The following is a 55,363-nucleotide window of genomic DNA, read 5'->3' on the forward strand; positions in this document are numbered from 1 at the left end:
TTCGAGTTCGTCGATGATATCTTTCATTAAGCTGCCACCCTGCTTAGCGGTAGAATTTGGAAGGCTCTCTAGCATGGCGCCGGGACAGCGCAAATGCCGAGAGATCGCGGCCTTAACGATCGCCCCGAGATAGGTCCTAAATACCCGAAGGCCGCACCAATTGGCGGTCACTTTGCGCCGGCGGCCGCGGCAAGTTGGCGCCCAAAGTCGGCAACCTTGATTTCGGTGATGCCGGCGCCCGCGATCGGCTGAATGGCAACAGCGCGCGCCCGCGTCGCGGCCCAGGCGAGCGTATTGCCGATAAATTCCGAAAGAGACTCGGCGACGACAAGCTGACCGCCGGCCTGCTGCAGATGCCGTTCTGCTTCGGAGCGGCTAACAAAGACCTGCAAGAGATCTTCCGAGCCGGACCATGGGCCTGCGGGTGTCAACCTCGCGCCGTCGTCGTCGCCGACGATATAAACTTCACCCTGCTTCGCCGCCGCTTTGACGAAAAGCGGCACCGCCTCCGCCTTCAGCCGGAGTTGCAGATCGACCGGGTCGATCTCGGCCTCGATCGGGTCGGAAACCCAATCCGTGCCGACGAAGCCTTTCGCCTTAGCGATGCCCGGGAGAAGGTCGGCAGCAAACGTTGCGAGCGTAATTTCCTGGAGCGCGTTGTTGCCTGCCAATGCCTCGGCCCATCGCGTCGCTTCGATCGGGTTCGACCAAAAAAGCTGGACCCCCTTGCCACGCACCTTCTGAGACGCGACGGATGCAGTCTCCTCGTCGGCAAACGTCAGCACACGTCCCTCACTCACGGCCCGGCGGACGAACCGGTCGCGTTGCGCAAGCTCAGGGATGCGTGGCCTGTGCAGCATGGGTCGTGCCTACGCGCGAATCAGTTTGCATGAGTGTGAGACATTATATGTTGCGATAGCAAGACGGCGATAAGGGCCCGGTTCTGCGGCATCGACCGCGCACCGCTTGATCTGCCGGGAATGTATACTTACGGTTGATGCCTCAACAATGTGGGGTGGCTTGGACATGACCTATCCGGCCAAATCTCGTGACCGAACTGCTAATCGTCCTCGCGCTCATCCTCCTCAATGGACTTTTTGCGCTCTCCGAACTCGCCATTGTTTCCGCCCGCCGGCCACGCCTGAAGGCCATGGAGGCCGCTGGCCGCCCGGGTGCCTTCAGCGCCCTCGCGCTGTCGGCTGATCCGGGGCGCTTTCTCTCCGCCGTCCAGATCGGCATCACGCTTATCGGCATCGTCAACGGCGCCTATTCAGGCGAGACCTTCGGTGAGTACGCGGCATCCTATCTGCAGAGCCTTGGATTGGCGGAAGCCTGGGCCGAGCCTATCGGCTTCGGGGCGGTCGTCGCGGCCATCACTTATCTCTCCGTGATTGCGGGAGAGCTGGTGCCGAAGACGTTGGCGCTGCGCAACGCCGAGAGTATCGCATGCGCCGTGGCGCCGATCATGACCGGCTTTGCCAAAATTGCCGGACCCGTCGTGTGGCTGCTCGACAGCTCAACACGATTTGTCTTTCGCATTCTCGGCATTTCGCGTGAGAGCGAAAGTCGCGTCACCGACGAGGAAATCAAAACGATGATTGCCGAGGCGGAAACCGCGGGCGTGCTCGAAAGCGGCGAAGGTGAACTCATTTCGGGTGTTATGCGCTTGGCGGACCGGGCGGTGCTCGGGCTGATGACGCCCCGAACGGACGTTGACTGGATCGACGTGACTGCACCGGAAGAGACGATTAAAGCGCGGCTGATTTCGACCCCGCACTCGCGCTTACCCGTCGGCGAGGGCTCGGTCGATAAGATGATCGGCGTCGTGCAGACGCGTGAGCTGCTTGCAGGGCTCCTCTCGGGCAAATCGTTCGAGATCGCTGCTTACATTCGAAAGGCGCCGGTGATTCCGGAAACGAGCGCCGCGCTGAATGTTTTATCGGTGCTGCGCAACGCCGAAGTGCCGATGGCGCTCATCCACGATGAATACGGCGACTTCGAAGGACTGGTGACGCCCGCAGACATTCTTGAAGCCATCGCGGGCGCGTTCAAATCGGACACCGAGGGACTAGAGCCTCATGCCGTCGAACGTGACGACGGCTCGTGGCTGCTGTCCGGCGCCATGCCCGTCGACGAGATGGCCGACAAGATCGGCATACCGCTTCCCGAAAACCGGTCCTACGAAACCGTTGCGGGATTTGTTCTGGCTGCGATCCAACACATTCCCAAAACCGGCGAGCATACGGATATCAGCGGCTGGCGCTTCGAGGTCGTCGATCTCGACGGCCGGAGAATAGACAAGGTTCTTGCGAGCAGAGTAGCACCGCTGCGTCGGCGGGCTCCTTAGGGAGACGGCGCAAGCAGCGTCAGCCAGCGATAGGCCGCATCGAATTCGGCGCGGCGGCCGCGACGGCGGGCGGCAGCTTCCGCATCCTCGCCCCAAAGCGAGATCTGATAGTCTTCATCAACGTGCGCATCGGCCCAGGCTATATCCGGCGAGATGGCGCCACGCGCCAGCGACAGCGTCAGAAGCGCCGATCCCATCAATGTTGTCAAAACATGTAAGCCGGTCAGCCGGAAAGCATCGTGAGGTTTCAAGGCTTCCGCGACGGCGGCGAGCGCCTCAGACGGCTGCGGAACATGCATTACGCCTGGCACCGCCCTAAAGGTCGCGTGCAATGCATTATCGGCCCATGCGATGACCGGATTCCAAGCCTGAGATTGCCGGACCACAAGTTCATCCGGGGTCTCGGCCCGATAACAGACGAGATCGCTACCGGCATAGGCAAGGATGTCGTTGGCAACCGCGTCCATCGTCTCGCTGACGGCGTCGATGGCCGTGTTTGCAAACCGGGTCAGCGGCATGCGCGACGGGTCGACGAATTCATTTTGCGCCTGCCACTCCGCTGCAATGGCTTCGGCAAGCGCGCGCGTCGGCACGGCGAGCGCTTGCTTTTTTGGCGTTTTGACTGGCCGGCCGTCGAGCAGAATTTGAAACGGCGCGCTGCCGGAGACAGTCGCTGCCTTATAGAAGCGCTTGGCGAGCGGCTTTGCCAGGCTGTCGCTGATGACGCGCTTTGGCGGAGGTGCGTTGGCGGCGCGCTCCAGATCGGCGCGATGTCCGCCGTTGCCGTTGGAACCGGTGTCGGTCATGCCACGCACCTCGCGTTTGCCAGGGCCTTGTCAACCGCTGCGGGCAAATCGGCAAACCGATCGACAATGAGCTGCGCTCCGGCTTCCTTAAGCTCCGCGATGCTGTGATAGCCCCAGGCAACGCCGATGGATGGAACACCGGCAGCCCGTGCCATCTCGATGTCATAGGTCGTATCACCGATCATGACTGTCGCTGACGCATCGGCACCCGTTTCAAGCATTGCCTTCAAAAGCATCGATGGGTGCGGCTTGGAAGGATGATCGTCGGCGGTTTGGACCGTAGCGAAGTGCGCGTGCCAGCCTTCCCGCTCAAATAAGCGATCAATGCCCCGACGTGACTTTCCGGTTGCAATGCCCAGGAGATAACTGTCCCTGCTCGCCAAATGGGCAATAATTTCCTTCGCCTGCGGGAACAGAATTTCGCTCTCGGCCGGATCGTGATTCAACTCCCGGAAAGCGGACTTATATCGCTCCGCCAGTTCGACGCGCGTTTCATACTCCGCTTCCGGCGCCAACGCGGAGCAGGCTTCGAGCAGCGACAGGCCGACGACGGACAGCGTTGCCTCGCGCGTCGGCGGTACCATGCGCAGCGAGGTAAACGCGTGCTCCATCGACAGGACAATGCCCGCCTGGCTATCGACGATCGTGCCGTCGCAATCGAAAACGACCAGTTTCATGATGCAGTTCTATCAACGCGCGTGAACCGGGGCAAACCTGCCGCATTCTCGCCGGACCGACCTTAATGCCGCAACGCGCGGCGCCTTATTCGGCCTTGAACCGTCCGGGATCGAAGCCGAGCAAGTCCCACGAGGCGGCCATATGCGCAGGCAGCGGGGCGGTGACGTCGATCGTCTTCCCACCCTTAGGATGCGGAATTACGAGACGCCGCGCATGCAGATGCAGCTTCTTTTCTATGTTCTCGGCAGGCATGTGGACGTCGCCCTCATACTTATTGTCGCCGACGATTGGGTGACCGATAAGATGCATATGAGCGCGAAGCTGATGCTGCCGTCCTGTCACCGGCTTCAACGAAACCCAGGCGGCCTTGTGCGCAGCCCGGTCGATGACGGAATAATGGGTCGTCGCATGCATGGCGACGTCCTGCTCGCCGGGTTTCGCCTTCCGGACGCGGTCGCCGTCCGGTCCGGATGCTTTGACCAGCGCCGCCTCGACCTTTCCCTGCGGCGGCTTCGGTACGCCTTTGACAAGCGCCCAATAGGTCTTGGCGGCAGAGCGCGTCTGAAACGTCCGCCCGAGCTTTGCCGCGGCGTCGCGCGTCTTGGCAACAAGTAAGACACCTGTCGTATCGCGGTCGAGGCGATGCACGAGACGCGGACGCTCGCCGCCAAAGCGGTCCGCCATGCCTTCGAGCATCCCATCGATATGTTTTTTCGTGCCTGTGCCCCCTTGGACCGCCAGGCCAAAAGGTTTGTTGAGAACGAGCACATGCTCGTCCTCGTACAGGATCATCTTTTCGATCGTGTCGCGGTCGCCTTTCGAAACGCCCATCGCTGGCCGCCCCGACGGATTGACCTTCTTCGGCTCGCGAATGATTGCTGGAACCCGGATTTCCGAACCCGCGCGCAACCGGTCGTTGGCCTGCACCCGCTTTGAATTCACCCGTACCTGGCCCGAGCGAAGCAGCTTCTGCAGATAGGTGTATCCCACTTCCGGAAAGTGGACGCGGAACCAGCGGTCGAGCCGCATATCGGCTTCGCTCTCGGCAACCCGTAATGTCTCGACCTTGCCTGTCGTGGTCGCGCTACTGACGTTCGTCATCACCGTCGCCCAACGAAAGCGATAAATCCCGCATGCATAATTGCGCGTGCGCTGGCGCAGGCGAAAAGAGAGAGCTTCATCGTGTTATTCCGAGATTGATCGAGCGGAAGCTATAGCGGGCGTGCAGCTATCAAGGAAGCGATATGAATGACAACCGGCTGGATCAGCTCCGCTTGTGCGGCCCGCACCAACCGGGCAAATACGAAGCTGCGTTGCTCTTGGCAAATGCCAGAGCTTCCTCCAGCGCCGCATCGGGGTCGCTCTTGATTGTCTTGCGATCGACCCGGCGCCTCAACGCATCGGCCCAAAGAAATTCGCTGAACGGCGTCGTATCCTTGGCGTAGCCGCCAGCGAACCGAAGCTCGCCTGCCAGGCTGCGGTACGGATCGTCTTCGAGATCGGCGACCGATTTCGGCAGTTTCGTACGGGGCTGCCGGACGCCATCGGTATCGAACGGATGCATCCAGCCGCGATTGTCCATGAAAGACCAGAACTCGTCTTTTTCAAGGGCGTGCAAATCTGCCAGTGTCGAGGTCAGCACCTCCTTGACGCCTTCGTCGTAAAGTGCGCGTGCGAGGTGATGGTGATCGACGACATACAGGTGTTCCTTCGGTCCGCGCACGACGGGGATCATATGTCGTCCGAGAAACCCGCTCGCTTTCGACCTATCGAGCCCGCGCCACGCCTTGCGCTTTTCGTCGACCTCCCGCATGCCGACGGTCATCTGCGTCGGCCTTAGATCGTCAATCGCAACTGAATAGAGAACGGGAGACGGCGTATGTGCGTGCGGCTCGGCCATTGGGACACCTCACTGACTAGGAGCGACCGTTGCGTTCGGCCCGAAGTTTCGCCCAATAATCGAGCCGTTTCTTGATCTCGCGTTCGAAACCGCGCTCCGGCGGATCATAGTATTTCGGACGCTTCCTGAATTCGTCCGGAAAGTAGTTCTGGCCAGAAAATGCTTCGGGCTGATCGTGGTCATAGAGATAGTCAGACCCGTAACCTTCTTCTTCCATCAATTTCGTCGGCGCGTTGAGGATCGTTTTCGGCGGCGATATCGAGCCATGTTCCTTGGCTGCGCGCATGGCGGCTTTGAATGCAACGTAGTTGGCGTTCGATTTCGGTGCCGTCGCCATGTAGATGACGGCTTCCGCGATCGCGAGTTCTCCTTCGGGGGAGCCAAGAAAATCGAACGCCTCTTTTGCGGCGTTGGCAACGACGAGCGCTTGCGGATCGGCAAGGCCGATATCCTCGACGGCCATGCGTACGACGCGGCGGGCGATAAAAAGCCGGTCCTCACCCCCGTCGAGCATGCGGCACAAATAATAAAGCGCCGCGTCTGGATCGGAGCCGCGCACTGCCTTATGCAGCGCCGAGATCAAGTTGTAATGGCCTTCTCGCGACTTGTCGTAAAGCGGGGCACGCCGCTGCACCAGCTTGACGAGCGCATCGCGGCCGAGCGGCTTGCTCTTCGCGGGCGCAGCCGCGAACACGTCCTCAACCAGATTGAGGATTGCGCGGCCGTCACCATCGGCCATGCCCTTCAGTGCTTCGCGCGCATCAGGGTCTAGCGGCAGAGGCCGTCCGACTTCCGCCTCCGCGCGTTTCAGGATCGTTTCAAGGTTGGCGTCATCGAGCCGGTTGAGAACCAGGACATTCGCCCGCGACAGCAGAGCGGCGTTGAGTTCGAAAGATGGGTTTTCCGTTGTCGCGCCGACGAGCGTGATTGTGCCGTCTTCCATGTAGGGCAAAAAGCTATCCTGCTGCGAACGATTGAAGCGATGGATTTCATCGATGAAGAGCAGGGTGCCCTTGCCCTGCTCACGCGCGATCTTCGCACGCTCAAACGCTTTGCGAAGTTCGGCGACGCCGGAGAAAATCGCCGAAAGCTGCTCAAAGGCCAGGTTCGTTTCTCCAGCGAGCAATCGCGCAATCGTCGTTTTGCCAGATCCCGGAGGTCCCCAAAAGATGAGGCTCGGCACGCGACCGCTTTTGAGCATCCGGGTCAGCGTACCATCGGGTCCAACGATGTGATCCTGGCCGACGACCTCGGAAAGCGTTTTAGGACGCAGCCGATCGGCCAGCGGCCGCGGCGCGCTTTTCTCAAGTCCGGCAGCTTCAAAGAGATTCGCCATGAGGTGCATATATAGAGGCCGGCGCGCGCTGTTCCAACGACATCATCGTCCAGCCACGTGCCGGGCCTTTGGGTCCCGGGCCTCGCGAGCGGACTCGTGCGGGACGCCAACAGGGGATCCGGCCGCATGAAATGGTGCGTATGCTTATGCGCGAACCGCGACATTGACCGTTTGCGGCTTTCCGGAATTCGCGCCGGAAGCGTCGGTCACCTGCACATCGAAGCGCGCGGACGACGCGTCGGAACCGTCATGCGCAAAAAGCACGCAGCCCTCCGCCAAATCGGCCTGAGAGAAAGTCGCAATAGGCGATTTCGGAGCATTCGCGAGGGCGACGAAGCCGCCCTGTGCATTCGATACCGTGAACGTCAGATCTTCGGGCTTGTCGTCGGGATCGACTGCATTGAGGTCCGCAAGCGTGATACGAACCGAGCGGCCTTTACCGACCGTCAGGTCGAGATCGCCCGCAATCGCCGGGGGAATATTGCGGATGTGCGCCGAAAGCTCCGCGCCTTCTTCCATCGAGAGGCGGCCATATTTGATCTTGCCCGCGGCGCTGCCGGTACTGCGGAGCGCAAAAAGCTGCTGCACACGCACGTCGCCCTGCACGGTGCCGCGAATCTCAGCCGTATCGGATTTGACCTGCCCGAAAAGCTTGCCGCCTTCCTGCACGACGACCTCCGAAGCCGTCACGCCGCCCTCAACGTAACCCCAGATCTCGACGCGGCGCCCGCTCCTGACTTCGCCTTTAAGAACGGCGCCCTCGCCGACGATCAACACACCTCGGGTATCAGGCATCGGCGAACTCCGTTACGCAAAACGATGTCTGCGAATCTCGACCATAATTTTGTCAGCTTCTCGACACTCGAGAACCCAACTCAAGCAATTGCGGCGTTAACCTTGAAGTATTTTGTCAGGCGAGCGTCACGTCCTCATGGAACTGATTGCTGATGAGCGTCGGCTTCACGTAACCGGCGCGGATTGTGAAATCGCCGAAGCGTTCGCCTTCCTGACGTTCCTTGGCATAACGCAACAGGATCGGCTCCAGCAGCGACAGTGCGCGGGCCTCGTCCACGTCCTGCGCATAGAGCTTGTTCATGCGCGCGCCGTCAAACGCGGCGCCGAGATAGAGATTGTACAAGCCTGGCGAGCGGCCGACGAAGCCGATTTCACCTAGATACGGCCGCCCACATCCGTTCGGGCAGCCCGTCATGCGGACAACGATCTCCTCGTCCGTCAGTCCCGCCTTTTCGAGTATGCTTTCGAGCTTCGTCAAGAAATGCGGCATGTAACGCTCGCTCTCGGCGAGCGCCAGCGCGCACGTCGGCAGCGCGACGCAGGCGATACTGTTCCGCCTGGCACCGGAAAGGGACTTCGGGGCGACGCCGTGCTCGGCAAGAATCTTATCGATTTTACCCTTCGCGCGCGCGGAAACGTTCGTGAAAATCAAATTCTGGTTCGCGGTCATCACGAAATCGCAGATATCGAGATCCGCTATCGCGCGAATGGCGCTTCTGAGGCGATGTCCGGGCGTATCCTTGATCCGGCCGCTGTCGATATAAATCGTAAGGTGCCATTTCTTATCTTCACCCTGGCGCCAGCCGATGTGGTCGCCATTGCGCGTGAACGCATAGGGCCGCGCCGGTGCGAGATCGAAACCGAGGCGCTTGTTTACTTCCGCCTTGAAATTCTCAAGTCCATGATCCTCGATCGTGTACTTGAGCCGCGCTCGGGCGCGATTCGACCGGTTCCCCCAATCGCGCTGGACGGTCAGGATCGCTTCGGCGACTTCGATCGCCTTTTCATGGCTGCAATAGCCGAGAACGTCACCAAGGCGCGGAAACGTTTCCGGCACCCCGTGCGTCATACCCATGCCGCCGCCCGCTGTTACGTTCCAGCCGACGATTTCACCGTTCTCGACAATGGCGATGAAGCCGCAATCGTGAGCGAAAACGTCGACGTCGTTATCGGGCGGTACTGCGAACACAAATTTAAATTTACGCGGAAGATATGTCTGCCCGTAGATCGTTTCCTTCTCGGGATCGGTGACGATTTTTCCGGGGATCGGTGCGCCGTTAAGCCATATGTCGCTGTAGGCGTTTGTCCTTGGCAGGAAATACAGGCTGGTGCGCTTTGCGAGTTCGAAAGCCTGCCGGTGCGCCTTCGATAGATAGGGGTTGGCGACCGACATCACGCCACGCGTCACATCTCCGCAAGCCGCGATCGTATCCAGGCCTGCAGCGTGAATAGCCTGCATCGTACGCTTGAGATTGGACTTGATGATGCCATGGAACTGAAACGTCGCGCGCGTCGTGACCCGCAGTGTCTTGTTTCCAAAGTTGACCGCGATATCGTCGAGCTGCCGCCATTGCGAGGAGGTTACAAAGCCGCCCGGAATGCGCAGGCGCACCATGAACATGAAAGCCTTATCAAGCTTCTTCTTGGCACGCTCGCCACGGACGTCACGATCATCCTGCATGTAGGAGCCGTGGAATTTTATGAGCTGTGTATCGTCATCCGCGATTGCTCCGGATTCGACATGCACCAGCCCTTCGCTGATCGTGCCACGCAGGAAGTGGCTGGCTTCTTTGATATGCTCGGTCTTAGATGGCTTGCCGTCTGTCATTGTCGTCCTCGCGGAACAGCTGCGCCGCCCACAGTCATTCGATATCGGTCTTGAATTTCAGTGTCAGTAGACGTCGCGTTGATAGCGTCCAGCCTTCGTGAGCTCTTTGAGCTTGGCGCGCCCGGCATCCTCGTCGCCTTTTGCCGCTTCTGCGAGAATTTTGACAAGAGTCGCATCGACGTCTTTCGCCATGCCCTTTTCATCGCCGCAGACGTAAATATGTGCGCCTTCTTCCAGCCAATCCCGCACCTCGGCGCGGCGTTCCCACAGGCGATGCTGAACGTAGATTTTCTCCGGTTGATCGCGCGAGAATGCAACATCGATTTTCGTCAGATCGCCGGAGGCAAGATAGTCTTGCCATTCGAGCTGATACAGAAAATCATTGGTGAAGTTGCGCTCGCCGAAAAACAGCCAGCTTTTGCCTTTGGCTCCCGTTGCAACGCGCTCCTCGACAAATGCGCGATAGGGCGCGACGCCCGTTCCGGCTCCGATCATGATGATCGGGGTATGTCCATCGGCCGGCAGGCGGTAATGCCGGTTCGGCTTGACATATATTCGCGCCGTCGAGCCCACTTTGCGGCGCTCGCCGAGATAGGTCGAGGAAACGCCCTTGCGAGTTTTGCCGTGCGACGTCCAGCGTACGGCGCCCACCAGAAGGTGTGCTTCGCCCGGGTGCGCCTTCAGGCTCGAAGCCACGGAATAGAGACGCCCCGGCAACGGCCGCAGCAGTCCGACAAGCTGCTCAGCGGCAAGCTTTTCAGGATACGTTTCGAAAAGATCAATCAACTGCCGATCGGCTGCGAACCTGGTGTAGGCTTCGCCTTCGAGCAGCGCCTTAACGTCCGAGCGCCCGGTGAGCTTGGCGTAGTTCTCCACCGCCGATCGCGACAGCGTCGTCACGTCGTAAGATTTCTGTAGCTTGAGAAGCAGCGCCGCATCCGATGAAAGTCCGACGGCTTTCAGCAGCTCGTCGACGAGCGCAGGATCGTTCTCCGGCAAAAGCCCGATCGCATCGCCCGGCTCATAGGTGAAGCGTGGATCTTCGAACGCAAATTCTACGTGCCATGTTTCGCGCGTCGAGCCGGTTCCATTCAAATTGACGAGTGCCGCAATTTCGGACTCGAGTGGATTTTCCGCCGTGAACAGCGGCTCGCCGTCGTCGGGCTGAAAACCCGCGCCGCCGAAATCGACGTGCACAACCGTACCGCTGGCACCGGCAGGCGCATCAGCCGGGGCAAATTTCGCAAACGAACTTTCCGTCCACTCCGCCGCCTGCTTCGCGTAATCGAGATCCAAATCGACGCGTTCGGCAACGCGCTCTCCGCCCAGTTCCTCAAGGCGAGCGTCGATGGCTTTGCCGATCGCGCAGAATTGCGTGTAGGCCGTGTCTCCCAGCGCCAGGACAGCGAACCGGACGCCCTCAAGACGGGGCGCAGCGTCGCCCATCAAGGCCTGATAGAAATCTGCGGCGCGGCTCGGCGGGTCACCCTCTCCCCACGTAGCGGCATAGACAACGACGTTTTTCGACTTCGCCAGCAACGCCATGTCCGCGTCCGCCATGTCGTAGACCTTGGCATCAATGCCGTGCTTCTGTGCAACTTTCTTGGCTTTGCCGGCGAGCGTCTCGCAGTTGCCGCTCTCGCTCGCATAGAGGATTGTCAGCGGCACACGCGGCTTGGCAGCGGGAGCCGCCGTCTGCATCGCGCCCCCGCCCTGCGCTGCCTCGAACCCTGCAAAGAATCCTGCGAGCCACGCGCGCTGCTGCGGCGTCGTCCGGGCAACGACTTTGTTCAATGTATCGATGTCTTCCGGCAGGAACGGCGCGTTGCGCGGAAGCAATGGCGTGGCGGTCACCTAAAGGCTCTCCTCGTCGGGGGCCTTGGCCCACTGGTTGAAACGACGACCTAGCGCGCTTCTTACAGTCGGGAAAGGCCCCGGCCGGGTGGTCCCTCAGGACGCCACCGGCTCAATTTTCAAAACAATCCGTGGTCGGTAGATCGCTGACGATGCCTTAGCTCGATTAACAGCGAGTCTCCCGCCCGTACCATTAAGCGCATTCTAGGCATCTTTGGAACAATTTTCTACTAACCTGCGGCGTTCCACCCCGAACACAACAATAATATTCTAATAATTGGCCCACGATCAGAGGTTGTATGAACCGACAATCTTATTGGCCACGCCGCTGGGGCATTGATCAAACGAACGGCAATCGACGTTGTCACCGCGCTCCGCGTTACTCACACGCAGACGTGAAGCGCCTTGATTTGAAAACGTCGGGCCATCCATGATGTTAAGAGACGGAACGCGGAGCGGCTTGACTTTGTTGGGCTGATCCGCAGATTGGGCCTGCACAACAAGTGTCTGCACCAATCGGGTAAGCTCTCGGCGGGGCTTACGGAATGGAAGCAGTTTATCGCTTTGGAGGAAACACGATGAAGGTTTGGACGAAGCCCGCGGTTCGCGAGCAGGAAGTCGGTCTCGAAGTCACGAGCTACCTGCCGGCCGAAATCGACCTTATCTAACGGTTGATTTCTTCGGTCTCACAAAACCGGTGAGATAACGGCGCGGCGGTCGGTGAGGCTCATCGGCCGCCGTAGTCTTATCCGTCTACAATTGAAGCGCCTCCGGCTTTGGCGATCCGGCGGGCGCGAAGATACCGACATCGATGATCATAAAAGTTCTCGGATCCGCCGCTGGGGGCGGATTTCCGCAGTGGAACTGCAACGGCCCGCAATCGGCGAAAGTGCGGGCAGGCGCTGCTGGATATAAGGCTAGACTACAGTCGTCGCTCGCTGTTTCTGCGGACGGGGAGAACTGGCTGTTGCTCAATGCTTCCCCCGATATACGGCAACAAATCAACGAAACGCCTGAACTGCAGCCCGCGAAGTCGGGCGCCAAACGAAACTCGCCGATCAAGGCCGTTGTCGTCACCAACGCCGACGTCGACCATATCATCGGGCTGGTCGGACTTCGCGAGGGTCAGCCGTTTTCGATCTACGGCTCCGATCTCGTCCTTGCAACGCTCAGGGCGAATTCCGTCTTCAATGTCTGCAATCCCGATATCGTTCCGCGCATCGAATTGCCGTTGGACAAACCTATTCCGCTTAAGGGAGCGGGAACGGATCTTGGCATCACAGTCGAAGCGTTTGCTGTACCCGGCAAAGTCGCGCTCTTTCTCGAAAGCGGCGGTGCCGACGCGAACTACGGTAGCCGTGATGGCGATACCATCGGACTCAAAGTCACCGACGCAAAAACGGGCAACGCTTTCTTTTATATTCCAGGTTGCGCCGAAATCGACGCGCCGCTCGCCGAGCGCATACGTGACGCCAATCTCGTCTTCTTCGACGGAACTCTTTTCGAAGACGACGAGATGATCAAGCAGGGCCTGCTGCAGAAAACGGGCAAACGGATGGGGCACATGTCCCTGTCGGGGCCAGAAGGCTCGATTGCCGCTTTCGGCAAGCTCAACGTCAAACGCAGAATTTACGTCCACATCAACAATTCGAATCCGATTCTGGACGAGAACTCAGAAGCTCGTAAAGTCGTCGAAGACGCCGGATGGGAAGTCGGATTTGACGGCATGGAGGTCCGCCTATGAACCCAGTCAGTCTCGAAAGAAGAACGGCCGAGCTCCGTGGCAACGAGCCGCCGATGTCCGTCGCAGATTTCGAAGCAGCTATCCGCGCCGTCGGCCCAGAGCGCTATCACGATCTACACCCGTTTCATCACATGCTGCATGGGGGCAAGCTAAATAAGGGCCAAGTGCAGGCCTGGGCGCTCAATCGCTATTGCTATCAGTCGGCCGTTCCGCGCAAAGACGCGGCGCTCATCAGCCGGGTCTACGACCGCGAGTTGCGACGCGAATGGATGCATCGCATTCTCGATCACGATGGACATCCGCCGGAAGAAGACGGGGGAATCGAGCGTTGGCTCGTGCTGACCGACGGCCTCGGGCTCGACCGCGAGTATGTCATTTCGCGCCGCGGCGCGCTCCCTGCGACGATCTTTGCGGTCGAAGCTTATGTGACGTTCGTGCGCGAGCAGCCTCTTACCATCGCCGTCGCATCGTCGCTTACCGAATTGTTTGCGCCGAAGATCCACAGAGAGCGCATTTCGGGCATGCTCGAAAACTACGATTTCATCGACGACAAGGTGATGGCCTATTTCAAGCGGCGCTTGACGCAAGCACCGCGCGATGCCGATTTCGCCCTTCAATATGTTCTTAAGAACGCCCGCACACGCGACGAGCAGCAAGCCTGTGTCGACGCCGTTCGCTTCAAATGCAACGTGCTCTGGGTACAGCTCGATGCGCTTTATCACGCCTACGTCGATGGACATATTCCGCCGGGTGCGTTCCGGCCGGAGGCGTGATGATGGAAGCTGGAGCATCCCGTACGCGCACGATGATCGTACCGGAATCGAAACCCGGAATGCCGCCGCACATCAAGCTGCGACACGATCCAGGACGCGGACGCTGGCACGTACTCGCTCCAGAACGCGTGTTTGAGCCAGACCCGATCGCTATTGAGATTTTGAAGCGCTGTGATGGCGCGACTACAGTCCAGCAAATCGCTACCGATCTCGCAAAAGACTACAATGCTCCACTGCAAGAAATCCTTACAGATACTATATCTATGTTGCAGGAGCTTTCGGATAAGGGCGTGATTAAGGCCTGAGAAACCTGGGAAGAAACGGAGCGGACGTCATGAACGAAATTGCACCGTTGGAGCAGTTCTCCGAGGCACCTGTGGTCGAGGCTTGCGCTCGCGCTCCGGTTGGCTTGCTCGCCGAGCTGACGCACCGCTGCCCGTTGCAATGCCCCTATTGCTCGAACCCGCTGGAACTCGATCGCGTCAACACCGAGTTGACCACGGCCGAGTGGCAGGACGTCATGCGCCAAGCCGCAGAACTCGGGATTCTTCAGATCCATCTGTCGGGTGGCGAGCCGACCGTCAGGAAAGACTTGGAGGACATCGTCGAGGTCGCCGCGAAGGCTGGCCTCTATACGAATCTCATCACTGCTGGCGTTACGCTGACGCGCGACCGCCTTAAGAAGCTGAAGGACCTTGGCCTCGATCACGTCCAGCTCTCGATTCAAGATGTCGACGACGCCAACGCCGAGAAAATCTCCGCTTACAAAAATGGCCTCGCCAAAAAGCGCGAACTCGGCAAGTGGGTGCGCGAATTCGACATGCCGTTGACCATCAACGCGCCGATCCATCGCCACAATATCGAGAACCTGCCGAACATCATCAATTTCGCCGTCGAGATGGGCGCTGGCCGTATCGAGGTCGCGAACATCCAATATTATGCTTGGGCCTTGAAAAATCGTGCCAGCCTGATGCCGACACGCGCTCAGGTCTTGAAGAGCGCGGAAATCGTCGAGGAAGCCAAGGAGCGCCTGAAGGGCATCATGGTCTTCGACTTCGTCGTGCCCGACTATTACGCCAAGACGCCGAAGCCCTGCATGGGCGGGTGGGGCCGTGGCGTCATGAACGTCACGCCGCAGGGTCGTGTGCTGCCGTGCCATGCCTCCGAATCGATTCCCGGTCTTCAATTCGACAATGTCAAAGACCGGCGCCTCGCAGATATCTGGTTGAACGGACAAGCCTTCCAGAAATATCGCGGTACGAGCTGGATGAAGGAGCCCTGCCGCAGCTGTCCACGACGCGAAATCGACTTTGGCGGCTGCCGCTGTCAGGCGATGGCGTTCACCGGCGATGCGGCAAACACGGATCCGGCTTGTAAATTCTCCCCGCATCATGCGGCATTTGTGGCCGCGGCCGAACAGGAGAGCGCGGAGGCGGCTCCCCCGCCGTTCGTCTATCGTCGCATGAGCCCCCCGAAACCGGCAGCAAAATAAGCCAAACCTGCAACCTTCGGGCGTACCACGATATTTTAACCGGTAGTCCTCCTATGGTGCGGCATTCTGTTCGCCTGGCGTTCAGAAAAAAAATGCCATTCTGTGCGAGCTAAGTTATGAGTTGCGGCGTTTGAATAGCGTTGCTCAATGGCGAAACGGGAAGGAAGCTCAGGATGCGCAAATGGATTTTGGCGGTTGCCATGATCGCCGCCGCACCGGTCGCGGCAAATGCCGCCGATGCGGAAGCTGGCAAAACTGTTTTCAACAAATGCAAAGCCTGCCATCAGGTCGATAAGAACGCTGTAGGTCCGCACCTCGGCGGGATCGTGGGCCGCAAAGCAGCGTCGGTTGCGGATTACAATTATTCGGCTGCACTGAAGAAGTCGGGCATCACTTGGGATGAGGCTGCGCTCGACAAGTGGCTTCAGGGCCCGGGCAAAGACGTTCCGGGTACTAAGATGATCTTCCCGGGCGTCAAGGATGCCACGGATCGTGCCAACCTGATCGCATATCTCAAGACGCTGAAGGCTCCCTGAGCCTCGGCTGATTGATAAGGCATTGAAGGCGCCGCGAAGAGGGGTTTCCTCGCGGCGCTTTTTTATTCGCGGCGCAGTCGATATGGAACGCTCCGCTGTCGTCAGCGTGGACATTTGGGTCGTGAGCTTCGCACGGGCTCACGCAAGTGACGATTAGGGATTCCCTGGTTCTCATCGCGGCGCGGAGCGGCTGTCAGTCATCGAGCGGCTGAACGTCGGCGGCATCGAGCTTTGACAGCATCTCGTCCAGCGATCGTCCATCAATTATCAGCGATGGCGCGATATCCTTCAGCGGAACAAGGACGAATGCCCTTTCCGCAATTCGCGGATGCGGCACAACATAATCCGGCTCATTGATCTTCGAATCGCGAAACGTCAGAACATCGACGTCGATATTCCGTGGGCCCCAGCGCCGGGTCCGCACACGCGCCATATCGTTTTCGACGACCTGACAGCGTCGCAACAGCTCGCGCGCCGTCAAATCCGTGCGGACAGCGATGCAAGCGTTGACGAACCAATCCTGATCCGTCACGCCCCATGGCGCCGTTCGGTAGAACCGCGATTGAGAAATGAGCGTGACGGCACCGTCCGCCGTCAAACGTTCGATAGCTTCCTCGATATTGCGAACTCTGTCGCCGATGTTCGAACCGAGTCCTAAAGTGGCGTCGAACGCCAACCCGGGTTGAACAGCCGACGATTTGTCGGACCGAGGCATATCGGCGCCCCGCTCAATCGTACTTGATATAAGCGAACCTTTGATCGCCGTGTGGCGTCCCTTCGAGCCCTTTGCCTTCCTTACCAGGCTGCCAATGGACGACGTCCTCGATCTTCTTTGCGAGCTCCAGGTCTTTCGCGGTGATACCCTTCGCCGTATGCGTCATCAGCCGGACTTCGACCCAGGCGTACGATGCCGTGATGTCCGGGTGGTGCCACGCAGCTTCCGCGAGATGACCGACTGTATTGATGACCATCAGCGTGCCTTTCCAGCCCGCCGTCTTGTAGGTGCGGCGAATCCAACCGTCCTCAAGCTTCCATGTCGGCAGATTAGCTTGTAACCAAGCCTTAACGTCGGCTTCGGACATGGGTTTTTCGCGTTCGGCGCTCATCTTGCCCTTATGCTCCTTTTGTCGGACAACTCAGCCTGAATCCTACCGCCGCCCCCCACGCTAAAGCAAACGCGATAGGGCGGCCTGGATAATTCAGCGAAAGGAATTCCGCTTCGTGAGGCCCTCCCCCGCGCTTACGGCAACGATCTGTGTAACCGCTCCGGCGCGGCTGCATCTTGGCTTTCTCGACCTGAACGGCGAGATCGGCCGCCGATTCGGAAGCATCGGACTTGCAATCGATAAACCGGAAACGGAATTGACGCTCCGACGCTCATTGCGCAACGAGGCACGGGGTTTTGAAAATAGGCGCGCGCTCACATTGATCGAGAAATTCAACCGCGATACGGCAAGCGGTGGATACACGGTCGACGTCCGGCGAGCTATCCCGGCGCACGCAGGACTTGGCTCGGGGACACAACTTGCGCTCGCAATCGGTGCGGCGATCGCGCGCATGGAAGGCCGCGTGTTGTCGGCAAGCGATTTGGCCGCCATGGGCCACCGCGGCGCGCGCTCGGGCATCGGGCTCGCCGCATTCGAAGCCGGAGGCTTTATCGTCGATGGCGGCAAAGGCCGCGACGATCGCCCCCCGCCGTTGACGTTGCGCGCCGATTTCCCCGACGACTGGCGCATCCTTCTCATCTTTGACGAACAAGGTGCAGGCGTTTCCGGTGAAGCGGAATTAACGGCTTTCGCGGATCTGCCCGAGTTTCCTCAAAGCGGAGCGGCCCACATCTGCCATCTCGTTTTGATGAAGCTTATTCCCGGTTTGAAGGAAACCGACCTTTCGCAGTTCGGCGCCGCGATAACCGAAATCCAGGAGATCGTCGGCAACCATTTCGCAAGTAAACAGGGAGGCAGTGCGTGGACCAGTCCCGCAGTCGGACGGCTCGCGCGCCGCATGCGGGACATGGGCGCGCAAGGCATCGGACAAAGCTCATGGGGGCCGACGGGCTTCGCATTTGTCGAAAACGGGGCTGCTGCACAACGCCTCTATGATTCTTTAGTCGAAGACGCTAAAGGCGACGGTCTCAGCATTCTCGTTGCGCGAGGCCGCAACACCGGCGCCAGCATCGAAACAATCCAAAGCTAAAAAGAACGGAGCTTGAGATATCCATGAGCGAGGCTACCCCAATTCTGCATATGCTCGCGCCGCTGAAGCACATGAGCCCCTTCGACGTGAACATGGCCGCCGACGCTGGCTATAAAGTTGTTGTCCCCTACATCAACGTCGAGCTGAACGAAGTCGCCGGTCTGATTCAGGACGCAATTTTCTCACGGCCGCCGAACTACGGGGTGCGCACCGGCTTCTTCGTGGGCGGTAAAGACGCAATTCTCGCTCTCGATATGCTTGACGCTGCGAAGAAGGCGATGGTGCCGCCGTTCGAATGCTCCATTTTCGCCGACCCGGCCGGATCGTTTACGACGGCTGCGGCGATGGTCGCTTGCGTCGAGAAAGTCCTGAAGGACAAGTTCGGCAAGTCCTGGAAGGGCGTCAAAGTCGCCGTCTTCGGTGCTACGGGCGTCGTCGGATTCGCATCATCGATCATTGCCGCGCTCGAAGGCGCCGACGTCCGGCTCGTAGCTCATCGGGGCGTAGAACGCGTCGTTAAGAGCGCCAAGGTCTCGAAAGAACGTTTCGGCGTCGATCTCGAAGCGGTCGCGGGCGAGACACCCGAGCAGAAAGCCGACATCATCGCAAATGCCGAAGTGATCTTCGCCGCTGCGGCTGCGGGCGTTCAGGTCGTGTCGAAAGAGCACAAAGCGCTTGCCAAGAACCTCAAAGTTATCGCCGACGTCAATGCCGTGCCGCCGCCGGGCGTCGAAGGCATGGAGCTGTTCATGAACGGCGAAAAAATTCCGGGCTGCGACGCTCTCGGCGTCGGCCCGCTCGCAATCGGCGATATCAAATACAAGTGCGAGTCCGGCCTGTTCAAGCAGATGCTTGATTCCGACAAGCCGCTGTCGCTCGACTTCCGTCATGCTTACGCAAAGGCGAAAGAACTCGTCGGCATATAATAAGAATGTGGCCGGTGAAGCGGTCCTGATCGCAGCGTTCTCCGGGCGGGCTCTCGCGCAGTCCGCCCGGCGCGCCGGGTACGCACCGCTCGTTGCCGATGCCTTTGGCGATCTTGATACGCAAGAGGCCGCCACCGCTGTCCGCATCGTCGACGGGGCGGCGGCAGGCTTTCACACAAAACCTCTCATTGCAGCGCTGGATGCACTCGCCGCAGCGGCTACGACCAAACTCATCGGACTGGTTTTGGGCTCTGGCTTCGAGGACAAGCCGCGCCTGATCGACGCCCTCGGCAGGCGCTATCGTTTGCTCGGAAATCCGCATCAGACCTACCGCCACTGCAAAGACCCAGCGATTTTCTTCGCCAAGCTCGACGAACTCGGAATTGCACATCCGGAAACACAATCGGAGCCGCCGACCCCCCCCCAAGGCTGGCTGAGCAAGCGCACCGGCGGCAGCGGCGGCCGCCACATTCGCGTCTGCACATCGGCGCCGGCAGAACGACGACGACGCTATTTTCAAAAGCAGCTTATGGGCGATCGCGTTTCGATCGGCGGCGTGGTCGGGCCGCAAGATGCGCGGCTAACGCTGTCACGGCAATGGATTGCTCCATCGAGCGAGCAACCGTTTCGGTTCGGGGGCGCCGTCTCGATGCCAGATGCCGATCCGGATCTTCGCCGCGACCTTGAAACCTCGGCAAGACGCATTGCATCTGCCTTTGATTTGATCGGCATGGCCTCGTTCGATTTTATCGTCGTTGACGGCCGTCCGCATCTTCTGGAGGTCAATCCCCGGCCGGGAGCCTCTCTCGACGTCATCGACGATGACGAGGGCTTTCAGTTTCGCGCCCACATCGCCCAATGCACGGGAACGCTTGCGCCCGCCACCACCATTCGACGGAGGAATGCGCGCGCGATGGCCATTCTGCATGCCGACCGCGGGCCGTTAACGCTGGGAAACACGCCATGGCCCGAATGGTGCGCGGATCGCGGCCCACCCGGCACGTTCATTCCCCGAAACGCCCCGCTTGCGAGCGTCCTCGCCGAAGCGTCAACGGCCGATGAGGCGGAGCGTCTCGCCCGTGCGCGCTTGGCGGAACTGGAAGACCTGCTATACGAACACGCGAAATCCTGACCGACCGGAGTTCTCCACCCGATGCAAAGTGTAAAAAAGCCCAGCGTTTCGGCGCGCGCCGCCAAGCTCGTCGATGTCATCGTTGCGGATGCGGATGCGTTGCGCATTTCCGTTTCGAAGGGTCCTGGCGGCGAACGTCTGATCGATCTCGGCGGAACTTCGCTTGGCAGTCTCGAAGCGGGCCGCAGACTGGGTGAAGTCTGCATGGGCGGCCTCGGCACCGTGGCCTTCACGATGTCTTCGGGCTTGGCGAACTGGCCGCTCGGGGTGGTCGTCAGCTCGACGGATCCCGTTATCTCTTGTCTTGGCAGCCAATACGCTGGCTGGACGATTCAGGATGAGGCAACGAAATTCTTTGCGCTTGGCTCCGGACCGGCGCGCGCGCTCTCGCGTGTCGAAGATCTCTATAAAGAGCTGAACTACGCCGACCATTTCTCGCAGGCTTTTCTTGTTCTCGAAGGCGACAAGGCACCGCCCGCTCCGGTATTGGAGAAAGTTGCACAGGCCTGCGGCGTGAAGTCAGAGGGATTGAACGTTCTTTTTGCCACAACCTGGAGCCTTGCCGGGACGGTTCAGATTGCTGCCCGCGTCCTCGAAGTCGCGATCCACAAAGCCCACGCATTACACTTCCCTCTCGAAAACATTTTGGACGGAACCGGCACTTGCCCAATCGCGCCGCCATTTCCCGATTTCGTGAAAGCCATGGGCCGGACCAATGACGCGATCATCTACGGCGGACGCATTCAGCTTCTTGTGAAAGGATCGGACGCCGAAGCGAAAAAACTCGCGGACGGACTTCCGTCGAGTTCGTCGTCGGCCTACGGCAAGCCGTTCGCTGAGATTTTTGCCGAGGTCAAAGGCGACTTCTATAAAATCGACCCGATGCTATTTTCGCCGGCTCAGGTCACGGTCTCGAACGTCGAGACGGGCAACTCCTTCCAAGCAGGTAAGCTGGCGCCGGAGATCGTCGATGCGAGCTTCCGCTGAGGCGCACGCCAAACCTCTTTTAGGACACGGAGCGGGGCTTCACTTCGCGCTGCTGATCGAGGAAGGGCGCGGCGAATGGCATGCGCGACGCATCGTTCGTTCGCTCGAAGAGATGGGCGCGCGCGTTACCGTCTCGTCGCTTCCTCACTGTGCCTTTGACACCGGCCTACCGTCCGGCATCGACATTCCGGGTTTCGACGGCGCTCTGCCGGATGGCGTGTTCGTCCGCTCGATTTCGGCTGGGACGCTGGAGCAGATCACCTTTCGCTTGGGGCTTCTGCACGCATTACGCGAAAGCGGTGTCCGCGTCTGGAACGATGCACGCGCCATCGAGCGGTGCGTCGACAAATCCCAGACAACGTTTCTCCTGCATAAGAACGGCATTCCGACCCCGCGAACGCGCGTATGTGAAACGCTGCAGCACGCGCAGGAATACACTGATGGCCTCGACCGGCCGCTGGTGATGAAGCCGCTGTTCGGCAGTCAGGGAAAGGGCATCGGCATGATCTCATCTGCCTCCGAGCTGCCCGCGGCCGAGACGGTCGATGAAATGTATTACATGCAGGATTACGTCGCGCCCAAGGATGGCATTTTCGAAGACTGGCGTGTACTCGCGACGCGCCACCGCGTCATCGCCGCGATGATCCGGCGCGGTACAAGCTGGGTGACCAACATTCATCAGGGCGGAAAGGCCAAAGCGCACCTTCCCGATGACGAAATGATCGCCGTCTCGATGGCCGCGATGCGCGCCGTCGACGCTGATTACGCCGGTATCGATCTGATCCGTGCCGCCGACGGAAAACTGCAGGTTCTCGAAGTCAATTCGAACCCGGCATGGCGAGGCTTGCAAGGCGTCGCTGATGTGAACATCGCCTGGGCGATCGCTGAAGACTTCCTGCGCACCGTCATCGCGCACCGTGCGAGCCTTGGCGTCGGCGCGCCGGTGGCGCTGGTCTCATGACCGCGCCGCTCGCGCCGGACCGGATTGCCGCCGCGTTTGTCGCGGCCTGCCATGCCGAGCTCGACGCGCTGAAACCCGGAAACGTCCATCGTCATGCTGCGGGGCACGGCATGGAAGTCGAGCATTTCGAACGGGCCGCCGCCGCCGCTGCTCCGTTTATTGCCGATCCGAATCTGAGCGTCGGCCAACGCATTTTGCGGGCGACGGAAGCGAGTTTTGGCGCAACCGGCCTGAACACCAATCTCGGAATCGTCCTGCTCTGCGCTCCGCTTGCAAAGGCCGCCGGCGAGACAAGCCTCGGCATCGGCCTTCGCCGACGGCTGGACATGATCCTTTCGGCTCTTGACGAAGCGGATGCCAAAGACGCATTCGCCGCGATCCGTCTTGCCAATCCCGCAGGGCTCGGAAAAGTTGAAGCGGGTGACGTCCACAACGATACCAAACCGATCACCTTGATCGCAGCGATGCGTCTCGCGGCCGACCGCGACCGCATCGCGCACGCCTACGTCACCGCCTATTCCGATATCTTTGATTTTGCACTGCCCCTTTTCCAGGAGGCGCGGGCAGTTACGAATGATTCCAATCTCGTGGTCACGACGCTGCACATGGCGCTGCTGGCCGAATTTCCCGATACCCATATCGTACGCAAGTACGGCGCAGACGTCGCAGAAGCCGTCCGAGAGGAAGCGCAAACACTCAAATCGTGTTGGTCGCCTGTTGCGACTGCGAAATCCCTTTCGCGATTGACCGAATTTGACACCAAAATGAAATCCGCTGGGCACAATCCGGGCACGACCGCCGATTTCGTCGTCGCCACGCTCTTCGCCGCAGGGGTAATCAATCGGAAACCGGCGTGAACGCCGCTTTTGCGGCACTTAAGGGCTTGTCACTCCCGATCACCTGAGGCAATACAGGCGCCGTGTCCGTAAGGATCACGGACCTATCCATTGCGGCTGACGCTGGTACTCATGACACCTGGGCGCCGACGTGCGTGGATATTCATCGCAAGAGCAGTACAGCGAAGTCCCGACATCTGACGGGGGAGCGTTGGTGCTCGTATCGTTTCATTCGTGGGAGGAACCCCCCTTATGGCCAAAATCAATAAAGTCATGGTCGGCGAGTCGCTCGTCGGCGACGGCAACGAAGTCGCTCACATCGATCTCATCATCGGACCGCGCGGATCGGCTGCCGAGACGGCGTTCTGCAACGCTCTGACGAACAACAAGGACGGCTTCACGACGCTTCTCGCCGTCATCGCGCCGAACCTCCCCTGCAAGCCGAACACGATCCTTTACAACAAGGTCACCATCAAGGACGCCCGCCAGGCCGTTCAGATGTTCGGACCGGCTCAGTACGGTGTCGCGAAGGCCGTTCAGGACTCGGTTGCTGAAGGCATCATCCCTGCCGCTGAAGCTGACGACCTCTACATCTGCGTCGGCGTGTTCATCCACTGGGAAGCTGCCGACGACGCGAAGATCCAGGACTACAACTATCGCGCCGTGAAGGAATCGATCGCGCGCGCTGTTGCTGGTAAGCCGACTGCTGCCGAAGCGACCGCTCAGCGCAACTCGGTTCAGCATCCGTTCGGTGCGAAGACTTGAAGCGGAAACCGTCCTCAGCAGGTCGATAACAACAACAACTCTGCCCCTCCCATGAAGGGGGGTCTGCTGCAGCGATTGGGTAGACTGCTCTCAGGCCGTTACAGCGGTTAAGACAAGAGCCGGAGCCGCACCACACCGCGGTTCCAGGTTCGCTGGAGCGGCTGCCGCCTCAAAAGACATTACCGGCCGGCGATCTGTTTTAGATCGCCGGCCGAAATTTTTTGCGCATGCAGAATAGAGGCAACGAGGGCGCCAGCTGCCCCGGCCTGCTTGATGCGATTCAAATCGTCACGATCGCGAATGCCGCCAGCCGCGTATACTTTCCGTCCGCTTGCGCGCGCCGCAATTCTTTCAAACAGCTCGACATTGGGCCCGCCGTCGCTGCCGATGCGATCGAGCGTCATGACAATAACGCGGGACGGCCAAAGGGACGAATCGGCGAGTAGCGCATCCGGCCCCATGAATTCGCCGCCGCGGAAATCGAGCGACAAAACCGTGCGCGCCGGAGCTTCCGCCGCTATGTCGTGCCAATCGCGAACGGATTCGAGGCTTTCAGAGCCAACGACGAGCGTTGCAACGGGAGCTGCCAGCACAGCCCGCGCCGCGCTGCGCGATCCGCTCCCGGCGTCGATCCAAATTTCCGTGCGCGGCAAAACTTGGCTGAGCGCCGGGACGAGATGCGTGTTCCGTCCCCTACCTTCGATCCCGTCGAGATCGGCGATGTAGAATTTACGGAATGGATGAAGCGCCCTCAGCCCGCGCGCCACATCGGCGGGATCGGGAGTCGCCGCGAGCGGTGTCTCGATCGGGCGATAGGCCGAACGCTTGCCCTCCACGGCCCGGACCACCTGGCCGCGTGCGACGTCGATAACCGGAATAATGTCCACTGCTTGCCTCCTCGCCTATTGAGTGTAACACGAGCCAGGATGGCAAGGTGAATACGCGAAATGACGATTGTCGCCGGATATGACGTTGGTGGCGCGCACCTGAAGGTCGCGCGAGTCGAGAACGGCCGCCTTGCCGACGTGCGCCAGATCGTCTGTCCGCTGTGGCAGGGGCTCGACCGATTGGATTCAGCGCTTGCCGAAGCGCAAGCGGTAACGGACGGCGCCGCCGTGCACGCGGTCACGATGACAGCTGAGTTGACGGAAATTTTCGAGAGCCGCGAGCAAGGTGTCTCGGCGCTTACCGAACGGCTTCGGGATCTCCTGAAGGGCGAGATTCGAATCTTCGCCGGGCTTAAAGGCTTCACGGACGTCGCGACAGCGCGCGGCGATCCGCTGTCGGCTGCCTCTGCAAATTTTCTGGCCACCGCGCGTCTCGTTGCCGAACGGCAACCGCGATCGCTTTTGATCGATATGGGTTCAACGACGACCGATATTATCGCCTGCGACCGGCCGCAGGGCTTGACCGATGCCGAACGTCTGCACACCGGCGAGCTCGTCTATACCGGTTTGACACGCACACCCGTTCCCTCCATTGCAACGCGTGCGCCGCTTGCAGGCGAGTGGCAAGGGTTAGCGCGTGACGCCTTCGCAACGATGGCCGACGTGCAACGCATCCTCGGCGATCTCCCTGACGACGCCGACCTCCACGTGACGACTGACGGCCGGGGCAAATCGCTTGCCGAAAGCCTCGCACGTTTCGCGCGCGGTTTCGGACGCGACGCGGAAATGCGGCACCTCGCAACGTGGCAAACGTCGGCAGCCTATATCGCTGAACGGCAACTGCGCGCGATCCATGACGGAGTACTCCAAGTGCAATCGCGACCCGGCATCGAGATTGCGTCTGTCGTCACTGCGGGGATAGGCGCTAAAACTGCTGCGAAAATTGCGGAGAGGTTGTCTTTGCCATGCAGCGATTTCGGGACCCTCATCGGCGCGCCTGACGCACAACGGCTCTGGGCGACACGTTGTGCTCCGGCTGTAGCGGTCGCACTTCTTGTAAAACAATAGGCCACGGTTCGGAAACCGCGGCCTATTGAATTCGGCGAATTGCGGAAATCGATCAGTCGTGCTCGCGTTCAAGCCGCACGATGTCGAATGTGCCCGCTTCGAGCTTCATATCATATTCGTGTCCGTTATCGCGGCGTGCATCTTCAATCTTCCAGTAGCCGTGATCCCACTTGATATATCGCCACGAAATGAACCCCATGCGATGCAAATGATCCGCGACGGCAGCCGGGTCGTCCCGCATTTCACGGTGGGTGGCAAACGCCGGTGCGCTCAAGGCAACCACAACCGCCGTGGCTGCGAATGCGCGACGCGCAAAGCGAGAGACTTTATTCATCGAACTCTACCTTCTTTCATGGAGAATGCTGGTGGGAATGGACACCGAATTAACGGATGTCATTCGGCATGGTTCCTTTCACATGATAGTAAGAGGGAAATGAGACAATAGCCATTTCGTACGCCATCGTTTATTCGACATCCTTAAGTTGCGACGCGAGGTGCTGTGTTTCAAACCCGGTTGCAGCTTTCAACGCCCGGTATTGTTCGCGCGCCTTTTCGCGGTTGGCGTTTGCCGATTTTGTCGCGGCGATCAGGATATTTCTTGAAGTGTGCTCGGTCGAAACGAACTCGATAACCTTGACCTTGTAGCCGGACGCCTCAAGCAACAATGCGCGCGCGGCGTCGGTTACGAGATCGGCCTGCCGTTGCTTGAACAGCGGATATTTTATCAAACCTGCCAGACCTTCTGCAGCGTCTTTGATCTGCGGAGCAAGCTCGTGCTGACAGCACGGCGCCACAAGAATCATCTTGGCGTCCGAATGGATGCCGAGCGCCATTGCGTCGTCCGTTGCCGTATCACAGGCGTGAAGCGCAATGACAATGTCAACCTGCTTCGCCGACGCCTGCTGCGCCTCCGCCGCATCAAAACGGAGACCAGAGAAACCAAGTTCGCGCGCCAGAGCGTTGCAAAAATCGACGAGATCGCCTCGCATTTCGATACCGGTCATTTTGCATGTGCGCGCAAGCGTCGTCGTCAGATGATCGTAGAGCGCGAACGTCAAATAGCCTTTGCCCGACCCGATATCGACGATCGACAGCGCACTGTCCGGCCGCGCGCGGTCGTCTTCCTTAAGCAAGGTGTCGATAATCTCAATGAAGCGGCAGATTTGGCGATACTTGCCTTGCATCGACGGCTTCACACGGCCATCTTTGTCCGAAACCTGCAGCGCTTTGAGATATGGGCGATCCGGTGCCACGAGATACGATTTGGCGCGATCGTGTGCCGCCGGGGCAGCCGCCTTCAGCGTCGGCTTTCCCTTCGTCAGATGCGGCTCGCGCTTCTTGCTGTATGTCAGTGTCATATCACGTTCGGTCGAAAACAACGTCGCGCTGAGATAATCGGCGCCGATCTCGGACTTGAGATGATTGATTCCGTCGTTGAAGGAGAAAGTCTTCGTCTCGTCCTTGCGCGCGAACGTCGTGACGAGCTTCAGATGCGGAACCTCTTTCAACAGCACGAGTGTCGCGACGGCCTTGCGCGGCTCGCCCTCGGCTCGAAATTTCCCGAGCGTCAACTTGATGAACGTTTCATTTTCAAGCGCCTCGGCCAGCGCCGCGACGAAAGTTTTCTTATCGTCCGAGACCGCCTTCGTCATGGCGTTTCGGAGGGCTTATCAAACCGCGCCTGACGCCACGCGTTGATCTTTTCCATTAGCCATTCCCACGCTTCTTCCTCGCGCGGGCCTGCCGTTTTTGAGATGGCGATTTCAAGGTACTTCAATTCGCTCTCGATCTTTTCCGGCGGCAGCATCTTCAATCGCGTCGTCAACACGGCAAGTTCGAGCACGGCGGCTTGTGCGCGATTGAATCCGTCCCAGACCTTATGCGTTTCCTGATGTACGACCGCGCAGGCAAAGCGCGGCCGGAGTTCATCTTCGATGAAACGCTCGACTTTGAGTTCCCAATGCGAAACGCAATCCGTAAGACGATTGCCTTTTATTTTTTTCGTTGCCGTCAGCGGCCAGAGCTTGCGGCCCGTCACGCCGCCTGCAAAGACGCGCACATCGTCCGTGTGGCTCGCAACGGCGTAGGGATGAAGATTGAGGTTTTCGAGAGTCTTCGATGGTTTGAACGGCGCAATTATCCAGTGCGAACCGTCCTCGATCAGACCAAGAGGCGCAACATAGGGCTCTCCCGAAGCATCCAATGTGGTGACGATCGTTTCGACGATGCGCGGCATCAGCAATCTCCTTCACACTCCAGCGTTGCCCGCAGCAATGCGTCGTCGGACGGCCCAAAAATGGACCACGAAAGCCCGCTCCGCGCAACGATCGATGGGATGAGAGCGTCAACGACCCCCTGATGCGCCAGTTCCTCCAAGTCTGCGGTCTTCGCGACATTGACGGATTTCAAGAGCAACAGCCGCGCGCCGAGCAACTCTGCCAGTCGCGCGGCAAGGCTGTCGGATGTGGCATCCCATCCCGCGGACACAAGGTCGTCGTTGGCGATCATTGCGAGCGGCGCCCACACCGGCACCTTGCCGCAGTGCAAAGCATCGGAAATCTCGTCCAGCGTCTCGACAATCCGCAAGCGCTCCTGCTGCGCCGTTATCATCTCGGCCATCTGATGCATCGCCAGCATGGCAAGCCGGTGCGCCAGCGCATCGTCAAATTTCATCACTGGCTGCAAAGCGCGGATGCTATCCGCAAAAGGTCCGCCGCCGGGAACCACGACAACAGGAACGTGGGCGGTTGCGATTAATGGGACGATAGACTGCATGCGCCCCGTTTCGGCGAGACTGCCCCCGATTTTCACGACGAGCAGGCGATTGCCCCCCGCTGCTGTCTCAACCACGGGCGAACTCGCGCGCCGCATCTCGCGTGGCCGGGCGAATGATCTCGACCCCGCGCAGCGGGCCGCGTTCGAGCTTTTCCAGCATCACGCGAACAGCGACGATGCGATCGTCAGCCAGAACGCGGTCGGCGATTCGCTCGGCGAACGTCTCGACGAGCTTGATATGGCCGCCTCTGGCAAGCTCAACGATGATATCGATGATATCGGCATAAGACGGCACTTCCGCCATCTCATCTTCGACGCTGAATACGTCGCGGGCGAGCCGGGCTTCGACGGTAAAGCGCACCTTCTGCGTTACGCCTTGCTCTTCGGCATAGACTCCGACGTTGCAGTCGACGACAAAGTCGCGCACGAAAATGGTGTCGCCGATCTGACGCGACTTGACTGCCCCACGCTTCGATTTCGCGGCGTTACCAGCGGCCGGTGCCTTACGGGCTTTCTTCTTATCCTTCATGCGACAGACCTCTTCTGCGCCGCATCGGCCTCCCGGGCCCGCTTGATTTCGAGACGGATCGCGGCGACGCGTGTCGGATCAAGAGTACTCGTACGGCCCTTTGTGCAGAGCGCGCCGCGAAAGCCGAGAATGTCCGGACCGAGGCTCGCCAATCCGGCGATGTCCTCCATTCTGAGCGATCCTGCCAAGCCGCACATCAGCCCGTGAGCACGGGCCGCCTGCACAAACGTCAAAAGTCCGCCAGACGGCAGAAACGAGGTCAGACGGCCTGACGCTTTTTCGGCCGTGTCCAGCATCACTCCTATGAAACCATGCTCCGCCAGGTACGGAATGACGGCGTAATCGGGTTTCTGGTCGGCCATCAGCACTGCAAAGAGGCGCGTGCGTGAAAGGCTCGCAAGACCGAGCGCCGCAATGGCCGGCCGCGGATTGCGATCGCCGAAGAATCCGACCTTGACGATATCGACCCCTGTCGCGGCCATAGCCTCGGCTGCGCTGACCAGCGCATCAGGATCAGGCGGCAAATCGCCGACGGTCGCGCTGACCGGCAGCCTCCCGTCGATACGCGCGACGATGTCTCTGACGACCGCCCCTGGCAGCGCACCCAACGCGCCGGACGAAGGGTCCTTGCAATCGATGACGTCTGCTCCGCCGGTCCGCGCGAACCCCGCCTCATCCGCATTCGTCACGCTTGCGAGAAAGCCGGGATGCACCCGCCTCAATCTTTCGATCATTCCATCGCCCGAGATTAATTCCTGAGGTGAGCCAGATCAGATCGCAAAGATGCGATTTTGCTCAGCGAGCACCGCAGCCCGATCGCGACGCTGCGCCTCCGTTAGGCCGACGACCGCATCCTGCGCGACACTCGCCTGTCCTGGCGCCAGACGCAAGATCCGCGTCCCCAGTTGTATCGCCTCAGAACGATCGTGTGTCACGAAAATAACCGTCGTAGGCTGGCGATGCCAGAGATCCATCAACAGTTCGCGCAGACTGGCCGCCGTCGGATCGTCGAGCGAGACAAAAGGCTCATCCATAAGCAGAATTTCGGGCTCAAGGATGAAGCCGCGCGCGAGCGCCGCACGCCGCTGCATGCCGAGGGATAACATCTCCGGATAGGCATTCATAGCCTGGCCGAGCCCGACCCGCTCTAACATCGCCGGAATTTGCGCGTGACGCGGATCACCCTTCGGAAGCACGAGTGCGATGTTTTCATAAAGCGTTCGCCAGGGCAGAAGCCGCGGGGTCTGGAAGATGAATGTCAGACGGTCTTTGGCAGGTCCGAGGTCGATCGTACCTTCGAAATCCTTGTCGAGGCCCGCGATGATATTGAGAAGAGTCGACTTGCCACAACCCGACGGGCCGGTAATCACGAGGAACGAGCGTGGCGCGACCTCGAACTCCACATTGTTGAGGACGAGCTGCGCTTCGCGATCCCCCACCGCGGGGAAGATCTTGCGCTTGACAGAAACGCGGATGGGGCCATTCGCGTCTGCTCCGTTCAGCGGCGCCATGCATTCACCCGAGCTTGCAGCGGTTGGAGCACCGCGAATTCGATCAGTTGCACGATAAAAATGAAGGCGAGTGCGTAGGCCAGGATCGTGCTGACGTCAAATTCCTGGAAAGCGATACCCAACCGATAGCCGACGCCGTTGGATCGTCCAAAAGCTTCCACGACGAGAACGATTTTCCAGACGAGCGACAAACCAGAACGCGCCGCCGCAGCGAGGAACGGCGCAAGCTGCGGAACTGTCACATGCCGCAGCGTCTTCCACCAGCCAAAGCGATACATCTCCGCCATCTCGGACAAATCCTTCGAGAGGCTGCGTGCGCCTTCGCGCATATTCACCGCGACGTTGGGGATCTTGTTCAGCGCCACAGCCGTGATTGCTGCGGCGTCGGTTAATCCAAACCAGATGTAGCAGAGCGTAATCGTCACAAGAGCGGGCAAGTTGAGGAACAGGATCAGCCACGCATCAAAGAACTTATCAGCCGTTTTGTACCGGCCAAGCGCCAGGCCGATTGCCGTGCCGATAAACATCGAGATGACAAACGCGATGGCGACCCGAACGAGAGTTGCGGAAACATGCTTCCATAAATCGCCGTTTTCCGCTTCGCGCAGCATAACGTCGAAGACGACAACCGGCGTCGGCAAGTATCTGTTTTGAAGAACGTCGGCGAGAAACTGCCAGAAGAGCCCAAGCACAATGAGCGATCCAGCCATCCAGGCGAACCGTTCGATTGTGGAATTGGACCCGGCGGCGCGGACCGGCTTAGGTATGGAAGAGATTCTGGTCGAAACGGGTGCCATCGCCAACGAGTTCCGCGTCTCCGAGATCGATGAGAAGGTTGGTAAGTTTCTTCGCCGCCGCCGTTTCTTGCGAGCCCCAAGGTCCTGTGATGCCGGACCGATAGTAATCCCGGATCGCGGCAAGCTCGGCATCCGACTTCGGCCTGATCAGTGGCTTCAGCCGGGTCCATGCTGCATTCGATTTGGCAAGCACGGCGTTGGCATCGACCACCGCACTCAATAACACATCGACCGGAATTGAGTTATCCTTGACTTCCTTATCGGACCAGATGAATCCGACAAGAGCTGGCGTCGGGCTGACGCCCAATCCCTTTACGACATCCGACATGGACAACAATTGACGTGCGCCGCTCGCCTGGAGACGAGCCGCATACGTCCAGAAGTTGAGAACTGCATCCAGCCGGCCGCCATTGAACTCTGCCGTAACGAGCGGTGCCGCTCCGAAGATGGGCTCGGCAAAGTTCGCGATATCCTTGCCGAGCTTCTCGCGCGAATATGCGCGAAGGAGTATCCAGCTTTTATCAATGCCGGTCCCGGCGACGCCAAGTCTCTTACCCTTGAGATCTGCCAGGGATTTGATCGTGCTATCTTTCGGCACCATCACGCTGCCAAGAGCTGCCGAATACGGGGCGAACTTGAGATCGTAGCCTTTGGCGCGCTGCCGTAACGCCCACGTCCAGTCGCTTACTATAACGTCGGCGCTGCCTGAAAGAAGTGCGATAGGCGCCGCGGGATTGTTGGCAACCTCGATGACCTGAAGATTGAGTCCGTGCTTCTTATCGATGCCTTCGGCGCGGATCGTCTCGATCAGCCAGCTCACCGAACCGAATTTCACCGACGTCAGGCGCACAGGTTTGGCCGACGCCCTCGCCGATCGCGGCAACACCGCAGTTGTCGCCAGAGCCGCGGCGGCAGTGAGCGCCTGGCGTCGCGTGAGATCGATCATTGCTGTCCGGCCTCGACGTTGAAGCGATTTTTCCAGAGATATCGAACGCCATGCAGCCAGAGATCGTCGGAATCGCCATTGATCGTGGCGGACATGGTCTTCACCGGCTTCCCAGTCTTGGTATCGCGTGCGATGATCTGGAGTGTGAGGGCGGCGCTCGAAAGCTTGTCGATAAAGCCCGTAACGGCGAGGTCTGCGCCCGCTTCCTTGGCAATCGGGACCTCGCAGCCGTCACACTTGATGAAGGGCGAAGCCGCGTCGATTTCCTTGGCTTTCGACGACAGGTCGACGACCTCGTAATTGCTGTCTTTCTTCATTAACGATTTCAGCTCGTCCGCCGCGAGTTTCAGTCGCCTCAGATCGTCCGGATCGTTCTGGGGAATAAGCTCTCCGTCCTGCTGCGGATCGTGGAAATCAAAGGGGAAGACTGCAACCTTCGTGGCGGCTTCCGCAGGAGAGACAACCAACAGAACAAGAAGTGCATATAAAAAGCGCAACGTCATCGGGCGTTCGGTCCATTTCGCGTATAGGGGTTCAGTCGTGCGCTCGGCCGAAGCGCGCCAGGACTTCTACGTGCGCGTTATCCCTCCGACATTGCAAGAGGTTCCCAGAGACTTTGATAAAAATGCCCGGTCACAAACGCGCGAGCCGGAATGCTCTGCCTTGACAAGCTCCCGATACGCCCCCTTTTACAGCAACACAGTAACATTAGGCGTGCTGGGCGGTCGGCGCCGCGCTGCCTTACCGAGACACATTGGAGTTGGATAATTTGGCCCAAACAGCCCGTTTTCCGCTGCGTGCGCGCTCTTGGACTGTCATGCGCGCAGGCTTGGCCGTCTGCTGCGCTTTCATAGCATATCCCGCTTTGGCCGAAGATATTGCACCGCAACCTATTCCGACCACTCCCGCGGCGCCCCACGCTAGCGGACCGGCGACGCAATCCAGCGCCACCGATTCCAACAAGAAGAAGCTTTCCATCTCCATTCTTTATGTGAAGCAAAACCGCCCCGACGACGAGCTTCCTCTCTCGCTGCTCGATCTACCCTCTCCCGACGACGGCATCGCAGGCGCCAAGCTCGGCATTGCCGACGACAACACCACCGGCCGGTTTCTCAACCAGTCGTTCAAGCTCGACGTCCTCAACGGCGACGTCGACGATCTGATCAAAGGCGCCACCGAAAAAGTCGCCGCGGGCGACAACTTCATCATAGCCGACATGGAGCCAGACGCGCTGCTGAAATTCGCCGATGCGATGAAAGGCAAGCATGCGCTGATCTTCAACGCGGGAAGTCCCGACGACCGCCTCCGCCAAGAGGATTGCCGGGCCAACGTTCTGCACGTCGCACCCAGCCGTTCGATGCTAACGGACGCCCTCGCGCAATATCTGGTCTGGAAGCGCTGGCGCAATTGGTTGCTTGTTGACGGCCCCAATCCGGACGACAAGCTGCTCGCCGATGCGTACCGTCGCTCCGCCAAGAAATTCGGCGCCAAGATCGTGCAGGATTTGGAATTCAAGCAACAAACCGGCAGCCGACGTGCCGATGGCGGCTACGAGCAGGTGCAGCAACAAATCCCGTCGTTTCTGCAGAACGCGAAAGATTATGATGTCCTCATCGTCGCCGACGCGAAGCAGCTCTTCGCCGATTATTTTCCGTTTAGAACCTGGGTTCCGCGCCCCGTCGCGGGCTCGGCAGGGCTTACGGCATCGAGTTGGCATCCGGCGCTCGAATTCTGGGGCGGCACGCAGTTTCAACATCGCTTCCGCCGCTTGAATAGCCGCATGATGCATCCGATCGACTACGATGCGTGGGTTGCGACACGCGTGGTCGGCGAGGCTGCAACACGCGAGCGTTCCGCGGATTTCGAGGCAATGCGCAAATTCATCCAATCGCCAGAGTTCGAAGTGGCCGCCTTCAAGGGCGTCGCCACGAGTTTCAGAACCTGGGATGGACAGCTTCGCGAGCCGCTTATCATCGGAACGCCGAAGCTTCCCGTCAGCGTATCGCCGCAGCCCGGTTTCCTGCACCAATCCAGCGTTCTCGATACGCTCGGTTTCGACAAACCTGAAACCAAGTGCAAGGCTTACACGCAATAGTCATGCCCCACACCGGCCATTCACAGCAGATTTCCAACCAGAGCTTTTTCACTTGGAGACTAGGGATGTCGCGACCCATAGCGATTGTTACTGCGTTTCTTTCGGCCACCGCGTTCGTCTCGACCGCGACTTCAGCGCAGGCTTATACGGCTTACGTCACGAACGAGAAGGACAACACCGTCAGCGTCATCGATACCGATAAGCTCCAGGTCATCAAGACGGTTAAGGTCGGTCAGCGTCCGCGCGGCATCGTCATGACGAACGACGGCAAATGGGTCATCATTTGCACCAGCGACGACAATGACGTGAAGATCTACGACGCGAAGACGATGGAGTATGTCAAAACCCTTCCGTCGGGCCCGGACCCTGAATTATTGACGCTTCATCCCGACGGTCGGCGCCTCTACATTGCCAATGAGGACGATAACCTCGTGACGGTCGTCGACATTATTACATCCAAAGTCATCACGGAAATTCCGGTTGGCGTCGAGCCGGAAGGCATGGGGATGAGCCCGGACGGCAAAGTGCTCGTCAACACGTCGGAAACGACGAACATGGCCCACTTCATAGACACAACCAAGCACGAGACATTCGATAACGTGCTCGTCGACAGCCGCCCGCGCGTCGCTCGCTTCAATGCTGCTCAGACGCAGCTTTGGGTATCTTCGGAGGTCGGTGGCACCGTAACTGTCATCAATCCGGCGGACCGCAAAATCATCACCAAGATCAGCTTTGAAATTCCTGGAATTACGAAAGAAGCCATTCAGCCCGTCGGTATTCAAATCACCAAGGACGATAAAATCGCGTTCGTGGCGCTCGGACCGGCCAACCGCGTCGCGGTCATCGATACGAAAACCTTTAAAGTCCTGAAATACATTCTCGTCGGGCAGCGCGTCTGGCACATGGCGTTCACTCCCGATTACAAATATTTGCTGACGACCAATGGTGCCTCCAACGACGTTTCGGTCATCGACGTTGCCAGCGAAAAGGCATTCAAATCCATCAAGGTCGGACGTTATCCCTGGGGTGTAGCCATCTCACCGCACTGATTGGACCAAACTCCAGGACTGAACCCGGGCTTTCGGAGACGAGCGACGCCAACGATGACAGCAACAGACCCGCAACTAGGGCACGCCGAAAAAGACAAAACTCCTGCGCTTGTCGTCAACGGCGTCAGTCATAGCTTCGGCGACAAAAAGGTGCTCGATAACGTCTCGCTCACTGTCGAGCAAGGCGCCTTCGTCATGCTGCTCGGACTCAACGGAGCGGGCAAGTCGACGCTTTTTTCGCTTATTACCCGGCTCTACGACAACGTCAGCGGCCAGATCACGATCCGCGGTTTCGATGTCCGCCGGAAACCGTCGCAGGCCTTGCAACGCCTCGGTGTCGTCTTTCAGAGCCGCACGCTCGACGTCGACCTCACGCTCATGCAAAATCTTAAATATCACGCGGCGCTGCATGGCTTTTCGCGGAGCGATGCCACCCAAAGAGCGAAGCTCGCGCTGGAGATGATCGGTCTCGCCGATCGCGCGGGCGAAAAGGTTCGCGCCCTTTCCGGCGGCCAGCTTCGCCGTGTCGAGATCGCACGCTCTATGATGCATCGTCCCGATCTGCTGTTGCTCGATGAACCGACTGTCGGGCTTGATCTTGGCTCGCGTGAAGGCGTCATCAAGATTGTGCGCGAGCTGGTCGCGAAGGAGCATCTCGGCGTGCTCTGGGCAACGCACCTTATGGATGAGGTTTTGCGAACCGATCAGGTCGTCATCCTGCATCATGGCGTCGTGCTCTACAACGGCGGCGTGCCGCAGCTGCTATCGCAGACGGGAACGACGAGCGTTCGCGAGGCATTCCGTGCGTTAACCGGCACCAAGGCATCCATCGAGGAGGCCGCTTGATGTCGGCATCGGCATTTTCAGGCGCGACAGCCGCGACCTTCGCAGAGGCCGAGGGAGCTGCGCGGCGCCGATTAGGTCTTGCTGGATACGTCGCGTGCTTCAAGGGCATCGTCTGGCGCGAGATCCTGCGCTATCTTCACCAGCGCGAGCGATTTCTCTCGGCTCTCGTCAGACCTTTGATCTGGCTCTTTATCTTTGCCGCAGGTTTTCGCCAGACGCTTGGCGTCTCGATTATTCCACCCTACGAGACCTACGTTCTCTACGAGGAATTCATCGCTCCGGGCCTTATTGCGATGATCTTGCTATTTAACGCGATGCAATCGTCGCTCTCGATGGTCTATGACCGCGAGACGGGCACGATGCGAACGCTGCTGGTCAGCCCCTTCCCGCGTTCGTTCCTACTGCTTTCAAAGCTTCTTGGCGGCGTGTCGGTTGCGCTCCTGCAATCCTTCGCTTTCCTGTTTGTCGCGTATTGGTGGGGTATTCAGCCGCCGCCAATTACCGAGGTAAAGCTATTCACCTTCTACGATCCACCGACCTGGGCGGGCACCGCGATCGAGAAAATGTCCGATCCGATCGTGAATACGCTTTTTTCCGTGCCTACGTTCGTGCAGCCGTTCCTCGGCTATCTCACGGTCATACCGGCGATCATCCTCGCGGGCCTCATGCTCGGCGCGCTGGCACTCTTCATTTCGTCGGTCATTAAGCAACTTGAGAACTTCGCCGGCGTCATGAACTTCGTGATCTTTCCGATGTTTTTCGCCTCTTCCGCGCTTTATCCATTATGGCGGGTCCGCGAGGCGAGCCCGCTCCTATATGAAATTTGCCGCCTCAATCCATTCACCTATGCCGTTGAACTTATCCGGTTCGCGCTTTACGGACAGGTCGACACGATTTCGCTCGCCGTCATTGTGGGATGCACAGTGTTGTTTCTCGCTGCGGCGGTTTTTGCTTACAATCCATCCAAGGGTCTGATTGCTCGGCGCGGCGGGCCCGGAGGATCCGCATGAGGTATGACATGACAATCGTCTCGCATATACGCCGTCTCGGGTGGTCCGTTGCCGCCGCTTCCGCGTTGGCGGCTGCACTCTTCTCAAGTCCAAGTCTTGCGGAGGACGCCGCCAAGCCCGCGGCGCAAAAAGATGAATGGCCGTGCGTCTATCGCAAAGTTCCGGAGTTATCCGCGGCAACGATCTGGGATGGCCCGCCGATCACTGATACGACGAGCTGGAACAACGACGACGATATACGGAAGCTCTCGCAATATCTGATATCGCGGCGCGTGAAGTCCGAGGAGGTCGAAGCCGCGATCAAGAAATTCGCGGAGGGCTTGCCCGCTGACAAGCGCGACGCGAAGCTGACCGAGCTTTTTGCCGCCGTGCTGACGCGGACGAATCAAGACCGCAGAACCGTGATGCATGGCATCGAAAAGATGCATAAGCAGCAGGTAGCGCGATCGAAGGAGATTGAAAAGGAAGCGCTGAAGCTCCAGCCCGAGGAACAGGCCGAAGCAGAAAATCCGTCAGCGGAAGCCGGTGTCGCCGGCCAAGAATCCGACGCCGAAACAAGATACAAATGGGAAGTTCGGGCCTTCCAGGAGAAGCAGGCCAACATCCCGCTTGCGTGCGAGATTCCTCAGCTCATCGATGAGCGAGCTGGCGAAATCGCCAGAGATATCCGCGCTCAGATGAAGAGCTGACACGCTCGTCCGTCAAGGTCTCCCGCCAACAAACGATTGAGCCTCGGGTGCCCGGCGCGTGCGCCCGAGGCTGCCGCCGCGCATTCGGCGTGCGCCGGCATAAATTATTTTTACTCCCTGTTAGTCTTAACGCGTCCTTAACCAAGGTTGACGTAGTCTCAACGTCATCGAGCTCCGGCGTCGCTATCTCAGACCCTGAGATCGTGGAATGCAAGTGAATGTGTCGTCTTCCCTGTTTCGCGTTTTGTGAGGTTGACAGATGCAATACGAACTTGTCTCGCGTGCCCTTGCCTACGTTTCTTGCCTCTCAACAATGAGCCTGTTCATGACGTCAATGGCGATTGCCGCCATCAACGTCGGAAAAGTGCATCCATTGCTCGCCTGTTCGGCGCCCTGCGTTTCGGGGATCGTCGTTGCGGACACCGAGCAATTCGGCGGATTGGCGAACCAGCCCCAACTCACAAAGCTGGCCGCTACGCTCTGGTCTGCCAAAATCTGAAGACATACGCATGCCCATCGCTTTGCCGATCTTCAGTTGAGGTTCGGCCTTCGGTCAGAGGCGCGCGCAATATCCGAAACGAAGAGGCAATTCGCACGCAACGATTGCCTTCAAGATGTAGGGAAGGCTGCGGCTTCCCTGAACTGCGGAAAAGACAAAGAGAAGAACGCGAGCCTTAGGCCTAGCTTGCGTTCCTTTGCTTTTTCACCACGCGGTCGATCTCCTGCAACTCCGACATCAGCGCGCCGAACTCCTTTAGCGGCACCATGTTGGGGCCGTCCGACGGCGCTTTGTCGGGATCTTGATGCGTCTCGATGAAGAGTCCGGCGACGCCGGCTGCAACGGCTGCGCGCGCCAGAACCGGAACGAAGCGGCGATCACCGCCGGAGGACGTCCCCTGGCCGCCCGGCTGCTGCACGGCATGCGTCGCGTCGAAGATGACGGGTGCGCCAGCCTCTGCCATTTGGGGCAGCGCGCGCATGTCCACGACGAGCGTGTTATAGCCGAAGCTCGATCCGCGTTCGGTCACGAGCACATTCGGATTGCCGGAGCCCGTCACCTTCGCGACGACGTTCTTCATGTCCCAGGGTGCCAGGAACTGCCCTTTCTTGATGTTGATCACGCGCCCCGTCTTGGCGGCGGCAACCAACAGGTCGGTCTGGCGGCATAGAAACGCTGGGATTTGCAGCACGTCGACGACTTCCGCCACGGATGCGCATTGGGCAACCTCGTGGACATCGGTAACGACGGGCAGGCCGAACCGTTCGCGGATTTCGGCAAAAACGGGTAACGCCGCATCGAGGCCGATCCCGCGCCGCCCAGCGAGCGAGGTCCTGTTGGCCTTATCGAACGATGACTTGTAGACAAGACCGAACCCGAGCTTTTGCGCGGTTTCCGACAGAGCCGCGGCCATCTCCAGGGCGTGCGCGCGACTTTCCATTTGGCACGGCCCCGCTAGGACCGAGATCGGCGCATCGTGGGCGAAAAGGACTTTTCCCGCTCGGACTTGAGCGGCTGGCTTAAACGTCTCGTGCTGCGTCATATGCGGTTTTATACCGGCCATCAGCGCGCGCAGCGAGCCCTCACGGACAAATCAACGGGTAAAAAGCGCTTGTTTGCGGATTTGGACCGACACAAACAAAAACGGCGGCCAATCGGCCGCCGTCCAAGGAACCTAAAGGTCCGAATTCGTTAAATAAGATCGATCTCAGCCGGCAGATAGCTGGTGACTTCGAGACCGACTTCCTGCTCGCGAACTGCGGGCTTCGTCCAAACTTTCATGGTGTGTCCTCCTCCGAATTCGACAGGTTTGTTCCTGTTAAAAGTTTACTTAGTGAAATAACGCCCAAAACTCCAATCTCTTTTCGCTAACATCGTCCAAACTTTTCGTGATCACGAAATGGTGAAGTGTTATATCGTTTCGTACACTTAGTCCTCCGTCTTCTGACGGCGAACGACCCCTCCGATTTTGCGCGGGACCGCGGCGCAAATATTTTCTGAGTTCAATGAAAACGCGCAAACTGCACGCCAACGCCGGGATCGGAAAGACGATCCGATGACGGAAATTGTGCCCTTTGCGTGCCACCTACCGGCGAGGATGCCTTTGGATTAGGCACTGGTTAGGTCGCTCGTGGCCGCGCGTGGTATAAGGCGGGCGCAAGCCGCGACTCGGGATCCGGCACCACAAAAACGATGGGGACCATAATGGCAATACTAGAACAATACCCTTGGATTGAGCCGGTTTTGATCGGCGCCGTGATCGTTTTCATCCTCGATCTGATCGGCAATATAATTTCGTTCTCGAACCGCTTCCTGAATGCTTTGGTGACTGCGATCGTCTTCGCCGTCGTGTTCGGCGGTCTGCTGTATAGCGGCGCCCTGAAACTCGACGTCCGTACTGTGGAAACCGCGCCGGCCGCAACAACCGCGCCGGCCGCACCGGCAACGACGCCATAACGGCGCGACTCCGACCTATGAAAAACGAAAATCCCGGCCGCACCGCCGGGATTTTTTATTGGCCGCATCTGGCAAATGCGTTTTGCTTTATTTGAAGAGCCGCATTGCGTCATCCGCCAGAAGCCCCCCTGCGATCTCGATCGGCGCGAACGGCGCCTTCGCCGCAACGTCTTCCGCCGACAGCATGATCTGACCAATTTTGGTCGCAAGTTGATCGACCGAGGCTGCAAAGACCAGCCGCCCGATCCCGCACCAGAGAATCGCGCCCATGCACATGCAGCACGGTTCGCCGGACGTGTAGAGCGTCGCGCCTTTGAGTTCCTCCGGTCCGTGCGCCGCAAGAAAAGCCCGGATGGCGACCATTTCGCCGTGTGCGGTCGGATCTCGATCAACACGAGTGCGATTATAACCGTGAGCGAGCACCTCACCGTTCCTCACGATCACAGCACCGAACGGGACTTCGGCCTTCGCCGCTTCGTCGATTGCAAGCTGCATAAAACGCTTATCGTGGGGCAGTACCGGGCCAAATCTGGCGCGCGCTTCGCTACTGGCAACGACCGTCGCGGCGACAAGCGCGGTGCCACTCTTCAATAGACTACGCCGATCCATTTCGATCCCCATCCACGCCCTTAAACGACTGCAAAATGCGCGCGCAGCAATCGAACGTCGATGGCTAAATCCAGCCTCTCACACCTTAGGCGTGTAAAAGCTCAAGCGCTGTTCCGATCCGAGACGTTGGCATTGGCGGACCAGTGCCTCATACCAACCGGCTTTGCTCAACGGCGGCGGCTATGAAGCTGGCGAACAACGGATGCGGATCGAACGGGCGTGACTTGAGCTCGGGATGATATTGCACGCCGATGAACCATGGATGGTCGGGATATTCGACCGTCTCAGGCAACAAGCCGTCGGGCGATAGCCCGGCAAATCTGAGCCCGGCTTTTTCGAGCGCTTCGCGGTAGCGCATGTTGACCTCATAGCGGTGCCGGTGACGCTCGGAGATCGCCATCGTTCCATAGACCTTGGCTATATGACTTCCTTCGGCGAGATCCGCTGCATAGGCTCCGAGGCGCATCGTCCCGCCAAGCTCCCCGCCCTGGCGCCGCTGCTCCAATTCGTTGCCGCGCATCCATTCCGTCATCATCGCGACGACCGGTTCGACCGTCTCGCCGAACTCGGTTGAACCCGCGTCGCGTATGCCAGCCAAATTGCGTGCGGCTTCGAGGCAGGCCATCTGCATGCCGAAGCAGATGCCGAAATAGGGGACACCACGCTCGCGCGCGAACTTCGCAGCGAGCATTTTTCCCTCCGCGCCGCGCTCGCCGAAACCGCCCGGCACGAGGATGCCGTTTACGCCCTCAAGATAAGGCGCCGGGTCTTCGCGCTCGAAGATCTCGCTCTCGAACCATTCGAGATGGACCTTGACGCGGTTGGCTATGCCTCCATGCACCAGCGCTTCGTTCAAGGACTTGTAAGCGTCCTTGAGCCCGGTGTACTTGCCAACGATTGCAATCGTGACCTCGCCTTCGGGCTGCGCAATACTTTTCGAAATGGATTCCCAACGCGCGAGATCCGGTTTCGGTGCGCCCGTAATGCCGAAAGCCGCAAGCACTTCGCGATCAAGTCCTTCGCGATGATAGGCGAGCGGCACATCGTAGATCGACGCCACGTCGAGTGCCTGAATGACCGCTTCCGGCCGGACGTTACAAAACAGCGCGATCTTTTTGCGCTCGCTGACCGGAATATCGCGATCGGACCGGCAGAGAAGAATATCGGGCTGGATACCGATCGAACGCAGCTCCTTGACCGAGTGCTGTGTCGGCTTGGTTTTCAATTCACCTGCCGACGGGATGAACGGCATCAACGTCAGGTGGATGAAAACCGATGATCCGCGCGGCAGCTCGTTGCCGAGCTGACGGATGGCTTCGAAGAACGGCAGGCCCTCGATATCGCCGACCGTGCCACCGATCTCGACCAGCACAAAATCGACGTCCTCGTTGCCGGACAGAACGAAATTCTTGATCGCATCGGTGACGTGCGGAATGACCTGCACGGTTCCGCCGAGGAAGTCGCCGCGGCGTTCCTTGGCGAGAATGTCCTGATAGATACGGCCGGTCGTGACGTTGTCCGACTTCTTGGCCGGCACGCCGGTGAACCGCTCGTAATGGCCGAGGTCGAGGTCCGTCTCGGCACCGTCATCGGTGACGAAGACCTCCCCATGCTGATACGGGCTCATCGTGCCCGGATCGACATTCAAATATGGATCAAGTTTCTTGAGCCGGACCGAATAACCGCGCGCCTGAAGAAGCGCGCCGAGGGCGGCGGATGCGAGACCTTTTCCAAGGGAGGAGACCACGCCGCCGGTGATGAAGATATACCGTTGCATGGGCCTTGGTTCTTGCACACCCGGCACCGGATTCGGAAGCGCCTTTTTTGCACCTCCACCATTCGAAAAGGTCGCAATGCTGGCCTGTTAACCCCGCGAGCTACGTTGCAGCTACCTGCCGCAGTGTTGGGAAACTTCCTGGACGGCTGCCATTTGCGCGTCGGGCGGCACCGTTTCCGACGCCAGTTCCGCCTTCAATGCCTCAGCCGTTCCATGGATCGGACGCGACGTCGGATCCTGCGCGTCCGTGCCATAGCTGACGTCGATTGCGACAGTTCGATAGTCCAAAGGCTTCACGTTGATCTGGCCGTCCTTGTTGGCGATCTTCGTCTTGCCGCAGGTGATCGATGTCTGCGGCGCCGTCGCCCTGAATGTCTTCGCGTGCTGCTCCTCGCCGTATTCGGCGGCGCGTGCCATGGCTATCTTTTCGAGGCGCGAAGCCGGCGTCCCGGGAGGACCGGATGCCGTCACATGAAGGCTGCCGTCGGCATTTGCGGAGACCGCGTAGCCGTTGGGCGAAAAGAAGCTGGCGGGCTGGTACGAAGCGATCGATGAGGTCGAGAGATCGCTCATGTTGGCGCCGCAGGCAGCCATCAAAAGCGATGCCGCACCCGCGATCGGAAAGGCGGCCTTTCGAATGCAGACTGGGCCTCGGCTGAACACAAGCCGAACCCCCCTACGAACATGCATGGCCATGATGTGTCCCCCTCGCCCCAGCCCCATGCATATTTACAAGGAACTGTGCCCGGGTCCATCCGGCTCGATGCGCGGGGCCGAAGGTCCCAGTGGACCAATTATCGTCTACTGGTTCTGAGGAACAGCAGGAGCGTTTCCGCGCTGCTGAAGCTTGTCTAGAATGCCGCCGCGGCCCGCCGGCGCTTTCGACGTGTTTTCGCCTGGAACGGCAGGACCGGTCGTCGGAGCCGCGCCCGAGCTTCCCTGATCGAACATGGAGCCGACGGGCGCCGTATGGCGAGCCAGCAGCGTCAAAAGAATGCTGGTCAGAAAGAAGGCAGCCGCCAACGCCGCCGTCGTGCGCGTGAGGAGATTGGCGGTTCCGCGACCCGTCAGAAAGCCACCGCCGCCGCCACCGCCGCCGATACCCAGCGCGCCACCCTCGGATTTCTGCAGCAGCACGACCCCAACGAGAGCGGCGGAGATCATCAGGTGAATGACAAGGAGGACGGTGGCCATAACGGAGTAATCCAAAAGCTTAAAATTTGATCGCGAGGCCGACGGCCGGCCCTTGAGCGGCCGCTATACACCACGCCGAGCTATCCGGCCAGTCCCACCGATTCCAATGCCGAGAAACATTGGAATACCGTGCAAAACTCTGGAGTTACGGGGCGTCGTGCGGGAGGACGACCGTTTCGCCGAAACCGAACGCAGGAAGTTTCGGAGTTACGCCGTCCGATGAGCCTTTCTGCGGTTCACCACCGCCGCTTTCCGCCGCCGCCGAAACCGATGCAGCGGCCGATCCCGAGCCATGCGGCCGTTCGAGGCTGCCAGACTTCTGAAGCTTCTTAGATTTTTTATGCGAGATGTGCTTCCGCAAACGCGGCTTTTTCTTCGCTTCCGGTTTGGCTCCGGGTTTTACGGGATCCTTGACCACCGGAGCAATGGGGTCCGCGTCCGAATTGATCTCGATGCGTGCCGCAGCCTTGCTCGCTTTTTCCGCGTCGGCCGAGAGCTTGGCATCGCGGCATCCGAACCGCACCTGCTCGTCAAGCGTGATATAATGTTTGATTTCCTGCAGGCGATCGGCCGAGAGATGGGCCTTTGCCCAATCCGGTCCTTTGGCCATGTCGGAGAGAATACCTGTCTTCAAAAACTTGCTCTGTTCGAGCCGCAATTGCGCGCAGGTGTCCTCGTCCAGTTTCGGCTTAGTTGCATGCGCCGCAATCGCAGGAAAAATCCAAGCGGCCACGAGCGCGACAGAGAATCGGAAGAATGGCATCACTTGCCCTCATAAGCGCGAACTATGGCCAGAAAATCACTGGCTTTAAGACTGGCGCCCCCGACGAGCGCGCCATCGACGTTTGCGACGGATAGCAATGTCGCCGCGTTATCCGGTTTGACCGAGCCGCCATAGAGAATGCGGATAGAGCTACCTTCTGCACCCGCGATATCCTTGAGATCCTGGCGGATTGCGGCGTGCACCGCTTCGACATCGCTTGCCGTCGGTATCAATCCGGTGCCGATTGCCCAAACCGGTTCATAAGCGATTACCGTATTGGCACCGTTTATTTCTTTCGGCAGCGACGCCTTGAGTTGCCGAGACACGACGGAGAGCGTTGCGCCAGCAGCGCGTTCGCCCTGGGTCTCGCCGATACAGACAATCGCCACAAGACCGGCGCGATGCGCGGCCGCAGCCTTCGCCCTGACCTCGGCGCTCGTCTCGCCGTGATCGGCGCGCCGCTCCGAATGGCCGACGATGACCGCCGAAGCTCCCGCATCCTTGAGCATCTCAGCCGAAATGTCCCCGGTATGCGCGCCGAGCGGCTTGGCGTGACAATCCTGAGCGCCAAGCGCCAGACGCGTACCGGCGACGGCAGCGGCAAACGACGCGATGACCGTCGCTGGCGGCGCAATAAGAACGTCGGCGGCAACGGCGGCCAAAGGTCCGCTAAGAGCATCGCGGATGGCGGTGATCTCGCTCAAGCTCCCCTTAAGCCCGTTCATCTTCCAGTTTCCGGCCACAAGGGGCCGACGTTCTTGCTTTTGCCCTGCCATGCTGTCCCTTTGTGTCGGCTCGAGACGGCGTTCTATACAGTTCCACGCCGTTGCGGATGCATGCACCCTCTGCCCTTGCAATCTGCTGCGGCCTGCGCTTCATATCATGCCAGTCCGCCCCGTCACGTGGGGTCATTTACCATACGAAGCCGGTTGACCCTACGCCCTCCCGCGCGGCAGCGTCACGCTTCCATCAACGGGAATTTCTACTTCCATGCTTGAAGCATTAAGACGCGGCGCCCAAACTCCGGTCGCCAAGCTGCTGTTCGGAATTCTGGTCTTCAGTTTCGGTATCTGGGGTGTCGCCGACGTTTTCCGCGGCTGGGGACGCGGCTACGTCGCGAAGGTCGGCCGCACCGAAATTTCAGCGGAAGAATTCCGGCGCAGCTATCAGAACGAACTCGATCGAATTTCGCGGCAGACGAAGCAGCATATCACCGCCGAGCAAGGTCATGCCTTCGGGCTCGACCGGCAAGTGCTTGCGCAGCTCGTCGCCGGTACCGCAGTCGAAGAGCATGCAAAGCAGCTGGGTCTTGCTCTTTCAGACAAAACGCTCATTGAGAATATCGAATCCGATCCGAATTTCCAAACCAACGGCAAATTCGATCGCCGCGGATTTGAGGGGCTTTTGCAGCAGATGGGGCTTAGCGAGCTGGGCTTTCTAAACCTTCGCCGGAAGGACGAGCTGCGCTCCGCAATCATCGAGTCCTTTTTGAACGCTCAGACAGTGCCGAAACCGCTGTTTGAAGCAATGCACGCTTATAATGATGAAAAACGCGTTCTCGATTGGGTCAAGATTGATCCCGATGCGGTCACCGTCGCCGAGCCCGACGAAGCGACGCTGAAAAAGCGCTATGAGACAAACAAAGCGCAATATATGACGCCCGAGTACCGTAAGGTTCAGGTGCTGACGCTGACGGCGGACGAACTCAAGAAGCAGGTTCAGGTCTCGGACGACGAGATCTCCAAGTCTTACGAACAGAACAAAGATAGCTACAATACGCCCGAGCAACGGCGCGTGCAGCAGATCGCGTTCAAGGATAAGGCAGCGGCTGAAGCCGCTCTCAAAGCGCTGCGCGACGGCACGAAGACATTTGGTGAAGTCGCAAAGGAAGCGGGCGCGAAGGATACGGATGTCGATCTCGGGCTCGTGACCAAGAAAGCCCTGATCGATCCGAAGATCGCGGACGTCGCTTTCTCTCTGGAGAAAGACAAGTATTCCGATGTCGTCGAGGGCCGGTTCGCGACGGTGATCCTGCGGGTCACGCAAATCGAGCCCGGTGTCACGCATACGCTCGCGGATGTGAAGGACCAAGTCCGCGATAAGCTCGCCTTAGAAAAAGCGCGCAATGACCTGCAAAACAAGCGCGACGAGATCGAGGATGAACGTCTCGCAGGCAAGACGCTGAAGGAAATCGCGGACAAGTTGAAAATCGGCTTCAAGGAAATTCCTGCCACCGATGCAACCGGGCTCGCGCCCGACGGCAAGCCCGTAATGGTGGTGCCCTACCTTCGCCAGATTGTGGCGCGTGCCTTCGCTCCCGACAGCAACGACGACAGCCCTGTCGATTTGCCCGACGATGGCTTCGCCTGGGTCAATGTGCTTTCGACAGATGCCCCCAAACAGAAGCCTTATGATGAAGTCAAAGACGATGTGAAAAAGAACTACATGTCGTCGGAGCGCCATAGGCTCCTCGATGAGCTCGCGAAGAAGCTCACCGACAAGGTCAATTCCGGTCAGCCTATGACCGCAATCGAGGGCGAGGCCAAGAACAAGGTCGAAAAGACCGAGCCGATCACGCGTAAAACGATCCCGCAAAGCATCACGCAGGCGATGGTGACGCAAGCTTTCGGGCTGCAGAAAGGCCGCGCCGGACACGGTCCCTCGCCCGACAACACGACAGAGATCGTGTTCAAGGTCGCCGATATCATCCCCGCGCCTGCTCCGTCTCTAACCGAGACCGACGAACTGAACCACCAGCTCCAAGATCAATTGGCCAATCAATCGCTGAGCGAATACACTGAAGCTCTGAAGGCCAAATACGGGACATCGATCAATCAGGCAGAACTGAACGCAGCCGTTGGCGTCAGCGAAGAGTGAGCGAGAGGTGGCTGCCTTGACGTCACCGCCGTCGCCAGTCGACGCAAGGTCCGGTTCGGGTGCCGAGATATATCCCGCTCGCGAAGATTTCGCTCGGGTCTATGACAGCGGCACCGCACAAGTCGTCTGGACGCGTCTCGTTGCGGATTTAGAGACACCCGTCTCTGCCTATCTGAAGCTCGGCGACTGCCGGCCGATGAGCTTTCTTCTCGAGTCGATTGAAGGCGGCTCGGCGCGCGGACGCTATTCGGTCATCGGTTTCTCGCCTGACGTGATCTGGCAAGCCGAGGGCAACACCGCACGCATCAACCGCACACCCGTCACCGATCCGTCGGCCTTCGTCGCCGACGATGCACCGACGCTGCAGTCCCTCCGCAAGCTTCTGGCCGAAAGCGCAATCGCTCTGCCGGAAGCTCTTCCATCGATAGCTGCGGGCATTTTCGGCTACATGGGCTACGACACCGTCCGCCTGATCGAACAATTGCCGGAAATGACACCCGACAATTTGGGCGTACCGGATGCAATTCTGATCCGCCCGACGCTGATGCTCATCTTCGACAATGTGAAAGACGAGATGACGCTTGTAACGCCGGTTCGGCCCACTCCCGGCAGTTCTGCCCAAGATGCTTACGCGTCGGCGGTCGGCCGCCTGCAAACCGCTATAGACAGCCTCGAAGCGCCGCTGCCGCACGCCTCGTCGAAGGCCGCAATCGATATCGAAGTTCCGGAGCCGGAATCGAATACGTCCGCTGCCGAATACATGGCGATGGTCGCGAAAGCGAAGGACTACATCAAGGCCGGCGACATTTTTCAGGTCGTGCTCTCGCAGCGTTTCTCCGCGCCGTTTGCCTTGCCATCGTTCGCGCTCTACCGCGCGCTGCGGCGGCTCAATCCGTCGCCGTTTCTGTTCCATCTCGATTTCGGATCGTTCCAGCTCGTCGGATCGTCGCCCGAAATTCTCGTGCGCGTGCGCGACGGCGTCGTCACCATTCGCCCGATCGCAGGCACCGCGCGCCGCGGCGTCAATGAGGCCGAGGACAAGGCGCTGGCGGCTGCGCTGCTCGCCGATCCCAAGGAACGATCCGAGCATCTGATGCTGCTCGATCTCGGCCGCAACGATGTCGGCCGCGTCGCGGCGCCCGGCACCGTCACCGTCACCGACCAGTTCGTCATCGAGCGCTACAGCCATGTGATGCACATCGTCTCTAACGTGATCGGCACCCTCGACGAAAGAAATCACGACGCCATCGACGCCTTGATGGGCGGATTTCCGGCGGGCACCGTTTCCGGCGCGCCGAAGGTCCGCGCCATGGAAATCATTGCGGAACTCGAAAAAGCGAAGCGCGGACCTTACGCCGGATGCGTCGGATATTTTTCAGCGGGCGGCGAAATGGACACGTGCATCGTGCTTCGCACCGCGATCCTGAAAGACGGCATGATCCACGTACAAGCCGGCGCGGGCATCGTTCACGACAGCATCCCCGAGAACGAACAGCAGGAATGCATCAATAAGGCGAAGGCCGTCGTTCGCGCCGCCGAAGAAGCCGTGCGCTTTGCCTCAAAGCGATCGGGAACACCCGATTCAGGCGGCAACGGCGGCATGTTCGGCTGAACGCATTCATACCCCTTCAACGTTATGGCCAGGCCCGGCCATCCAGAGCCTCGCCGGAAAGAGCCCTGGATGGCCACCTCAGGGCGGCCATCGAGTATTGGGGACACAATAAAAGCTCCGTTCAAGCCTTCGTCTCTAATTGCGGTTGCCGACGCCAACGCCGTGCCCATGCGCGCTGCCACGGCGTCCATCGCGGTCGCCACAGCAAGCTGACGACGCTGTGCCAGATGGCGTAGAGCACAAACCAGAAGAGCACGCGGACCGGCACCACGCCGAGCGCAAATAGCCACCGCTGTGCGCGTTTGGACGCCGCCGCTCCGTACGTCTGCGTCCTGGCCCGCACCCACGCGCGAACCTTGTCCTGCCCGAGAACCCGCTCCGCGATGCGCAGTGCAACAAAAGCCGCCACGACGATGGGAAGCACAAGCCAAAGCACGATCCAGAAAAGCTGCGTGAGCAGCCAGAACGCGATGCTCACCAGCGTCCCAAGCAGCCACACGAACGGAGCCAGCACGTAATCCATCTGTCACGGGCCTTTATTCATCCGCCTTTCGTTGCGGCGACGCCGCCAATACCCTACAGCTTAACGGCACGAATGACGTGCTGTAGAACTGCGGATCATCCGCAATGCCGGCTCTGGGGCGCAATGCTAGCACTCGCACTTCTTCGACACGCGAAATCGAGCTGGGAATCCGGAGAGCTGGATGATTTCGATCGTCCGCTCAACGCGCGTGGCCGCAGTGCGGCGCCCCTCATGGGGGAAGCTTTGAGGTCCATAAAATTCGAGCCTCAACTGATCCTCTGCTCGCCGGCCAAGAGAACGCGAGAAACGCTTGAGCTGTTGGAAGCGGATGGTGCCGATACGCATGCGCAAATCATCTTCGACGAACAACTCTACCTGACGAACCCCGAAACCCTCCTCGACCGGCTACGTCAAGTCGCCCCGACGAGCAAAAGGGTCCTCATGATCGGCCACAATCCGGGACTGCACGGTCTCGCTTTGATGCTGACCGAAACCGGAGATGCGAAATCGATTTCGCGCATCGAGGACAAATTTCCGACCTGCGCGCTGGCGGTTTTTTCCTTTCGGGAGACCGCATGGCGGGATGTCGGCTCCGCATCAGGCCATTTGGAAGTGTTCATGACGCCGCGAGACCGCGCTTCGGCCGTTTAAACTGGGATTTAGGACGCCCACATTCTTGTGTCGCACACTGCGTCCGGTCTGCTAGATAGGTCCCAAATCCGGCCTCGGCCATAGGTTGTCCTACAAAGGCGAACATGCTGATCCTGATCGATAACTACGACAGCTTTACCTACAATCTCGTTCATTATCTGGGCGAGCTTGGCACAGAAAGCGTCGTGATCCGCAACGATAAGGTGTCGGCGGATGAAGTCTTGGCAAAGAAGCCGCGAGCCATTGTTCTGTCGCCGGGGCCTTGCACGCCCAACGAAGCCGGCGTCTGCCTCGATCTCATAAAAAAGGCTGGGTCGAAGGTCCCGCTGCTCGGCGTCTGTCTCGGTCATCAAGCCATTGGACAAGCTTACGGCGGCAAAGTCGTACGCGCTCCGACGCCAATGCATGGCAAGCTCTCGACCATCACCAACACCGGCAAGGGCATCTTTAAGGGGCTTCCAAAACAATTCGAAATTACCCGCTACCATTCGCTGATCGTCGATCGCGCGACGCTGCCCGATTGTTTGGAGATCACGGCTGAAACGGACGACGGCATCATCATGGGCCTGCAGCACAAGTCGCACCCTGTCCATGGCGTGCAGTTCCACCCCGAGAGCATCGCCTCGCAGCAGGGCCATGCGTTGCTCGCGAACTTCCTCTCGCTCGCAGGCTTCACGCCGAAAAGCCGCAAGGCGGCCTAACCCGTGAGATTCCACTCGTGACGACGACACCAGCAATGACGACCGTCGCCAATCCCGCCCGCGAGTTGAAGCGTCTGATGAACCGCATCGCCGATGGCGAGACGCTCGGCGACGACGGCATGCAGGAAGCCCTTGATCTTCTGATGTCCGGCATCGCACCGCCGGTCGCCATGGGCGCCTTTCTGATGGGCCTTCGCGTGCGCGGCGAAACGATCGACGAAATCACAGGCGCCGCCAAATTCATGCGCAGCCGCATGACGACCGTCGATGTGCCTCCGGGTGCTGTTGACATCGTGGGGACGGGCGGTGACAGCCGCGGAACTTATAACGTCTCGACGGCAGCTGCCCTTGTCGCGGCCGGTGCCGGAGCCATCGTAGCGAAACACGGAAATCGCGCGGTGACGTCCCTCTCGGGAGCATCGGATGTGCTTGCCGCACTCGGCGTTACCCTCGACGTGCCGCCGGTCGTCGTTTCGCGTGCTATCGCCGACTCCGGTGTCGGTTTTCTCTGGGCGCCGCTCTATCATCCCGCAATGAAGGCTTGGGCGCCGGTCCGGGCCGACCTCGGTTTACGCACGCTTTTGAATTTGCTCGGTCCGCTTTGCAATCCCGCCGAGGTGAAGCGCCAGGTGCTCGGCGTCTACGACAAGAAGCTCGTCCAGCCAATTGCCGAAGTGCTGCGCAAGCTCGGCTCCGAGCACGCCTGGGTCGTCCACGGCGCCGACGGCATGGACGAGCTGACGACGACAGGCGTCACCCACGTCGCGGAATTGAAAAACGGTGACGTTTTCGCGTTCGATCTGACACCAGAGGATGCGGGCCTGCGGCGCAGCGATATCGCAGCGCTCAAGGGAGGCGATGCCGCGACGAACGCGGCCGCAATCCATACCCTGCTGCAGGGCGAACCTGGCCCCTATCGCGATATCGTCCTGCTGAACGCGGCTGCGGCATTGATCGTCGCCGGCAAGGCCGACGGGCTGCGTGATGGCATCGAGAAAGCCGAGACTGCGATCGACAGCGGTCACGCCGCGCGCGCGCTCGATCGTCTTGTCGCCGTCACCAAGGATACGGTGTGATCGATGACCGATATTCTCGACAAGATAACTGCCTACAAGCGCGAGGAAGTCGCCCGCGCGCAAATTCTGAAGCCGCTGCGCGTTATTGCTGAATATGCGCGTTCGGCACCTAGGGTCCGCCCGTTCGCAGGTGCCATCGAAGCTAAGCTCAAACAAAAACAACCTGCGCTGATTGCCGAGGTCAAGAAGGCATCGCCGTCTAAAGGCTTGATCCGCGCAGACTTCGATCCGCCTGGGTTGGCCAAGGCTTACGAGGCCGGGGGAGCCGCCTGTCTTTCCGTCTTGACCGACCGGCCGTCGTTTCAGGGCGCTCCCGATTTCCTTACCGCGGCGCGCGAAGCAACCTCGCTTCCCGTCCTGCGCAAAGACTTCATGATCGACACCTATCAGGTTGCCGAGGCACGCGCATGGGGTGCTGACTGCATTCTCATCATCCTTGCCGAGGTCGATGATGCGACCGCGCATGACCTTGCGGAAGCCGCAAAGGATTGGGGCATGGATGCGATAGCGGAAGTTCACGATGCGGCTGAGCTCGATCGCGCGCTAAAGCTAGACTGCCGCTTGATCGGCATCAACAATCGCAATCTCAAGACGTTCGAAGTAAAACTGGAAACCACCGAAGAGTTGGCGCCGAAAGTTCCAAAAGATCGCATCGTCGTTGGCGAAAGCGGTATTTTCACACCTGCCGATCTCACGCGCCTCGCCAAGGTTGGCGTCCACACGTATCTCGTCGGCGAAAGTCTGATGCGTCAGGCCGACGTCACCGCCGCGACCAAGATATTGCTCGGCAGAGGCTGAAGCACCGTGAGCAAGCTCTCCCACATCGACGACAAAGGCGAAGCCCGCATGGTCGATGTCTCCGGCAAAGCGGCAACAGCAAGACGCGCCGTCGCGGAAGGGTTCATTTCCATGCGGCCCGAAACTCTGGCGCTCGTCGAAACCGGCGAAGCAAAGAAAGGCGACGTCATCGGCGCGGCGCGCATCGCGGGCATCATGGCGGCGAAGAAAACGCACGACTTGATTCCACTTTGTCATCCGCTGGCGATTACGAAGGCGTCACTCGATTTCGCGATTTCGCACAAGCCATCCGGTATCCACGTTACCGCCGAAGTGAAAGTCTCGGGACAGACGGGTGTCGAGATGGAAGCGTTGACCGCCGTGACCGTCGCCTGCTTGACGCTCTATGACATGCTAAAGGCCGCGGACAAAACGATGGTGATCGAAGGCGTGCGGTTGGTCGAAAAAACGGGCGGCAAATCGGGGGCATTTACGGCGCCTGAGCGGCGCAAGGAACGTTCATAATATGGCCCTGCTTCCCGTTGCCGAAGCGCTGAAACGCGTGCTCGCATCTGCGACCCCGTTGGGGACGGAGCTCATCGGCTTGCGCCAGGCCTTGGGACGCACGCTTGCCGAGCACATCGAGGCACGTGTCGATAATCCGCCGTTCGATGCATCCGCGATGGACGGCTATGCCGTGCGTGCGGTTGACGTACCGCAAGTGCCCACGATTTTGACAATGATCGGCGAGTCAGGAGCCGGACGTCCATTTTCCGGAGAGATCGCGCCCGGCGACACTGTTCGCATCTTCACCGGCGCTCCGCTTCCCACGCGTTCAGACGCCGTCGTTATCCAGGAAAACACCTCGGCCGATGGATCGCGCATTACCATTCAAGACCCCGTGAAGCCCGGCGATAACGTCAGGCCAACGGGACAAGACTTCCGAAAAGGCCAGCGTTTACTGGAAAAGGGCAAACGCCTGACCGCCCGCGACATCCTTCTCGCAGCAGCGGCCGGGCACGCCACTCTTCCCGTCGTCCGTCGTCCCATTGTCGCGCTTCTTTCTACCGGCGACGAACTCGTCGAACCTGGAACCGAGCTTGGACAAGGGCAGATTTCTGCTTCGAATTCATTCGGGCTCGCAGCCGTTGTCGAAGCGGCGGGCGGCGAAGCGCGTGTGCTTGGCATCGCCCGCGATACCCTTCAATCGCTTGCTGCTGCGCTCGATCAAGCCGCAGGCGCCGACGTCCTTGTGACGATCGGCGGCGCGTCTGTCGGCGATCATGATCTTGTCCGTCCTGCGCTCGAAAAAGCCGGCGCGAAGCTCGATTTCTATAAAATCGCGATGCGACCCGGAAAACCGTTATTTTTTGGCTCGCGCACCATCGGCGGATCACGCCAGCATTGCCTCGGCCTGCCAGGCAATCCGGTTTCTTCTCTCATCTGCTCGCGCGTCTTTCTTGTTCCGCTTATCGGCCGGCTGCTTGGGCGCGAGGCGCCTCTCGAAAGTATCGACGCCGTGCTGGCGGAGCCGCTTCCCGCAAATGGCTCGCGCGAGCACTATATGCGCGCGCGTCTCGACCTCAGCACATCGCCGGCGCGCGCGGCGCCCTTCAAAAATCAGGACAGCGGCCTCATCACCGCTCTTCAGAATGCGGACTGTTTGATCGTCGTCCCCGCAGACGCACCGGCTCAAGCCGCCGGCACGCCAGTGAAGGTCCTCAAGCTCGACATCTGACCGCATTCCCGCCACGTCGTGCATAATCTTTGTGCAAACAAGCATTTGAAAAATCGGAACATTCACGCCCTGCATAGCGTTGAACTCGTATCGTCACACGGGACGCGGGCCAATGCTCATTCACACAGGCTATGATATCGGGCTCGAGGTTTCGGCCCCGACGCCGCTGCTTCTCCTTTTGGACATCCATCCCGACCGGCGCAACGACATCCTCTTTGAGGATGAATTCAATTCATTGCATTTGCCGGTTGAGCCGGGTCTCGATCTCTACGGCAACCGTACCCAAAGGCTGGTCGTACCGCCGGGCAAAATGGAATTTTCCTATCGTGCCGTTATTCGCGATTCCGGAAAGCTGGAGGAGCATCCCCTGGAAGCGCGCGAAGTGCCCGTCGGCGATCTGCCCACCTACGCGCTGCACTTCCTTTCCGGCAGCCGCTATTGCGAGACCGACGAGTTGACGGCGATTGCTTGGCAGCTGTTCGGAAACATCGAGCCCGGATATCGCCGCGTTAAAGC

General features: G+C 59.5%; 62 protein-coding genes (1 of these 62 cut by a window edge). 31 read left to right on the plus strand and 31 right to left on the minus strand.

Annotation, left to right across the window (positions count from 1 at the left end):
- Positions 1-167 precede the first annotated feature (167 nt).
- Positions 168-860, minus strand: coding sequence for a DUF2750 domain-containing protein (locus tag VHB22_RS03030; protein ID WP_325455477.1), 693 nt, complete (start codon positions 858-860; stop codon positions 168-170).
- A gap of 188 nt (positions 861-1,048) precedes the next feature.
- Between VHB22_RS03030 and VHB22_RS03035 the strand changes: the two genes are divergently transcribed.
- Positions 1,049-2,347, plus strand: a complete 1,299-nt coding sequence (locus VHB22_RS03035) for a hemolysin family protein (protein WP_325455478.1) — start codon at positions 1,049-1,051, stop codon at positions 2,345-2,347.
- On the opposite strand, the gene VHB22_RS03040 is transcribed toward VHB22_RS03035, so the two are convergent.
- The 8 genes from VHB22_RS03040 to VHB22_RS03075 form a co-directional block, all read right to left on the minus strand.
- Positions 2,344-3,153 carry an ATP12 family chaperone protein gene (locus VHB22_RS03040; RefSeq protein WP_325455479.1) on the minus strand — a complete coding sequence of 270 codons (810 nt, stop codon included), beginning with the start codon at positions 3,151-3,153 and terminating at the stop codon, positions 2,344-2,346. The two genes, VHB22_RS03035 and VHB22_RS03040, sit on opposite strands and share 4 nt — an antisense overlap.
- Complete coding sequence (locus tag VHB22_RS03045) at positions 3,150-3,830, minus strand: HAD-IA family hydrolase (RefSeq protein ID WP_325455480.1); 681 nt, start codon at positions 3,828-3,830, stop codon at positions 3,150-3,152. Before VHB22_RS03045 ends, VHB22_RS03040 begins: the two co-directional genes overlap by 4 nt.
- An 85-nt stretch (positions 3,831-3,915) precedes the next feature.
- Positions 3,916-4,932, minus strand: coding sequence for an RluA family pseudouridine synthase (locus VHB22_RS03050; RefSeq protein WP_325455481.1), 1,017 nt, complete (start codon positions 4,930-4,932; stop codon positions 3,916-3,918).
- Between the two features lie 163 nt (positions 4,933-5,095).
- Positions 5,096-5,731 (minus strand): ParB-like protein, encoded by a 636-nt coding sequence (locus tag VHB22_RS03055; RefSeq protein WP_325455482.1) that lies wholly within the window; start codon positions 5,729-5,731, stop codon positions 5,096-5,098.
- Positions 5,732-5,747: 16 nt separating this feature from the next.
- Positions 5,748-7,067: a replication-associated recombination protein A gene (locus VHB22_RS03060; RefSeq protein WP_325455483.1), complete on the minus strand. Its 1,320-nt coding sequence runs from the start codon at positions 7,065-7,067 to the stop codon at positions 5,748-5,750.
- A 144-nt stretch (positions 7,068-7,211) separates the two neighbouring features.
- Complete coding sequence (locus tag VHB22_RS03065) at positions 7,212-7,862, minus strand: polymer-forming cytoskeletal protein (protein ID WP_325455484.1); 651 nt, start codon at positions 7,860-7,862, stop codon at positions 7,212-7,214.
- A gap of 115 nt (positions 7,863-7,977) precedes the next feature.
- Entirely contained in the window at positions 7,978-9,690 is a 1,713-nt protein-coding gene (locus VHB22_RS03070) for an NADPH-dependent assimilatory sulfite reductase hemoprotein subunit (protein WP_325455485.1), read from the minus strand.
- A gap of 63 nt (positions 9,691-9,753) precedes the next feature.
- The gene (locus VHB22_RS03075; protein WP_325455486.1) at positions 9,754-11,544 is read right to left on the minus strand and encodes a diflavin oxidoreductase; all 1,791 of its coding nucleotides are present in this window, start codon (positions 11,542-11,544) and stop codon (positions 9,754-9,756) included.
- 578 nt (positions 11,545-12,122) lie between these two features.
- Between VHB22_RS03075 and pqqA (VHB22_RS03080) the strand changes: the two genes are divergently transcribed.
- The 6 genes from pqqA (VHB22_RS03080) to VHB22_RS03105 all read left to right on the plus strand — a co-directional run bounded on the left by pqqA (VHB22_RS03080) (position 12,123) and on the right by VHB22_RS03105 (position 16,089).
- On the plus strand, positions 12,123-12,212 hold the full coding sequence (pqqA, locus tag VHB22_RS03080; protein WP_015597947.1) for a pyrroloquinoline quinone precursor peptide PqqA: 90 nt from the start codon (positions 12,123-12,125) through the stop codon (positions 12,210-12,212).
- Positions 12,213-12,355: 143 nt separating this feature from the next.
- Entirely contained in the window at positions 12,356-13,288 is a 933-nt protein-coding gene (pqqB, locus tag VHB22_RS03085; protein ID WP_325455487.1) for a pyrroloquinoline quinone biosynthesis protein PqqB, read from the plus strand.
- 53 nt (positions 13,289-13,341) lie between these two features.
- On the plus strand, positions 13,342-14,061 hold the full coding sequence (gene pqqC / locus VHB22_RS03090) for a pyrroloquinoline-quinone synthase PqqC (RefSeq protein WP_325455488.1): 720 nt from the start codon (positions 13,342-13,344) through the stop codon (positions 14,059-14,061).
- Positions 14,061-14,366 (plus strand): pyrroloquinoline quinone biosynthesis peptide chaperone PqqD, encoded by a 306-nt coding sequence (pqqD, locus tag VHB22_RS03095; protein WP_325455489.1) that lies wholly within the window; start codon positions 14,061-14,063, stop codon positions 14,364-14,366. The genes pqqC and pqqD overlap by 1 nt, the downstream gene beginning before the upstream one ends.
- A 29-nt stretch (positions 14,367-14,395) precedes the next feature.
- The gene (gene pqqE, locus VHB22_RS03100; RefSeq protein WP_325455490.1) at positions 14,396-15,553 is read left to right on the plus strand and encodes a pyrroloquinoline quinone biosynthesis protein PqqE; all 1,158 of its coding nucleotides are present in this window, start codon (positions 14,396-14,398) and stop codon (positions 15,551-15,553) included.
- 173 nt (positions 15,554-15,726) lie between these two features.
- Positions 15,727-16,089, plus strand: coding sequence for a cytochrome c family protein (locus tag VHB22_RS03105; protein ID WP_325455491.1), 363 nt, complete (start codon positions 15,727-15,729; stop codon positions 16,087-16,089).
- Between the two features lie 193 nt (positions 16,090-16,282).
- Here the strand turns inward: VHB22_RS03105 and folK are convergent, their stop codons facing one another.
- Both folK and VHB22_RS03115 read right to left on the minus strand, forming a co-directional pair.
- A complete protein-coding gene (gene folK, locus VHB22_RS03110; RefSeq protein ID WP_325455492.1) occupies positions 16,283-16,804 on the minus strand; it encodes a 2-amino-4-hydroxy-6-hydroxymethyldihydropteridine diphosphokinase in 522 nt (173 codons plus the stop codon).
- A gap of 13 nt (positions 16,805-16,817) precedes the next feature.
- On the minus strand, positions 16,818-17,195 hold the full coding sequence (locus VHB22_RS03115; RefSeq protein WP_325455493.1) for a 4a-hydroxytetrahydrobiopterin dehydratase: 378 nt from the start codon (positions 17,193-17,195) through the stop codon (positions 16,818-16,820).
- A 115-nt stretch (positions 17,196-17,310) separates the two neighbouring features.
- On the opposite strand from VHB22_RS03115, the gene VHB22_RS03120 reads away from it, so the two are divergent.
- The 7 genes from VHB22_RS03120 to fae all read left to right on the plus strand — a co-directional run bounded on the left by VHB22_RS03120 (position 17,311) and on the right by fae (position 23,892).
- Positions 17,311-18,285, plus strand: a complete 975-nt coding sequence (locus tag VHB22_RS03120; protein ID WP_325455494.1) for a beta-ribofuranosylaminobenzene 5'-phosphate synthase family protein — start codon at positions 17,311-17,313, stop codon at positions 18,283-18,285.
- A 23-nt stretch (positions 18,286-18,308) separates the two neighbouring features.
- Positions 18,309-19,211 (plus strand): NAD(P)-dependent methylenetetrahydromethanopterin dehydrogenase, encoded by a 903-nt coding sequence (locus tag VHB22_RS03125; RefSeq protein ID WP_325455495.1) that lies wholly within the window; start codon positions 18,309-18,311, stop codon positions 19,209-19,211.
- A complete protein-coding gene (locus tag VHB22_RS03130) occupies positions 19,174-20,343 on the plus strand; it encodes an ATP-grasp domain-containing protein (protein WP_325455496.1) in 1,170 nt (389 codons plus the stop codon). Before VHB22_RS03125 ends, VHB22_RS03130 begins: the two co-directional genes overlap by 38 nt.
- Before the next feature lie 21 nt (positions 20,344-20,364).
- Positions 20,365-21,330, plus strand: a complete 966-nt coding sequence (gene mch / locus VHB22_RS03135; protein WP_325455497.1) for a methenyltetrahydromethanopterin cyclohydrolase — start codon at positions 20,365-20,367, stop codon at positions 21,328-21,330.
- On the plus strand, positions 21,314-22,291 hold the full coding sequence (locus VHB22_RS03140) for a RimK family alpha-L-glutamate ligase (RefSeq protein WP_325455498.1): 978 nt from the start codon (positions 21,314-21,316) through the stop codon (positions 22,289-22,291). Before mch ends, VHB22_RS03140 begins: the two co-directional genes overlap by 17 nt.
- Positions 22,288-23,148 (plus strand): triphosphoribosyl-dephospho-CoA synthase, encoded by an 861-nt coding sequence (locus tag VHB22_RS03145; RefSeq protein ID WP_325455499.1) that lies wholly within the window; start codon positions 22,288-22,290, stop codon positions 23,146-23,148. The genes VHB22_RS03140 and VHB22_RS03145 overlap by 4 nt, the downstream gene beginning before the upstream one ends.
- Positions 23,149-23,379: 231 nt before the next feature.
- Positions 23,380-23,892 carry a formaldehyde-activating enzyme gene (gene fae / locus VHB22_RS03150; RefSeq protein ID WP_325455500.1) on the plus strand — a complete coding sequence of 171 codons (513 nt, stop codon included), beginning with the start codon at positions 23,380-23,382 and terminating at the stop codon, positions 23,890-23,892.
- 179 nt (positions 23,893-24,071) lie between these two features.
- On the opposite strand, the gene VHB22_RS03155 is transcribed toward fae, so the two are convergent.
- A complete protein-coding gene (locus tag VHB22_RS03155) occupies positions 24,072-24,779 on the minus strand; it encodes a HisA/HisF-related TIM barrel protein (protein ID WP_325455501.1) in 708 nt (235 codons plus the stop codon).
- Between the two features lie 60 nt (positions 24,780-24,839).
- Between VHB22_RS03155 and VHB22_RS03160 the strand changes: the two genes are divergently transcribed.
- Entirely contained in the window at positions 24,840-25,847 is a 1,008-nt protein-coding gene (locus VHB22_RS03160) for a hydantoinase/oxoprolinase family protein (protein WP_325455502.1), read from the plus strand.
- A 52-nt stretch (positions 25,848-25,899) separates the two neighbouring features.
- Here VHB22_RS03160 and VHB22_RS03165 read toward each other — a convergent pair whose 3' ends face one another.
- The 10 genes from VHB22_RS03165 to VHB22_RS03210 form a co-directional block, all read right to left on the minus strand.
- Complete coding sequence (locus tag VHB22_RS03165; RefSeq protein ID WP_325455503.1) at positions 25,900-26,181, minus strand: PepSY domain-containing protein; 282 nt, start codon at positions 26,179-26,181, stop codon at positions 25,900-25,902.
- Between the two features lie 130 nt (positions 26,182-26,311).
- The gene (locus tag VHB22_RS03170) at positions 26,312-27,499 is read right to left on the minus strand and encodes an SAM-dependent methyltransferase (protein ID WP_325455504.1); all 1,188 of its coding nucleotides are present in this window, start codon (positions 27,497-27,499) and stop codon (positions 26,312-26,314) included.
- A complete protein-coding gene (locus VHB22_RS03175; RefSeq protein ID WP_325455505.1) occupies positions 27,496-28,083 on the minus strand; it encodes a DUF447 domain-containing protein in 588 nt (195 codons plus the stop codon). The genes VHB22_RS03170 and VHB22_RS03175 overlap by 4 nt, the downstream gene beginning before the upstream one ends.
- Positions 28,083-28,697: a uridylate kinase gene (locus VHB22_RS03180; RefSeq protein WP_325455506.1), complete on the minus strand. Its 615-nt coding sequence runs from the start codon at positions 28,695-28,697 to the stop codon at positions 28,083-28,085. The genes VHB22_RS03175 and VHB22_RS03180 overlap by 1 nt, the downstream gene beginning before the upstream one ends.
- The gene (locus VHB22_RS03185) at positions 28,690-29,151 is read right to left on the minus strand and encodes a dihydroneopterin aldolase (protein WP_325455507.1); all 462 of its coding nucleotides are present in this window, start codon (positions 29,149-29,151) and stop codon (positions 28,690-28,692) included. Before VHB22_RS03185 ends, VHB22_RS03180 begins: the two co-directional genes overlap by 8 nt.
- A complete protein-coding gene (locus VHB22_RS03190) occupies positions 29,148-29,885 on the minus strand; it encodes a (5-formylfuran-3-yl)methyl phosphate synthase (protein WP_325455508.1) in 738 nt (245 codons plus the stop codon). The genes VHB22_RS03185 and VHB22_RS03190 overlap by 4 nt, the downstream gene beginning before the upstream one ends.
- Positions 29,886-29,921: 36 nt before the next feature.
- A complete protein-coding gene (locus VHB22_RS03195) occupies positions 29,922-30,662 on the minus strand; it encodes an ABC transporter ATP-binding protein (RefSeq protein WP_325455509.1) in 741 nt (246 codons plus the stop codon).
- Positions 30,650-31,459, minus strand: coding sequence for an ABC transporter permease (locus tag VHB22_RS03200; protein WP_325455510.1), 810 nt, complete (start codon positions 31,457-31,459; stop codon positions 30,650-30,652). The genes VHB22_RS03195 and VHB22_RS03200 overlap by 13 nt, the downstream gene beginning before the upstream one ends.
- Positions 31,422-32,405 carry an ABC transporter substrate-binding protein gene (locus tag VHB22_RS03205; RefSeq protein WP_325455511.1) on the minus strand — a complete coding sequence of 328 codons (984 nt, stop codon included), beginning with the start codon at positions 32,403-32,405 and terminating at the stop codon, positions 31,422-31,424. The genes VHB22_RS03200 and VHB22_RS03205 overlap by 38 nt, the downstream gene beginning before the upstream one ends.
- A complete protein-coding gene (locus VHB22_RS03210) occupies positions 32,402-32,908 on the minus strand; it encodes a DUF3280 domain-containing protein (protein WP_325455512.1) in 507 nt (168 codons plus the stop codon). The genes VHB22_RS03205 and VHB22_RS03210 overlap by 4 nt, the downstream gene beginning before the upstream one ends.
- 266 nt (positions 32,909-33,174) lie before the next feature.
- On the opposite strand from VHB22_RS03210, the gene VHB22_RS03215 reads away from it, so the two are divergent.
- The 6 genes from VHB22_RS03215 (at position 33,175) to VHB22_RS03240 (ending at position 38,593) form a co-directional block, all read left to right on the plus strand.
- Positions 33,175-34,500 carry an ABC transporter substrate-binding protein gene (locus VHB22_RS03215; RefSeq protein ID WP_325455513.1) on the plus strand — a complete coding sequence of 442 codons (1,326 nt, stop codon included), beginning with the start codon at positions 33,175-33,177 and terminating at the stop codon, positions 34,498-34,500.
- Between the two features lie 65 nt (positions 34,501-34,565).
- Positions 34,566-35,549 (plus strand): YVTN family beta-propeller repeat protein, encoded by a 984-nt coding sequence (locus VHB22_RS03220; protein WP_325455514.1) that lies wholly within the window; start codon positions 34,566-34,568, stop codon positions 35,547-35,549.
- Positions 35,550-35,603: 54 nt separating this feature from the next.
- Complete coding sequence (locus VHB22_RS03225; RefSeq protein ID WP_325455515.1) at positions 35,604-36,395, plus strand: ABC transporter ATP-binding protein; 792 nt, start codon at positions 35,604-35,606, stop codon at positions 36,393-36,395.
- Entirely contained in the window at positions 36,395-37,405 is a 1,011-nt protein-coding gene (locus tag VHB22_RS03230) for an ABC transporter permease (RefSeq protein ID WP_325455516.1), read from the plus strand. The genes VHB22_RS03225 and VHB22_RS03230 overlap by 1 nt, the downstream gene beginning before the upstream one ends.
- Positions 37,402-38,094 (plus strand): hypothetical protein, encoded by a 693-nt coding sequence (locus VHB22_RS03235; protein ID WP_325455517.1) that lies wholly within the window; start codon positions 37,402-37,404, stop codon positions 38,092-38,094. The genes VHB22_RS03230 and VHB22_RS03235 overlap by 4 nt, the downstream gene beginning before the upstream one ends.
- 259 nt (positions 38,095-38,353) lie before the next feature.
- The gene (locus VHB22_RS03240; RefSeq protein WP_325455518.1) at positions 38,354-38,593 is read left to right on the plus strand and encodes a hypothetical protein; all 240 of its coding nucleotides are present in this window, start codon (positions 38,354-38,356) and stop codon (positions 38,591-38,593) included.
- Between the two features lie 181 nt (positions 38,594-38,774).
- On the opposite strand, the gene kdsA is transcribed toward VHB22_RS03240, so the two are convergent.
- Entirely contained in the window at positions 38,775-39,635 is an 861-nt protein-coding gene (gene kdsA / locus VHB22_RS03245) for a 3-deoxy-8-phosphooctulonate synthase (protein WP_325455683.1), read from the minus strand.
- A 149-nt stretch (positions 39,636-39,784) separates the two neighbouring features.
- Positions 39,785-39,874, minus strand: coding sequence for a pyrroloquinoline quinone precursor peptide PqqA (gene pqqA / locus VHB22_RS03250; RefSeq protein ID WP_015597947.1), 90 nt, complete (start codon positions 39,872-39,874; stop codon positions 39,785-39,787).
- A 423-nt stretch (positions 39,875-40,297) separates the two neighbouring features.
- Between pqqA (VHB22_RS03250) and VHB22_RS03255 the strand changes: the two genes are divergently transcribed.
- Entirely contained in the window at positions 40,298-40,549 is a 252-nt protein-coding gene (locus tag VHB22_RS03255; protein ID WP_325455519.1) for a hypothetical protein, read from the plus strand.
- Between the two features lie 87 nt (positions 40,550-40,636).
- Here the strand turns inward: VHB22_RS03255 and VHB22_RS03260 are convergent, their stop codons facing one another.
- From VHB22_RS03260 to tpiA, 6 genes are all read right to left on the minus strand, one after another.
- Positions 40,637-41,158, minus strand: a complete 522-nt coding sequence (locus tag VHB22_RS03260; RefSeq protein WP_325455520.1) for a nucleoside deaminase — start codon at positions 41,156-41,158, stop codon at positions 40,637-40,639.
- 148 nt (positions 41,159-41,306) lie between these two features.
- Complete coding sequence (locus VHB22_RS03265; protein ID WP_325455521.1) at positions 41,307-42,935, minus strand: CTP synthase; 1,629 nt, start codon at positions 42,933-42,935, stop codon at positions 41,307-41,309.
- A 111-nt stretch (positions 42,936-43,046) separates the two neighbouring features.
- Positions 43,047-43,631, minus strand: coding sequence for a hypothetical protein (locus VHB22_RS03270; protein WP_325455522.1), 585 nt, complete (start codon positions 43,629-43,631; stop codon positions 43,047-43,049).
- A gap of 105 nt (positions 43,632-43,736) precedes the next feature.
- A complete protein-coding gene (secG, locus tag VHB22_RS03275) occupies positions 43,737-44,129 on the minus strand; it encodes a preprotein translocase subunit SecG (protein WP_325455523.1) in 393 nt (130 codons plus the stop codon).
- Positions 44,130-44,274: 145 nt separating this feature from the next.
- Complete coding sequence (locus VHB22_RS03280) at positions 44,275-44,892, minus strand: hypothetical protein (RefSeq protein ID WP_325455524.1); 618 nt, start codon at positions 44,890-44,892, stop codon at positions 44,275-44,277.
- On the minus strand, positions 44,892-45,668 hold the full coding sequence (tpiA, locus tag VHB22_RS03285; protein ID WP_325455525.1) for a triose-phosphate isomerase: 777 nt from the start codon (positions 45,666-45,668) through the stop codon (positions 44,892-44,894). The genes VHB22_RS03280 and tpiA overlap by 1 nt, the downstream gene beginning before the upstream one ends.
- Before the next feature lie 214 nt (positions 45,669-45,882).
- Here tpiA and VHB22_RS03290 point away from each other — a divergent pair, with 214 nt between their 5' ends.
- Positions 45,883-47,769, plus strand: a complete 1,887-nt coding sequence (locus VHB22_RS03290; protein WP_325455526.1) for a SurA N-terminal domain-containing protein — start codon at positions 45,883-45,885, stop codon at positions 47,767-47,769.
- Between the two features lie 16 nt (positions 47,770-47,785).
- Positions 47,786-49,381, plus strand: coding sequence for an anthranilate synthase component I (gene trpE / locus VHB22_RS03295; RefSeq protein ID WP_325455684.1), 1,596 nt, complete (start codon positions 47,786-47,788; stop codon positions 49,379-49,381).
- A 121-nt stretch (positions 49,382-49,502) separates the two neighbouring features.
- On the opposite strand, the gene VHB22_RS03300 is transcribed toward trpE, so the two are convergent.
- Positions 49,503-49,904 (minus strand): hypothetical protein, encoded by a 402-nt coding sequence (locus tag VHB22_RS03300; RefSeq protein WP_325455527.1) that lies wholly within the window; start codon positions 49,902-49,904, stop codon positions 49,503-49,505.
- A 123-nt stretch (positions 49,905-50,027) separates the two neighbouring features.
- Here VHB22_RS03300 and VHB22_RS03305 point away from each other — a divergent pair, with 123 nt between their 5' ends.
- The 7 genes from VHB22_RS03305 to VHB22_RS03335 form a co-directional block, all read left to right on the plus strand.
- The gene (locus VHB22_RS03305; protein WP_325455528.1) at positions 50,028-50,555 is read left to right on the plus strand and encodes a histidine phosphatase family protein; all 528 of its coding nucleotides are present in this window, start codon (positions 50,028-50,030) and stop codon (positions 50,553-50,555) included.
- 104 nt (positions 50,556-50,659) lie between these two features.
- Positions 50,660-51,256, plus strand: coding sequence for an aminodeoxychorismate/anthranilate synthase component II (locus VHB22_RS03310; protein ID WP_325455529.1), 597 nt, complete (start codon positions 50,660-50,662; stop codon positions 51,254-51,256).
- 35 nt (positions 51,257-51,291) lie between these two features.
- Complete coding sequence (trpD, locus tag VHB22_RS03315) at positions 51,292-52,332, plus strand: anthranilate phosphoribosyltransferase (RefSeq protein ID WP_325455685.1); 1,041 nt, start codon at positions 51,292-51,294, stop codon at positions 52,330-52,332.
- A 3-nt stretch (positions 52,333-52,335) separates the two neighbouring features.
- Complete coding sequence (trpC, locus tag VHB22_RS03320; protein ID WP_325455530.1) at positions 52,336-53,130, plus strand: indole-3-glycerol phosphate synthase TrpC; 795 nt, start codon at positions 52,336-52,338, stop codon at positions 53,128-53,130.
- A 6-nt stretch (positions 53,131-53,136) separates the two neighbouring features.
- Positions 53,137-53,634: a cyclic pyranopterin monophosphate synthase MoaC gene (gene moaC, locus VHB22_RS03325; protein ID WP_325455531.1), complete on the plus strand. Its 498-nt coding sequence runs from the start codon at positions 53,137-53,139 to the stop codon at positions 53,632-53,634.
- Position 53,635: 1 nt separating this feature from the next.
- Entirely contained in the window at positions 53,636-54,847 is a 1,212-nt protein-coding gene (glp, locus tag VHB22_RS03330) for a gephyrin-like molybdotransferase Glp (RefSeq protein WP_325455532.1), read from the plus strand.
- 112 nt (positions 54,848-54,959) lie between these two features.
- A protein-coding gene (locus tag VHB22_RS03335; RefSeq protein WP_325455533.1) for a transglutaminase family protein crosses the window boundary here: on the plus strand, positions 54,960-55,363 show its 5' end (the start). It continues 436 nt past the right edge of the window; 404 of the gene's 840 nt are visible here — the first part of the coding sequence; it begins with the start codon at positions 54,960-54,962; the stop codon falls past the right edge of the window.

The sequence above is a fragment of the Hyphomicrobium sp. genome, assembly GCF_035548195.1.
In the GTDB taxonomy this organism is placed as follows: Bacteria; Pseudomonadota; Alphaproteobacteria; order Rhizobiales; family Hyphomicrobiaceae; genus Hyphomicrobium_B.

Coding starts and splice junctions, on each gene's coding strand:
- VHB22_RS03030 (WP_325455477.1), bottom strand. CDS start 860: ATGCTGCACAGGCCACGCATCCCTGAGCTTGCGCAACGCGACCGGTTC.
- VHB22_RS03040 (WP_325455479.1), bottom strand. CDS start 3,153: ATGACCGACACCGGTTCCAACGGCAACGGCGGACATCGCGCCGATCTG.
- VHB22_RS03045 (WP_325455480.1), bottom strand. CDS start 3,830: ATGAAACTGGTCGTTTTCGATTGCGACGGCACGATCGTCGATAGCCAG.
- VHB22_RS03050 (WP_325455481.1), bottom strand. CDS start 4,932: ATGACGAACGTCAGTAGCGCGACCACGACAGGCAAGGTCGAGACATTA.
- VHB22_RS03055 (WP_325455482.1), bottom strand. CDS start 5,731: ATGGCCGAGCCGCACGCACATACGCCGTCTCCCGTTCTCTATTCAGTT.
- VHB22_RS03060 (WP_325455483.1), bottom strand. CDS start 7,067: ATGGCGAATCTCTTTGAAGCTGCCGGACTTGAGAAAAGCGCGCCGCGG.
- VHB22_RS03065 (WP_325455484.1), bottom strand. CDS start 7,862: ATGCCTGATACCCGAGGTGTGTTGATCGTCGGCGAGGGCGCCGTTCTT.
- VHB22_RS03070 (WP_325455485.1), bottom strand. CDS start 9,690: ATGACAGACGGCAAGCCATCTAAGACCGAGCATATCAAAGAAGCCAGC.
- pqqA (WP_015597947.1), top strand. CDS start 12,123: ATGAAGGTTTGGACGAAGCCCGCGGTTCGCGAGCAGGAAGTCGGTCTC.
- pqqB (WP_325455487.1), top strand. CDS start 12,356: ATGATCATAAAAGTTCTCGGATCCGCCGCTGGGGGCGGATTTCCGCAG.
- pqqC (WP_325455488.1), top strand. CDS start 13,342: ATGTCCGTCGCAGATTTCGAAGCAGCTATCCGCGCCGTCGGCCCAGAG.
- pqqD (WP_325455489.1), top strand. CDS start 14,061: ATGATGGAAGCTGGAGCATCCCGTACGCGCACGATGATCGTACCGGAA.
- pqqE (WP_325455490.1), top strand. CDS start 14,396: ATGAACGAAATTGCACCGTTGGAGCAGTTCTCCGAGGCACCTGTGGTC.
- VHB22_RS03105 (WP_325455491.1), top strand. CDS start 15,727: ATGCGCAAATGGATTTTGGCGGTTGCCATGATCGCCGCCGCACCGGTC.
- folK (WP_325455492.1), bottom strand. CDS start 16,804: ATGCCTCGGTCCGACAAATCGTCGGCTGTTCAACCCGGGTTGGCGTTC.
- VHB22_RS03115 (WP_325455493.1), bottom strand. CDS start 17,195: ATGAGCGCCGAACGCGAAAAACCCATGTCCGAAGCCGACGTTAAGGCT.
- VHB22_RS03125 (WP_325455495.1), top strand. CDS start 18,309: ATGAGCGAGGCTACCCCAATTCTGCATATGCTCGCGCCGCTGAAGCAC.
- VHB22_RS03130 (WP_325455496.1), top strand. CDS start 19,174: ATGCTTACGCAAAGGCGAAAGAACTCGTCGGCATATAATAAGAATGTG.
- mch (WP_325455497.1), top strand. CDS start 20,365: ATGCAAAGTGTAAAAAAGCCCAGCGTTTCGGCGCGCGCCGCCAAGCTC.
- VHB22_RS03140 (WP_325455498.1), top strand. CDS start 21,314: ATGCGAGCTTCCGCTGAGGCGCACGCCAAACCTCTTTTAGGACACGGA.
- VHB22_RS03145 (WP_325455499.1), top strand. CDS start 22,288: ATGACCGCGCCGCTCGCGCCGGACCGGATTGCCGCCGCGTTTGTCGCG.
- fae (WP_325455500.1), top strand. CDS start 23,380: ATGGCCAAAATCAATAAAGTCATGGTCGGCGAGTCGCTCGTCGGCGAC.
- VHB22_RS03160 (WP_325455502.1), top strand. CDS start 24,840: ATGACGATTGTCGCCGGATATGACGTTGGTGGCGCGCACCTGAAGGTC.
- VHB22_RS03165 (WP_325455503.1), bottom strand. CDS start 26,181: ATGAATAAAGTCTCTCGCTTTGCGCGTCGCGCATTCGCAGCCACGGCG.
- VHB22_RS03170 (WP_325455504.1), bottom strand. CDS start 27,499: ATGACGAAGGCGGTCTCGGACGATAAGAAAACTTTCGTCGCGGCGCTG.
- VHB22_RS03175 (WP_325455505.1), bottom strand. CDS start 28,083: ATGCCGCGCATCGTCGAAACGATCGTCACCACATTGGATGCTTCGGGA.
- VHB22_RS03185 (WP_325455507.1), bottom strand. CDS start 29,151: ATGAAGGATAAGAAGAAAGCCCGTAAGGCACCGGCCGCTGGTAACGCC.
- VHB22_RS03190 (WP_325455508.1), bottom strand. CDS start 29,885: ATGATCGAAAGATTGAGGCGGGTGCATCCCGGCTTTCTCGCAAGCGTG.
- VHB22_RS03195 (WP_325455509.1), bottom strand. CDS start 30,662: ATGGCGCCGCTGAACGGAGCAGACGCGAATGGCCCCATCCGCGTTTCT.
- VHB22_RS03200 (WP_325455510.1), bottom strand. CDS start 31,459: ATGGCACCCGTTTCGACCAGAATCTCTTCCATACCTAAGCCGGTCCGC.
- VHB22_RS03205 (WP_325455511.1), bottom strand. CDS start 32,405: ATGATCGATCTCACGCGACGCCAGGCGCTCACTGCCGCCGCGGCTCTG.
- VHB22_RS03210 (WP_325455512.1), bottom strand. CDS start 32,908: ATGACGTTGCGCTTTTTATATGCACTTCTTGTTCTGTTGGTTGTCTCT.
- VHB22_RS03220 (WP_325455514.1), top strand. CDS start 34,566: ATGTCGCGACCCATAGCGATTGTTACTGCGTTTCTTTCGGCCACCGCG.
- VHB22_RS03225 (WP_325455515.1), top strand. CDS start 35,604: ATGACAGCAACAGACCCGCAACTAGGGCACGCCGAAAAAGACAAAACT.
- VHB22_RS03230 (WP_325455516.1), top strand. CDS start 36,395: ATGTCGGCATCGGCATTTTCAGGCGCGACAGCCGCGACCTTCGCAGAG.
- VHB22_RS03235 (WP_325455517.1), top strand. CDS start 37,402: ATGAGGTATGACATGACAATCGTCTCGCATATACGCCGTCTCGGGTGG.
- VHB22_RS03240 (WP_325455518.1), top strand. CDS start 38,354: ATGCAATACGAACTTGTCTCGCGTGCCCTTGCCTACGTTTCTTGCCTC.
- kdsA (WP_325455683.1), bottom strand. CDS start 39,635: ATGACGCAGCACGAGACGTTTAAGCCAGCCGCTCAAGTCCGAGCGGGA.
- pqqA (WP_015597947.1), bottom strand. CDS start 39,874: ATGAAAGTTTGGACGAAGCCCGCAGTTCGCGAGCAGGAAGTCGGTCTC.
- VHB22_RS03255 (WP_325455519.1), top strand. CDS start 40,298: ATGGCAATACTAGAACAATACCCTTGGATTGAGCCGGTTTTGATCGGC.
- VHB22_RS03260 (WP_325455520.1), bottom strand. CDS start 41,158: ATGGATCGGCGTAGTCTATTGAAGAGTGGCACCGCGCTTGTCGCCGCG.
- VHB22_RS03265 (WP_325455521.1), bottom strand. CDS start 42,935: ATGCAACGGTATATCTTCATCACCGGCGGCGTGGTCTCCTCCCTTGGA.
- VHB22_RS03270 (WP_325455522.1), bottom strand. CDS start 43,631: ATGGCCATGCATGTTCGTAGGGGGGTTCGGCTTGTGTTCAGCCGAGGC.
- secG (WP_325455523.1), bottom strand. CDS start 44,129: ATGGCCACCGTCCTCCTTGTCATTCACCTGATGATCTCCGCCGCTCTC.
- VHB22_RS03280 (WP_325455524.1), bottom strand. CDS start 44,892: ATGCCATTCTTCCGATTCTCTGTCGCGCTCGTGGCCGCTTGGATTTTT.
- tpiA (WP_325455525.1), bottom strand. CDS start 45,668: ATGGCAGGGCAAAAGCAAGAACGTCGGCCCCTTGTGGCCGGAAACTGG.
- VHB22_RS03290 (WP_325455526.1), top strand. CDS start 45,883: ATGCTTGAAGCATTAAGACGCGGCGCCCAAACTCCGGTCGCCAAGCTG.
- VHB22_RS03300 (WP_325455527.1), bottom strand. CDS start 49,904: ATGGATTACGTGCTGGCTCCGTTCGTGTGGCTGCTTGGGACGCTGGTG.
- VHB22_RS03305 (WP_325455528.1), top strand. CDS start 50,028: ATGCTAGCACTCGCACTTCTTCGACACGCGAAATCGAGCTGGGAATCC.
- VHB22_RS03310 (WP_325455529.1), top strand. CDS start 50,660: ATGCTGATCCTGATCGATAACTACGACAGCTTTACCTACAATCTCGTT.
- trpD (WP_325455685.1), top strand. CDS start 51,292: ATGACGACCGTCGCCAATCCCGCCCGCGAGTTGAAGCGTCTGATGAAC.
- trpC (WP_325455530.1), top strand. CDS start 52,336: ATGACCGATATTCTCGACAAGATAACTGCCTACAAGCGCGAGGAAGTC.
- glp (WP_325455532.1), top strand. CDS start 53,636: ATGGCCCTGCTTCCCGTTGCCGAAGCGCTGAAACGCGTGCTCGCATCT.